We start from the raw sequence: 57671 nt of genomic DNA, 5'->3' as shown, positions 1-57671 counted from the left end.
GTTCCGGACCACCCGACGCCGGAGCGCCGGGTGCGGGAGGGCCGGGCGGGGCCGAGCCCCGGCAACGGCTGCACCCGTTGAGTCCGGCCCTGCACGGGGCCAAGTCACTGGTGGTGGTCATCGCCGGCCTGTCCTGGTCGACGCTGTCCCGGGTCGGCTTCGGCTGGTTCGCGGTGATGGCCGCCGTGCTGGCGCTGGGCGCCACCGTGCTGGCGGTGGTGAGCTGGTACAACACCGGCTACCACGTGGTCGGCCGGGAACTGCGGGTGTACGAGGGCCTGCTCTGGCGGCGTACCCGGGCGATCCCGTTGGAGCGGCTCCAGGCCGTCGAGGTGGTCCGGCCGCTGCTCGCCCAGCTCACCGGCCTGGCCGAGCTGCGGCTGGAGGTGGTCGGCGGGGGCAAGACCGAGGCGCCGCTGGCGTACCTCAGCGTGGCCGAGGCGACGGCGCTGCGCCAACGGCTGCTGGATCTCGCCGGGCGGAGGCCGCCGGTCGGAGCGGAGCCGTCCCCGGGCGGGCCGACGGGCACCGCGGAGGCAGCCGTGCCGCCCGGCCGGCCGGTGCACGCGGTCGACAACCGTGACCTGCTCATCAGCCAACTGCTCACCCCGCAGGCGTTCCTGATCCCGTTCGGCGTGGCGTTCGTGGTGGCCCAGTTCCTCTCCCAGGGCTCCTGGTCGTTCATCGCGGTGGCCAGCACGCTCACCGCGATGGCCGGCGTGCTGCTGCAACCGGTGCGCCGGGTGCTGGACGACTGGAACTTCCGGCTGGCCCGGGACGCCGGGACGCTCCGGATCCGCAACGGGCTGCTGGAGACCCGCGCCCAGACGGTGCCACTGGACCGGGTGCAGACCGTCGGGGTGACCTGGCCGCTGCTGTGGCGGGTCCGGGGCTGGCTGCGGATGCGGCTGGAGGTGGCCGGCTACTCCGGCGGGGAGGCCGACGATCGCAACCGGCCGGACCGGCTGCTTCCGGTGGGCGACCTGGCCACCGGGGAGGCGATCCTGGCCGAGGTGCTGCCCGGTGTACGCCTCGGCACGCTGCCGTTGGTTCCACCTCCGGCGCGGGCCCGCTGGCTCAACCCGCTGAGCCGGGGCGTGCTCGGCGCCGGCCTCCACGACCGGGTGCTGGCGGTGCGGTCGGGCCTGCTCACCCGGCAGGTGGCGCTGGTGCCGTACGCCCGGATCCAGAGCGTGCGGGTCGTGCAGGGGCCGGCGCAGCGGCGGCTGCGGCTGGCCACGGTGCACGCCGACACCGCGGGCGGCGCCGGCGCCGCCGCGCAGGACCGTGACGTGGCGGAGGCGTGGGCTCTCGCCGCGGAGCTGATGGCCCGCGCCCGCGCCGCGCGCCGCGCCGGCTGAACCGCGCGGGCCCGGGGGTCAGCGGGCGGCCGGAACCGCCGTCGCGGTGGTCTCGGCCAGGTCGTCGGCCGGCGGATCCGACGGGGTACGACGTGCGCGCCGCGCCGCCCACCACCGCTCACCGAGGCCGACCACCAGGAAGGTCATCCCCACGTACGCCCAGCCGACGAGCACGTCGATCACGTAGTGCTCGCCGCAGTAGACCAGGGTGAACGTCATCGCCAGCGGGTACGCCAGCAGCAGCGGCCACCAGCGCTTCCGGGTGACCCGCAGGAAGAACAGCACCACGAACAGGGCGAAGGCGGTGTGCAGCGACGGCATCGCCGCGACCGGGTTCGAGGCGATCTGGCCGGCGTTGAGCAGGTTGCCGGCGCCGTGCATGCCGAACGCCTTCCACCCCCGGGTGGAGATCCGCGCGACCTCCTCCAGCAGGCCGTTCTGCGCCGCCCACCACGGCGGGGCCGCCGGGTAGAGGAAGTAGGTGACCAGGCCGGTGGCGCAGAGGAAGCCCCAGCGGCGCATGAACGCCGCCCACCGCCCCCGGTCCCGCAGCCACAGCACGGCGGCGGCGGCCAGCGCCACCACGAAGTGGGAGAAGTACACCCAGCTGGCGAGCACGTCCCACCACTGCACCTCGGGCCGGTAGAGGTGCTGCTGGAGCCACACCGTGGGCACCTGACCGTCGGTGGCCCAGCCGAACATGACCCGGTCTGCCACGATCAGCTCGTACGCGTGCGGGGTCGCACCGTTGTCGGCAAACCCCCGGGACAGGTTGTACGCCACGAGGAGCAGCACCACCGGCACCCAGTCCCGGGCGAAGCGCAGGTGGCTGCGCCACGGGCGGGAGGAGTTCCAGGCGACGGTCGCCGCCCAGATCCAGAGGAACGCGTACGCCGGGTCGGTGGGCAGGCCGATGAGCAGCCAGCCGGCGACGAACGCGACGGCCCACACCGACATCGAGACCACACGTCGCCGCCCGCCGTCCGGGTCGGGCAGCGGGTCGGTCCGGGCGGGGGGCTGGGGATCGGTCGCGACAGACATCGCGCTCAAGGTTAACGGCGGGTTCCACCCGGGCCGACGGTGGACCACTCGGCCCTCAATGGCGCGTGTCACGGCGGGGTGTCGCCGCCCGGTCCGGGCGGGTTGGCCGCGGGTGTGAACGGCCACCGGACGAGCACTTAGGCTGAGGGTCATGCAGGAGCAGCCGGAGCCCGCGTTCGCGCCGGGCCTGACCGCCCGGGTCGAGTTGACGGTGACCGACGCCGACACCGCGCAGGCGGTCGGCTCGGGCGACGTACCCGTTCTGGGCACGCCACGGGTCCTCGCGCTGGCCGAGGCGGCCACCGTGGCGGCGACGGCGACGGCGATGCCGGGCGGGTCGACGACCGTCGGGGTCCGCGTCGAACTGGAGCACCTCGCCGCCACCCCGGTCGGCCGCCGGGTGCTCGCGTCGGCCCGGCTGGTCGCCGTGGACGGCCGGCGGCTGCAGTTCGACGTGACCGTCACCGACGGGAACCAGACGGTCGCCCGGGGCCGGGTGGAGCGCCTGCTCGTCGACCGCCAGCGGTTCGTCGAGCGCGCGGCACGGGTGTCATGACCGGCCGCTTCGTGGAGGTCGCCGACCGGGTCCACGTGTACCGCGAGCCGCTGCTGCGGGTCAACGTCACGCTGGTCGTCGGCGACGACGCCGCCCTGCTGGTCGACACGCTCTCCACCGCCGGTCAGGCCGCCGCGCTCGCCGAGGCGGCCCGCGCCGTCACCCCGCACCCGTGGACGCTGGTCAACACCCACCACCACTTCGACCACTGCTTCGGCAACGCGACCCTCGCCGCCGACCCACCCCGCCCGGTGTACGCGCACGAGCGGGCCGCCGCGGCGCTGCGCGAGGAGCCGGACCGGCTGCGCCGGGAGGCGTACGAGGAGATGCGCGAGGAGCACCCGGCGCTGGCCGGTGAGCTGGCCGACACCGAGTTGCTCGCCCCGACGCACACCGTGCACTTCGAGACGGTGCTCGACATCGGGGGCCGCCGGGTGGTGCTGCGCCATCCCGGCCGGGGCCACACCGACGCCGACCTGGTCGTGCACGTGCCGGACGCCGACGTGCTGGTCGCCGGGGACCTGGTGGAGCAGAGCGGACCGCCGGCGTTCGAGGAGTCGTACCCGTTGCAGTGGCCGGACACGGTCGCCGAGCTGCTGCGGACCCTCACGCCGGCGACCGTCGTGGTGCCGGGGCACGGCGAGACGGTCGACGCCGCCTTCGTCCGCGCCCAGCACGCCCAGCTCGCCGAGTTGGCCTGGCTGATCCGGGCCGGCCACACCGGTGGCGCCCCACCGGAGCGGGTGGCGGCCGAGGCGCCCTTCGCCGCCCGCCCGGCCCTGCACGCCGCCCGCCGCGGCTACGCCGAACTAGACGGCACCCCCTAACCCCACCCCGGCCCCCACCCCGGCCCCCGCGCCGGCCCCCGCGATCTTGCACTTTCGGTCGCCGAGATGCCCCCTTCAGCCCTGAAAGTCACGTCACAAAGTGCAAGATCGCGGGGCGGGGCGGGGCGGGTTGTCAGGTGGTGTAGCGGCGGGTCACGTCGGCTCGGGTCGGCATCGCGGTGGCGCCCCCGGGTGACTCACACACCAGGCCGGCGACCCGCAGCGCGTACGCCACCCGTTCGGTCCAGCCGGCGGCGTCGGCCGGTTCGCCATCGACGAGAAGGTCCGCCACGAGCGCGCCCATCACCGAATCCCCCGCCCCGGTGGCGTCCACCGCGGCGACCTTCGGCGCGGGTACGCGTACCGGGTCGGCACCGGCGGCGGCGACGACCGCTCCGGCCGCGCCGAGGGTGACCACGACGGTCGCCGCGCCGAGTTCCCGCAGGTACGCGGCGACGCCCTCGACCGGTTCCCCCGGGTAGAGCAGGCCGGCGTCGGCGGTGCTCAGTTTGACCAGGTGCGCCCCGGCGGCGAACTCGGCCACCACCGCACGCAGCCCGGCCAGCGCCTCCGGACCGTCCAGCAGCCGCAGGCGCACGTTGGGGTCGAAGACCCGCAGCCCGGCGGCGAGCGACCAGGCCCGGCGCGCGGCGTCCAGCGTGGCCGGCCGGAGCAGCACGATCGAGCCGCAGTAGAGCACGTCGGCGCCGGCCACCAGGTCCGGATCCAGATCGTCGGCGGTGAGCAGGGCGTACGAGGGTGGTTCGCCGTAGAACCGGAAGTCCGGCTCGGCGTCGACGAAGGTGGCCACCGCCAGGGCGGTCGGCGCGGGCACGGTGACGGCGCCGGACAGGCCGACGCCCGTGTCGGCGAGGAAGCCCCGGATGCGCCCGGCCAGCGCGTCGTCGCCGAGGGAGCCGACGAACTGCACGTCCCCGCCGAGCCGGGCGACCGCGACGGCCACGTTGAGCGGCCCACCGCCGACGGCCTGCCGGTAGACCGGCTCGCCGTCGTACTCGGTGTCGAGCAGGTCGACCAGCGCCTCGCCGAGCACCACCGCGTATCCCATCCCGGTCCTTTCGTCGTCGGTCCGCCGCGCCCTCGCCGGTCCGGTCGTGCCGGCGCGGACGAGGAGCGCCGACAACACCGTATTGGGGTACCGCGGCGGACGCGAGGCGAACACCGGGGTCCGGCCCCACGCATAGAGCAACGCCTATTGCATCGTGGCCGCGACACGTGGTGGGATGGCGCATGCCGGGCGGTACGGGGGCTGCCGTACCGCCGGCGCCGGGTGCACGCGAGGGCTGCGGTCCGCGAGGCGGACCGCCGACGGCGTACGCCCGCTCCAGGGGCCGCGCGCCGTGACCGTCGTGACCGCCCGTCGCCGTGGGACGGCCTTCGTGCCAGGCCCGCGCGCGTGATGTCGCGGGGCGATGCCGTCCCCGCGAGTCAGGAGAACCCGTGTCCCACCGTTCCCGTACGGCCGCGCTGCTCACCGCGGCCGCGACCCTGCTGGTGGGCGCCGTCGCGCTCACCACCGGCTCCGAGCCGGCCGCCGCGCACGGCGCCGCCATGACCCCGGGCAGCCGGACCTTCCTGTGCTGGAAGGACGGCCTCACCGGCACCGGCGAGATCCGGCCGAACAACCCGGCGTGCTCCGCCGCGGTGGCCCAGAGCGGCGCGAACTCGCTCTACAACTGGTTCAGCGTGCTCCGCTCCGACGCCGGCGGGCGCACCGTCGGCTTCATCCCCGACGGCAAGCTGTGCAGCGGCGGCAATCCCGGCTACAGCGGGTACGACCTGGCCCGCACCGACTGGCCGTTGACCCACCTGACCGCGGGGTCCCGGCTGGACTTCACGTACAGCAACTGGGCCCACCACCCGGGCACGTTCTACTTCTACGTGACCAAGGACAGCTGGAGCCCGACGCGCCCGCTGGCCTGGAGCGACCTGGAGGAGCAGCCGTTCCTGACGGTGACCAACCCGCCGCAACGCGGAGCGGTGGGCACCAACGAGGGCCACTACTACTTCAGCGGCACCCTGCCGGCGAACAAGTCCGGGCGGCACATCATCTACTCCCGGTGGGTCCGCTCGGACAGCCAGGAGAACTTCTTCGGCTGCTCGGACGTCGCCTTCGACGGGGGCAATGGTGAGGTCACCGGCGTCGGGCCGGGCGGCGGTACGCCTCCGCCGACCACCCCGGCACCGACGACGCCGGCACCGACCACTCCCCCGCCGACGACTCCGGCACCGACCACCCCGCCCCCGACCACGCCGCCGCCGCACAGCGGTGACTGCATGGCCGTCTACAAGGTGGTCAACTCCTGGCCCGGGGGCTTCCAGGGCGAGGTGACGGTCATGAACCACACCCGGTCGACCTGGTCCGGCTGGACGGCGACCTGGACGTGGCCCAGCGGTCAGACCATCACCAACGCGTGGAACGGCACGCTGAGCGGCTCGGGGTCGTCGGTCACGGTGGCCAACGCCGCCTGGAACGGCACCCTCGCCCCCGAGGGCACGACGACGTTCGGCTTCACGGCGAACGCCACCACCAACACCCTGCCCACGGTGAGCTGCACCGGCCGCTGACCGGTTCCGCCCGCCGTTAAGAAGGGCCCCCTGCTATACGCCAGGCGTTAACAGGGGGCCCTTCCTTACACCGTCAGCGGACCATGCTGCCGACCACCGGCTTGGTGAGCAGGGCGGACTGGTTGCGCTGGATGCCCGGGTCGAGGGTCTTCGCCACGAAGATGGCATGCCAGATGCAGAAGATCAGCACGGTCCAGACCTTGCGGGAGTGGTCGGCCTCCTCCCGCTTGTGCTCGTCCAGCAGGCGCAGCGCGTACGACAGGTCGAGCAGGTCGCCGGCACCGGAGGTGCTCAGCACGTGCCGGGCCCACTCGTACATCTCGCCGCGCAGCCACACCCGGGTCGGGGTCGGGAAGCCCAGCTTCTTCCGGTTGACGATGGCCGGCGGCACCACGCCCTGAAGGGCCTGGCGCATGGCGTACTTGGTGGCGTCCGAGCGCGGCGGCAGCTTGAGGTCCACCGGGATCTTCGCCGCCACGTCGAAGACCTCACGGTCCAGGAAGGGCACCCGCACCTCCAGCGAGTGCGCCATCGAGATCCGGTCGGCCTTGACCAGGATGTCGCCGCGCAGCCACGTGTAGAGGTCGACGTACTGCATCTTGGTGACGTCGTCCAACTCGGTGCACTCGGCGTAGATCGGCGCGGTCACGTCGGTGTACCGGACCGAGGGGTCGTAGCGCCGCAGCAGGTGCTGCTTCTCCTCCTCGGTGAACATCCGGGCGTTGCCGTAGTAGCGCTGCTCGAGCGGGGTGGTGCCGCGCTCCAGGAAGCTCTTGCCCTTCACGCCCTGCGGGATCGCCTTCGAGACCGCCCGCAGACCCTTCTGCACACCGCCCGGAAGGCCGTTGACGCTGCTCAGGGAGAGCGGCTCCCGGTAGATGGTGTACCCGCCGAAGAACTCGTCGGCCCCCTCGCCGGAGAGGACCACCGTGACGTGCTCGGCGGCCTTCTTGGCCACGAAGTAGAGCGGCACCAGCGCCGGGTCGGCGACCGGGTCGTCCAGGTGCCAGACGATCTTCGGCAGCGCGTCGATCATGTCCTGCGGCCCGATCTTCGTCGGGATCGTGGTCACGTCGAGGTGCCGCGCCGACTCCTGTGCGACGTCGATCTCCGAGTACCCGGGGACGTCGTAGCCGACCGTGAACGTGAGGATGTTCGGGTTGAACTCGCGCGCGAGCGCGACCACGGCGGTCGAGTCGATGCCGCTGGAGAGGAACGAGCCGACCGGCACGTCGGAGCGCATGTGCATGCGTACGCTCTCGCGCAGCGTCTCCCGGATCTCGTGGTAGAGGCGCTGCTCGTCGTCGACCGGCGCGGGCCGGAACACCGGCCGGTACCACCGGCGCACGTCGATGCGACCGCCCGGGGTCCAGGTCAGGTACTCGCCGGAGCCGATCCGGCTGATGCCCTTGTGCAAAGTGCCGGGCTCGGGCACGTACTGCAGGGTGAGGTAGTGGCTCAGGTTCGCGGTGTCGACGCCGGCGTCGCCGACGTAGTTCGACTGCGCGAAGGGCAGCAGCGCCTTCTTCTCCGACGCCAGGTAGAGGCCGTCCTGCGTCTCCAGGTAGTGCAACGGCTTGATGCCGAAGTAGTCCCGGCCGCCGAACGCCTTGCGCTCCTGCCGGTCCCAGATGACGAAGGCGAACATCCCCCGCAGCCGGGTCAGCACCCGCTCGCCCCAGTAGTGGTAGCCGGCGACGATCACCTCGCCGTCACCCGCGGTGGCGAACTGGGCACCGTAGTCCCGGACCAGCTCGTCGCGCAGTTCGATGTAGTTGTAGATCTCGCCGTTGAACGTCAGCAGGTAGCGGCCGCCCGCGTAGGGCAGCGGCTCGTGGCTGGAGGCGACGTCGATGATGGCCAGCCGCTTGTGCGCGAACACCCCGTCCGCGTACCGGCCGGAGGCGTCGCCGACCACCTCGACCCCCGTCTCGTCGGGGCCGCGGTGGTGCAGGCATTCCAACGCCCCGGCGATGTTGTCGCGGTGGGCGGCGGCGTCGCCGCGCGCACTGAAGAAGGCCAGGAGTCCGCACATGGTGGTCATCTTTCCACGCGGGGCGGATCGGACGTCGCGGGCGTCCGGAGATAGTGCGGCCGCCCGCGCCGTCCTCGGTGGGAGCGTCGCGCGGTACCGTCGGGACCAGCAGCGGATCACGGAGGGAGCGGCGCATGACCGAGGATCGCACCGACAGCACGCCGGCGGACGGCACCGAGTCGCACGACCCGGACTTCCCGGAGGCGTTCCTGGCGTTCATGCGGCAGGGCTGGCGGGACACCACCCTGCCGGTCGGCCCGCGTCCCGAGGTGCCGAACTACGCCAAGCGCCGGGCCGCGCTCTCGGCGGCCTTCCCGGGCGAGACCCTGGTGATCCCCACCGGCGGCGAGAAGGTACGCGCCAACGACACCGACCACCCGTTCCGGCCGGGCAGCGACTTTGCGTACCTGACCGGCGACCACGACCCGGACAGCGTGCTGGTGCTGCGCCCGAACGGCTCCGGCCACGACGCCGTGCTCTACATGCGGCCCCGGTCCTCCCGGCAGACCGACGAGTTCTTCCGGAGTCGGCACGGCGAGCTGTGGGTCGGGCGGCGGCACACCCTGACCGAGAAGTCGACCGAGCTGGGCCTGCCGACCGCCGACCTGACCGAGCTGGACGGGGCGCTGGCCGACCTGGCCCCAGGGCGTACGCGGGTGTTGCGCGGTTTCGACGCCCGGGTGGACGGGGCGGTGCGTCCGTTCGACGGCGTCCGCGCCGAGGGGCAGCCGGCCCGCGACCGGGAGCTGGCAATCGCGATCTCGGAGATGAAGCTGGTCAAGGACGAGTGGGAGATCGCCCAGCTCCAGGACGCCGTCGACGCCACCGTCCGGGGCTTCGAGGACGTGGCTCGGGTGCTGCCGGCCGACCGGGCCGTCTCCGAGCGGCTGCTGGAGGGGATCTTCGCGCTGCGGGCGCGGCACGACGGCAACGAGGTCGGCTACAACTCGATCGTCGGTGCCGGCGAGCACGCGACGATCCTGCACTGGGTGCACAACAACGGCGTCACCCGTCCGGGTGACCTGCTGCTGATGGACATGGGCGTGGAGAACCGCCACCTCTACACCGCCGACGTGACCCGGGTGGTGCCGGTCAACGGCCGTTTCACCCCGCTCCAGCGCCAGGTGTACGACATCGTGCACGCCTCGCAGCAGGCCGGCATCGACGCGATCAAGCCCGGGGTGAAGTTCAAGGACGTGCACCTGACCTGCATGCGGGTGCTCGCCGAGGGGCTGGCCGACCTGGGCCTGCTGCCGGTGAGCGTGGACGAGGCGATGGACGAGAAGAGCACTGTCTACCGTCGTTGGACGCTGCACGGCTTCGGCCACATGCTCGGCCTCGACGTGCACGACTGCTCCAACGCCCGCAAGGAGATGTACCGGGACGGCGAGCTGGGCGAGGGCTACGTGCTGACCGTCGAGCCGGGCCTCTACTTCCAGCCGGAGGACGAGCTGGTCCCCGAGGAGCTGCGCGGCGTCGGCGTCCGGATCGAGGACGACATCCTCGTCACGGCCACCGGTGCGGTGAACCTCTCCGCCGGCCTCCCCCGGGCCGCCGACGAGGTGGAGACCTGGCTGGCCGAGCAGCGCGAGGCGGGTCCGCGCCTGCCCGGCTGAGCCCCTTTCGCGTACGACCACTGCGGCGGGTCCCGCCGCCGGTACCCGCGACCTTCGCGTCGTTACGGCACCGGTGGCGGGACCCGTCGCTGTCTGTCGTGTCTGGCACCGCCCGGTGTCTCCACGACCCGAGGACCAGGTCCTCCCTCGCCAGGGCAAATGTGTGATTCATTCTTAAACGCCCACATCGTGAGGATCGCTCTCATACGGTGTGCATCAGAGGCTGCAACCGACTTGTAGCTGGTCGCGCCCCTTTGGGCGGCCTGAACCTTTGGTAGCGGAAAGGGCGGAAGGCTCTGATGTCCAACGACGTAACGACTCCGGACGGCGGAGGCCCCGTGGCCGCACCGTCAACAAGACGACGAAAGTTGTGGGTGGCCACCGGCGTGGCCGGGCTGACCGGCGTGGTGGGCCTGGCAGCGCTGGGTGGCGTGGCGGCTCGGGACGACGAGTCGCCGGACGGGCAGCGGCAGTCTGACTCGCCGGCGGCCACGGCCCGGCAGAACGTCTCCGACGCCGGCCCGGCCGCCGACAAGGCCGACGAATCGGGTGCGGACAAGGGCGGCGAGGACTGGTCCGGCGCCGACTGGCAGGGCAGGGACGGCAAGGGTAAGGACGGCAAGGACAAGGACGACCACGGTCCGGCCAAGGAGGTCCCGTGTGACACCGACGTGCTGGTCGAGGCGGTGAACCGGGCCAACGAGGACAACGGTGGCGTGTTCAAGCTCGCCAAGGACTGCGAGTACAAGTTCACCGAGCAGACCGACAACAACGCCTTCCCCGCCATCGACGAGCGGATCGTCCTGATCGGCCACAACTCGAAGCTCGTCCACGACGGCTCCGAGCTGTTCCGGTTCTTCGAGGTCCTCTCCGGCGGCGACCTGACCCTCAAGGACCTCACCCTCAAGGGCGGCCAGGTCACCGGCCCCCCGCCGCTGACCACCGGCGAGGACGGCGGCGCCCTGCTCGTGCAGGAGGGCGGCCAGGCCACCCTCAAGCACACCAAGCTGGTCGACAACCGCGCCACCGGCACCGGCAACAGCGGCCGGGGTGGCGCCATCGCCAACTTCGGTGACGTCGACATCTACGACAGCAAGCTCGCCAACAACCACGCCCGCGGAGTCGGCGAGAGCGGCGGCAGCGGCGGCGCCATCTACAACGAAGGCGACCTCACCGTCAAGGACACCGAGATCACCCACAACACCGCCACCGGCACGCCCGGCGAGGCCGGCGGCCACGGCGGCGGCATCGCCAACGAAGACAACGGCACCGCCACCATCGCCTACAGCCAGATCACCAACAACAAGGCCAGCGGCGACGGCGGCGGCATCCACAACGACGACGACGCCCGCCTCACCGTCACCCGCACCAAGATCACCGGCAACGTCGCCTGCGACTCCGGCGGCGGCATCTGGAACGACGACAGCGCCGAGCTGACCCTGGAGTACGTGTTCGTCGTCGGCAACAAGGCCACCGACGACGGCGGCGGGCTCTTCCACGACAGCGGCGCCGTCGTGAAGGTCGAGCACAGCAAGTTCCTCGACAACGTCGCCGGCGACAACGGCGGCGGCATCTACAACGGCGAGCGGATGAACGTGTCCGACACCGAGTTCAAGGGCAACCACGCCGAAGAGGGCGGCGCCATCTACAACGAGACCGACGGCGTCCTGACGATCCACCGCAGCACGATCGTCTACAACTTCGCCGCCGCGCGGGGCACCGCCACCACCGGCGCCGGAGGCATCTTCAACGCCAACGGCACGGTCACCCTCGACAACAAGACCACCATCAAGAAGAACGAACCCCGCAACTGCGTCGACGTCCCCGGCTGCGCCAACTGAACCACCACATAACCGAAGGGATCCCTTCCCCCGTACGCGGAGGAAGGGATCCCTTCTGTCCGCCACCCCGGGATCCCACGGCGCCCCGGCCCGCTTTGTACCGCCCGGCACGCTCGTCCGAACCGTCCCGACTTGAGGTGCAGTTACCACTAACGTGGACATCTCTCGGATATGCCCTTGAAGAGAGAAACATTCTCATACGGTGGTTCTCAGCAGCTACAACCGATTTGTAGCCAGGGAAGCTCGCCATCGCGGAGTGACCCTGTCTGGTACGAGGAGAGAGCAGAGAGCTCCGATGTCCAACTACCTTCGCAGAAACACCGAGAACACCGCGCCGAAGAGCCGGCGCAAATTGTGGCTCGCCACCGGTGTCGCCGGCCTGACCGGCGTTGTCAGCCTCGCGGGCGTCGCGGCCGCGGCCACCGCGGGGGCGGCCGGCCCGGACCTGGCCAACCTGAAGTGGTCCACCGCCGAGCAGGTCGCCAGGGACGGCTCCGCCGGAGACGCAGGCGAGGCCGACAAGGGTCACGAGGGCCAGAAGGGCCGGGACGACCGCGGCGGCCAGGAGTCCGGCGACAAGGACTGGCAGGGCAAGGACGGCGGCGACTGGTCCGGCAACGACTGGCAGGGCAAGGACGGCAAGGACTGGCACGGCAAGGACAAGGACGGCAAGGACAAGGACGGCAAGGACAAGGACGACCACGGTCCGGCCAAGGAGGTCCCGTGTGACACCGACGTGCTGGTCGAGGCGGTGAACCGGGCCAACGAGGACAACGGTGGCGTGTTCAAGCTCGCCAAGGACTGCGAGTACAAGTTCACCGAGCAGACCGACAACAACGCCTTCCCCGCCATCGACGAGCGGATCGTCCTGATCGGCCACAACTCGAAGCTCGTCCACGACGGCTCCGAGCTGTTCCGGTTCTTCGAGGTCCTCTCCGGCGGCGACCTGACCCTCAAGGACCTCACCCTCAAGGGCGGCCAGGTCACCGGCCCCCCGCCGCTGACCACCGGCGAGGACGGCGGCGCCCTGCTCGTGCAGGAGGGCGGCCAGGCCACCCTCAAGCACACCAAGCTGGTCGACAACCGCGCCACCGGCACCGGCAACAGCGGCCGGGGTGGCGCCATCGCCAACTTCGGTGACGTCGACATCTACGACAGCAAGCTCGCCAACAACCACGCCCGCGGAGTCGGCGAGAGCGGCGGCAGCGGCGGCGCCATCTACAACGAAGGCGACCTCACCGTCAAGGACACCGAGATCACCCACAACACCGCCACCGGCACGCCCGGCGAGGCCGGCGGCCACGGCGGCGGCATCGCCAACGAAGACAACGGCACCGCCACCATCGCCTACAGCCAGATCACCAACAACAAGGCCAGCGGCGACGGCGGCGGCATCCACAACGACGACGACGCCCGCCTCACCGTCACCCGCACCAAGATCACCGGCAACGTCGCCTGCGACTCCGGCGGCGGCATCTACAACGACGACGACGCCCACATGCTGCTCGAGTACGTCATCATCGCCGAGAACAAGGCCACCGACGACGGCGGCGGCGTCTTCCACGACAGCGACGCCATCGCCACCATCCGGCACGCCAAGTTCATCGACAACGTCGCTGGCGACAACGGCGGCGGCCTGTTCAACGGCGACGCCCTGAACCTCTTCGACAGCGAGTTCAAGGGCAACCACGCCAGGGAGGGTGGTGCCATCTACAACGACACCAACGCCGTCCTCACCGTCCGCAACAGCAAGATCGTCTACAACTTCGCCGCCGAGCGTGGCACCGCCACCAGCGGAGCCGGCGGCATCTTCAACAGCAACAACGCCACCGTCAACCTCGACGACAAGACCGTCATCAAGAAGAACGAACCCCGCAACTGCGTCCGAGTCCCCGGCTGCGCCAACTGAACCGGTGACGCGATGATCGGCCGGAACGACACCGGCTGACGTCGGACGAACGACCGGCCCCCTTCCGCTGGAGCGAAAGGGGGCCGGATCGTCTGCGGCTACTTCTGGACGAACACCGCCACGCTGCGGGCCGGCACGCTGAACGTGCCGCTCGCCCGGTCGAACGAGGCCGTCCGCAGCACCGGGTCGGCGCTGTCCCGCAGCACCGGGTGCAGCGCCACGTCCGCACCACGCAGCCCGCCGGGGCGCTGCGTCGCCGTCTCCGGGGTGGCGTTGAAGACGACCGTCACCGACTTCCACCGCCGGTCCAGGCCGCGACCGTCGAGCGTCATGGTGAGTACGCCCGGCGTCTCCGCCGTACCGGACAGCGGGAAGGCAACCCGCTTCTGCACCTGGTCCGCGGTGGTGAGCCCGAAGACCGGCGAGGACGCCCGGATCTTCAGCAGCTCGGCGTACCGGGCGTTGGTGGTGTTGATCGCCGCGCAGTCCGGCACCAGCTTCGCATCGGCCAGCAGCGGCTTGGCGTACGGCCACTTGTCCTTGTTGTCCTGCTCCGGCGGAAGGCCGGCGCCGAAGCCGTTGCCCTGTGCGCAGTCCCAGCGGATCTGGTTGAACCAGTCCCCCGAGTTGTACGAGTTGCGGTCCAGCGACTTGGAGCGCAGCCGCTCCGTGCCGGTGGTGACGAACCCGGTGCCCTGCCCCATGACGACCGTGCTGAGGGCGAGGACCTGCATCCGCGCCCGGTCCGCCGCCGAGGTGTCCTGCGGCAGCTTGTACGCCAGCGCGTCGTACAGGATCTCGTTGTCGTGCGCGTCGACGTACGTGACCGCCTCGCCCGGGGCGGCGGTGTAGCCGGCCGGGGAGCCGTTGTAGTCGACCTGGGCGCCGGTGATCCGCTTGCCGGAGGAGTCGGTGAAGCGGTACCCGGCCAGGTTGCCGGTCAGCCCGACCTTGATGAGGTCGTGCTGGTGCAGCAGCCGCTCGCGCTGCTGCTCGGCGTTGCCGTTGATCTCGTCGCCGTTTCCGTCGGTGAGGAGACCGGAGGCGAAGCCCTGCAGGCGCGGGTTCGCGTCGAACGGGCCGCCGCCGCGCACCGCGTCGCGGAGCCGGTCGTTGAAGGTGCCGATGCCGGTGCCGGCCATGTTGAGCTGGGTGGCCTGCACGAACCGGGCGTCGTTGGCGACCTCGCCGAAGTTCCAGCCCTCGCCGTAGAGCAGGATCGACTTTCCGTCGACCCCGTCGCGGGCCAGGGTCAGCTTGTTCAGCGCCTCGCGGACGGCGAGGATGTTCGCCTTCGGGTGGTGACCCATCAGGTCGAACCGGAAGCCGTCCACCTTGTACGCCTTCGCCCAGGTGACCAGCGAGTCCACCACCAGCTTGCCCATCATGGCGTTCTCGGGGGCGGTGTTGGCGCAGCAGGTCGAGTTGGCGACCGTGCCGTCGTCGAGCAGGCGGTGGTAGTAGCCGGGTACCACCTGGTCGAGCACCGACTTCGGGTCGGTGCCGGACGCCGACGTGTGGTTGTAGACGACGTCCATGACGACCCGCATCCCGGCGCCGTTGACGCCGGCGACCATCTGCCGGAACTCGGTGGTCCGCGCCGCGCCCTCCGGGTCGACGGCGTAGCCGCCCTCCGGGACGGTGTAGTGCAGCGGGTCGTACCCCCAGTTGTAACCGTCGGACTCGGCCACGGCCGCGACGCACTTCTGCTGCTCGTCGGAGTCCGGCGGCAGCTTCGCCAGGTCACAGGCGGGCTGCTGCTGGTCGGCCCGGCGCTCGGGGATCGTGGCGAAGTCGAACGCCGGCAGCAGGTGCAGGTGGGTGACCCCGGCGTCGCCGAGGGCCCGCAGGTGCTTCATGCCCGCCGTGCCCGGGTCGGTGAAGGCGGCGAAGGTGCCCCGCCGCTCCGCCGGCACGGTGGTGTCGGCCATGGAGAAGTCGCGCACCGACAGCTCGGAGATCTGCACCTTCGTCGACGGCACGGCCGCCGGCTTGCGCAGTTTCGCCCAGCCGGCCGGCGCGAGCGCCGGGTCGGCCAGGTCGACGATCTGGCTGTGCGTGGAGTTCGGCGCGAGGGCCACCGAGTACGGGTCGGTCACCGCCGCGGTGACGACCTTCTGCGCCACCGGCTGCCAGGCCTCCACCTGGTAGCGGTAGTACTTCCCGGCCCAGGCGCGGTTTCCGCGTACCGACCAGACGCCGGTGCGGTCGTTGCGGCTCATCGCCACGGTCTTCGGCTCCGCGGTCGGCGAGTCGAAGAGCTGGAGCGACACGGTCCGGGCGGTGGGCGCCCAGACCGCCAGGGTCGGAACCCGCCCGGCGAACGTCGGGCCGAGACGCGCCTCGGTCGCCGCCGCGTAGACGTCGTCCAGCACGCCCGGGATCTGCACGCCGGTGGCGGAGAGCAGGCCGCCCTGGGCGTCCCGCTCGGTCACCACGAGCTGCCCGCGCAGGGCCGCCGGCACCTTGGCCAGGTCCCGCCGGTCCAGCGTGAAGCTCTGGTACGCCCACAGGTGCGGGAACGTCGCACGCTGGGCCTCGGTCAGCCCGTTGCGCTGCGCCCGCAGCGGAATCGTGGTGTACGTGCCGCTCAGCTCGCCGTCGGCCAGGGTCACCCCGCCGGTCGGCGCGGCCACGAGGGCGTACGTCTTGCCGTCGGTCGGCCCGGTCTGCCAGGCGACCGTCGAGCGGTCGATCCAGTGCGCCTTCTGCTTGGTGACGTCGAGGTCCTTCGCGGTGCCGGTGGTGGTCGCCGGCAGCAGCCGGCCACGCGTGCCGGCGAGCAGCCACACCTCGCGGCCGGCGCTCGCGAAGTCGAGGCGCTGGTCCTCGGGCAGGTCCTTCTCGTCTCCCTTGTGGATGATGTAGCTCAGCCCGGTCGCCCCGGCCGACAGCGGCACCTGGAAGACCGCGCCGAAGGCGTCGACCCTGGCCGGCGCGAGGGGCTTGGCCCAGTCGGTCGGGTTGGCGGCGCCGTCCCAGAGGTGCAGGCCCCAGCCATCGTAGTTGCCGTCGGCCCGGCGGTAGTGGATGAGCGCCGTGCCCTCGGCGACCGGCGGGTCCGGCTCGCCGGTGGCCGCCTGCCGGGTCGGGTGCATGGTCGGGTCGCCCTGCTTGAGCCAGATCTCGCCGGTCTTCGTCACGTCGACCGTACGGTCCTGCTCGACGTCCTTGTTCCCGTTCTTGTCGACCACCAGGAAACCGACGGACTTCGCGCCCGGCTTGAGCTTCACCCAGGCGAACCGGCCGTAGGAGTCCTCACCGGCGAACGGCTGGCCCTTGGGCCACTCGGTCGCGTACGCCGGGTCGATGTCACCCCAGGTGTACAGGCCCCAGTCGTCGTACCCGCCGGCGGGCCGCTGGTAGTGCACGACCAGCCACTCGCGGGACTGCCCCTGCTCGGGGGTGCCGACGGTGGCGGTGGACCGGGCGGTGGCGGTACGGCCCTTGCCGTCCCGCACCACGGCCTTGTACTCGATCTTCGTCCCGCCGGCCAGGCCGGTCAGGTCGTGGTGCACGGTGTACGGGGCCCGGTCGGCGGCGCCGAGCAGGGTCCACTTCCCGCCGGCGACCCGGGCGGCGAACGTGACGGTGGCCAGCGGGTCGCCGGTCACCTTGGCGGTGACGGCGGCCTTGGTGGCGACCGGGGCGTCCGGGGCCGGGGCGCTGATGGTGATGGTCGGGTTGCCGGAGGGTGCCGCGATCGGCGTGCCGGCCCGGTGCACCACCGCCGACAGCGGCGGAACGGTCAGGGTCAGCTTGCCGTCGCCGGCCGCGACCGGCGTGGCGGTGCCGCCGTAGATGCCGGTGAAGGTGGCGCCGGCCGACCAGGTGTCCAGGGTGACCGTCTGCGGGGTGTCCGCGTTGTTCACCGCGACGACGTACTCGGTGCGCTGCTTCGGGTCCACGCGGGAGAAGGCGAAGACGCCGGCCCCGTCGGCGGCGTGCCGGGTGACCTGGACACCGTCGCGCAGGGCCGGGTGCGCCTGCCGCAGCTTGCCCAGCTCGGCGATGGCCCGGTACAGCGGGTGCTGCGGGTCGAACTGGTCGACGGCGTGCGTCCGGTCGGTGCCGAGCAGGTCGTCGTCGAGGTAGTCCGGGGTCTTCGACGCGAACATGTCCTGCCGGGCGTCCTTGTCCCCGCCGGGCCCGGTGAAGCCCTGTTCGTCGCCGGAGTAGACGACCGGCTGGCCGCGGGTGAGGAACATCAGCTCGTGGGCGAGCTGGTCCCGCCGCAGGTGGGTGGCGGGGTCGCTGCCGCCGGAGGCGATGAACGAGCCGATCCGGCCCATGTCGTGGTTGCCGAGGAAGGTCGGCAGCCGACCCGCGTCGGTGTCCCGCGCGTGGTAGAGGTCGTCGCGGGCGTACACGTCGGCGAGGGCCTTCGCGGAGCCGCCGCCGGCGGTGTAGCCGCGGGCCGCCTCCTGGAACGAGAAGTCGAGGGTGGCCGGCAGGCCGCCGCGCCGGACGTACGTCGAGGTCACCTCCTGGTCGGAGCTGTAGACCTCGCCGAACATGAAGAAGTCCCTCTTGCCGGCGCGCTCGGCCGTGCGCTCGATGCCCTGGCTGAACTGCGGCCAGAAGTCGAGGTTGGCGTGCTTCACCGTGTCCAGCCGGAAGCCGTCGACGCCGGTCTTCGCGATCCAGTCGCCGTAGACCTTGGTCAGCCCGCGCACCACCTCGGGACGCTCGGTCCAGAGGTCGTCGAGGCCGAAGAAGTCGCCGTACTCGCTGTTCTCACCGGCGAAGGTGGAGTCGCCCCGGTTGTGGTACATGGTCGGGTCGTTGAGCCACGCCGGGACCTTGACCTTCGCGTCGGCGGGGGTCTCGAAGGTCGGCGTGTACGGGAACGACGTCGTGTTCACGTCCGGGAAGTCCCGGGTGCCGTCGGCGTAGTTGCGGTCCTCGAAGGCCCGTCCCCGCGCGTCGGTGTACGGCGACGTCTTCTTGTCGACGTAGGTGTACGTGTCCTCGGCGTACTTGATGACGTCGGCGGTGTGGTTGACGATGACGTCGAGGTAGACCTTGATGCCGCGCTGGTGGGCCAGCTTGACCAGCTTCTTCAGGTCCTCGTTGGTGCCGAAGTGCGGGTCGACCTGGGTGAAGTCGGTGATCCAGTAGCCGTGGTAGCCGGCCGAGACGTCGTCGCCGCTGCCCTGGACCGGGCGGTTCTTGAAGACCGGGGCCAGCCAGATGGCGGTGGTGCCCATGCCCTCGATGTAGTCGAGCCGGTCCATGACGCCCTTGAGGTCGCCACCGTGGTAGAAGCCCTTGTCCGCCGGGTCGAGACCGGTCTTGAGACGGTCGCCGGACAGGCCGCCCCGGTCGTTGCGCGGGTCGCCGTTGGCGAACCGGTCGGGCAGGACGAAGTAGAACTGCTCGGCCCGGGCCTTGTTCTCGGCGGCCCGGAGCAGGGCCTCGGCCGAGGGCTCCGAGCGCCACTGGGTGGCGCCGGCGAGCGCATCGGTGTCGGCGACCCGGTCGCTGGCATCGGCGCTGATCTGGTTCACGGCGACCGGTGCGCCGACGAGGGTGAGGGTGAGCAGGGAGACGAGGGCTAGCCAGGCTTTGCGCGGTATCGGCGGCGGTTTCATCGACGGCCTTCCTCTGGTCGCTGATTCGCCCGCACGCTAGCCCTTGCCGAAACATTCTGCAATACCTTGCAAACCGAGTCGCAACAAAGCAGGCTGCTTGCAGACACCTTGCTATGCCGGGCACCGCGCCACCGCGGCGCATTCGTCCGGAGTGGACCGCTCAGCGGCAGGCGAAACCGTCGACGGTGCAGCTCGCGGGGCGGGTGTCGGCGCGCTCGATGTGGAACCGCAGCGGCGCGGTGCCACCCGGCGGCACATCGGCACCGCTGCGGTACGTGAAACCACCGTCGGCGGCGCTCCACGTCCCCTGCGGCTGTCCCTCGACCCAGGCGGTCACGAGCCGACCCCCCGGGAAGGCGAGCGCGGCGGTCCATCCGCGGTCGGTCGACGCGCCGTTGCTGATCAGGACCTCGGCGATGAACCCGCCGTCGAACGTCTCCATCACCCGGTACCACCCGGTGACCGGCGGCGGCGCGGGCGCGGGCGCGACCGGTCGCACCGAAGGCGTACCGGCCCCACCGGCACCGGACGGAGCGGCCGAAGCGGACGGAACGGCCGCGGCGGTCGTCGGCAGGACCGTGGCACGCGGCGACAGCCCCGGTCGGACCGCCGCCGTCGGAGTCGGGACGCCGGGTCGGACCGACGACGGCGACAGGTCCGGCAGCAGCATCGGTGGCGCGGGATCCGGTCGCGGGCCGCCGTCGGAACCGCGTCCCCGGTACGCACCCAGCGCGACGACCAGCAGCACCACCATGACGAGGACGCCGATCAACACGACCAACCACGGCGAGGACGCGATCGCCGTGGTCGTGGGGGACGACTGACGGGCTCCGCGCGTACCGGACATGTCTCTCCTCACCGGGTTGTCCGGGAAGCGTAGCGAGCAGCGGCCATGTCGGACAGTGCCCACCGAATCACGGGTGGGCGGGCCCTCAGCCGACCGCGCAGTCGGCCCCGTTCACCGTGCACTGGTCCGGGCGGTCCCAGGTGCCGATGCGGCTGATCCGTAGCCACACCGTCTCGGTGTCCCCCGCGCCGAGTGCACGCGTGCCGCGCAACACGTACGAGCCGGAACCGTCGGCGGATACGGATATCCCGGACTCGGCCGATGCCTGGATTCCCTTGACGTTGCCGCTGAAGTAGAGCTCCACCCGCCAGTCCCGGGCCGCGTCGGAGCCGTTGCGGACCAGCAGCGACGCCTCGAACGAGTTCCGGTCGTTGTCCCCCACCCGGTACCGCGCGGTCACCCGGCCGGCGGCGGCCGGCGGTCCGGTGGCAGCCAGGACGTCGGGAGTGCGGGAGACGGACGACGCCGAGGGGGTGGCGGTGGGACGCGTGGGGGTGGCGGCGGTCGGTGTGGGATTCGGCGTGGCGGTGACCGCGGCCGTGGCGGCCAGCGTCGGCAGGACCATCGGCGGCGCGGGCGGCGGCACCGGCTGCCGCTCCGAACCACGGAACGACAACAGGGCCACCAGCAGGAGGCCGACCAGCAGCACCACACCGAGCAGCACGACCACCCAGGGCACCGAGGCCAACACCCGGGAAGCGGTCCGTGCACCGGGCTCCCCGGCGGGTTGCACAGACATGAGGTCCTTCCTCGTCGCAGTCGACGCGCCAACTTAGCAACCGATCCCGCAGAACGGGATCCGACCCGCGCCCGTGCAGTCGTGACCGTCAGGACACGCGTGGTCGCCGAGTGGTCACCCCGTGCGCAGGACGGTGCAGATGACCGGGCCGACGTCGGTGCTCCGCAGCAGGTAGCGGTACCGCTCACCGGGCACCCTGCGGCCCTGGCTGTCGAGGAACTCCCACTCGACCGCCACCATCGTCAGCAGCGCCGACATCGGCTGCACATCCTCGATCGCGGCGTGCGCGGCCACCAGCTGACGCTCCTGGTAGTCCGGGGCGGCGCCCACGAAGGACAGCGCCACCGCCGCGGGGGACGTGAACGAGAAGCTATAGGTGTCGGCCACCACCAGTCCCGGCAGCGCGTAGCAGCCGGCGAGGGCCGGTACGTCGCCGGCCGTCAGGGCGACGCCGTACCGGTCGAAGAAGTCGGCCAGCGTGTCCAGGTCAGTGGGGGCTTTCACGGAGGAAGCAATTGCCGGCCGGCCACCGGGCCAAACCTCAGCGCGGCGGAATCCGCACCTCGATCTCGGCGCCCAGCCGGGAGTCGCGGGCCAGACCCAGGTCGTCGCCGCTCCAGAACCGCCCCGGGTCGTACCAGTTCGGACGTCGTCCGGCGGGCAGGAGGCCCATCGCCTCGTAGGTCACCGCCACCACCTCGGCACAGTACGCCGTCTCCAGCGCCTGGTCCCGGGCCGCCGAGCGGTCCCGGCCCTCGTCCCCCTCCCGGTCCCGGCCGGGCAGCGCGGGAACCCGGATCGCCGGCACCCGGCCGCGCAGCCAACGCCAGGCGAGCTGTGCCGTGGACGGGAAGGGAGTGCCGTCGAGGCGCGCGATGGTCCGTAGCACCGCCCGTTCCATCTCCCCGTCGGCCGGCGGGTCGAGCTGCCGCAGCCAGCCCCGCTGGCCGTACCGGTTGGCCCAGACGCAGGCCGCGTCCCGCAGGTCGTGCAGTTGGACGCCGCGCTGGTGGGTGCCCGACCACATGTCCGGCAGCGACCGGCCCAGCTCGGCGTGCCACATCAGCGGTGGCATGTCGTCGAGCACCACGGCCATGCCGACATGGTTGACCGGGCTGTTGGTGGTGAGCTGGATGGCCCGGTCCGGCACGCTGCGGCCCCGGAACACCCACACGTCGCCGGTGCGGGTCAACTCGACGGCCTCGTCCAGACTGATGCTCATGGACGACTACCCTAGGCCGATGCGGCAACGGATGCGGTGGTGGAAGGTCCTCGGGTTGGCCGGACTGGCCGGGGTCGCGGCGTCCGGCGTGGTCATCGCGCGGGCCGAGCGGCGGCGTCGCGCGTACACCCCGGAGGAGATCCGGGACCGGTTGCGTGAGCGGCACGCGCAGGCCGCCGGGAGCGCGACCCGGGCCGACGACACGGCCTGACCCGGGACCCCGCGTCGGCATTGCCGCCCCGCTCTACCATCGGGCTCCGCGCGACGACGGGGGACACCGATGACCGACCTCCCGGGGTGGGGGACGCCGCGGCAGGTGCCCGGCGACACCGATGCCCGGCGGCGCCGCGTCGCCGGCGCGCTGGTGTTCGTCGGCGGGCTGGTGCTGCTGGTGACCGTGCTGGTCTCGGCGCCCTACCCACCGTGCACCGAGGCCGCTCCGTGCGGCCCGGACCGGGCCGGCAACGTGCTGATCGGCCTGCTGCTCAGCAGCGTCGTCGCCGGGTGGCTGGGGCTGCGTTTCGCCGCCGGGGTGGGCGTGGTCACCGCCCTCGCGCTGGTCGGCTACACCGTGGCCCGCCCCTCGGTGGGGCCGCCGCTGTGGTCGGCCGGGTTGGCCTTGGCGTACGCGGCCGGCTGCGTGCTGCTGCACCGCCGCCGGTCCGCCGGCCGGTCCCGCGTCCGCCGGCCGGGGCCCGTCGAGCGGCAGCCGGTGCCGCCGATTCGCTGGTCGGTGCGCCCGCCGGTCGCGCCGACCCTCGCCGCGGTGGCGCTGCTCGGCGCGGGCGTCGCGGTGGCGCTCTGGGTCGGGTACGCCCAGGACCGGGCGGGCGCCCAACAGGCCGCCGCGACGGTGGTCACCGGTACGGTGCGGTCGCATCCGACCGGGGAGACGGTGGAGCTGGCTCTGCCCGACGGCAGCACCACGCGGATGGGGGTGTTCGAGGCCGACGACCACCCGGTGGGTGGTCCGTTCCGGTTCGCCGTCGACGACCGTGGCCTGCGGCAGCCGCTCAGCGAGCCGTACGACCTGACCCCGTGGCTGTCCCTGGCCACCCTGCTCGGTGTGCTGGGTCTGGGCGGCAGCGCGCCGGTGGCGACGGCCCTGGCGTCCCGGTGGCGGTTCACCCGCCGACCCCAGCCGACGGGCCAGGTCTTCGTCGAGTTCGCCGACGGGGTGGTCCGGCTCCGCCACCGGGCCATGGACGAACTGCCCTTCGGTGAGGTGCCGGTCCGGCCGGAGGACGGCCTGCCCGGCGGGAAGCGGCGGCCCGCGATGCTGCACGGCGCCCCGGTCTACGGTCGATGGTGCACGGTGACGGTCGACGGTCGGACGCTGTCGCCCCGGGCGCCGCTGCGGGCGCTGGCCACGCCCCGGCCGGCACGCGACCGGCACGGCGGGCCGGTGTGGCCGACGCTCAACCCGTTGGAGATCGTCGGCACGGTGGCGGCCGTCCTCGCCGCGATCGTGCTCGGCATCCAGGCCGCCGACGCCACGCTCTCCGGCCTTTTCGACCTGCTCTGCACCACCGATCGGTGCCAGCCGGTCGGGCTCGCCGTCGCCGGCTGGACGGCGGTGGGCGGCACGATGGTGCTGGCCGGCCTGCTCTACCGGCACGCGCGGCCCGGCCGTCCCGCCCTGTACGCCCTCATGGGCTGCGTCGTTCTGCTCGCCTTCGCCCTGACGGTGCTCTTCGCGGGCGTCGGTCCCGTCGAGGGCGTGCCGCCGGGGGCCGGCGCGCTCCACGTCGGCCTCCTGGCCGGGCTGGCCCCGCTGCTGATCGGCGGGATCGTCCGGCCGCCGGCGGCCTCGGCCCGGCGGCGGGGACGCGAGCCGGCAGAGCAGACCGACGCGGGACGACCGCTGCTGCTGGTGAACGTCGGGCAGGTCGTCACCCTGACCGCAGTGGTGCTCTGGGCCGCGCTGTTCGGCTGACCGGCCCGCGCCCGCCGGGTTCACCCGTGGGCGCGGCGGACCGCCTCGTCGAGCGCGTCCGGGGTACGGCCGACCAGCGCGCTTCCGTCGTCGAGCAGCAGGATCGGCCGCTGGATCAGCTCGGGGTGAGCCACCATCGCCTCGATCCAGCGTGCCTCGGTCGCGTCGTCGCGGGCCCAGCCGGCCATGCCCAGGGCCACCGCGGCCGACTCCCCCGTACGACAGACGTCCCAGGCCCGGGCCCCGAGGCGACGCAGCACGTCACGCACCTCGTCCACGTCGGGCGGCTGCTCCAGGTACGCCCGCAGCCGGAACGGCACCCGCGCCTCCTCCAGGGTGGTGCGCGCACCGGCGCACTTCGAGCAGGCCGGGTTGTGCCAGATCTCCATGCCGACATCGTGACAGACCTCGACCGCCCTCCCCGTGGATGGTCGGCCGGGCCGCGCAGCAGCGGCTCTCCGGCCACACGGCGGCAGGTCAGTGGCGGCCAGCCGGGCGGCGAGGGCACGTCCTCGTCCCGGACCCTGGCACGAGGTTGCGTGAATAGCAAGACGGACGTACGGTTTTGTTGGAAACGGAACCGGCGGTAAGTGTCACCTAACCTGGGCGGCGCTCCGGCCGGTGCGACAGACTGCTCAGGACTACTCACGGTCGCTGGTGTGAAGGAGTACGACGTGGCGAGCCTCGACACCTTCGGTGCGAAGACCCAGCTACGCGTCGGAGACGCGAGCTACGAGATTTTCAAGATCGGCACGGTGGAGGGCCACGACCGGCTCCCCTACAGCCTGAAGGTCCTCCTGGAGAACCTGCTCCGGACCGAGGACGGCGCGAACATCACCGCCGACCACATCCGGCAGCTCGGCGGCTGGGACCCCACCGCCGACCCCAGCGTGGAGATCCAGTTCACCCCGGCCCGGGTGCTGATGCAGGACTTCACCGGCGTGCCCTGCGTGGTCGACCTGGCCACCATGCGCGAGGCCGTGCGGGACCTCGGCGGCGACGCCACCAAGGTCAACCCCCTCGCCCCCGCCGAGCTGGTCATCGACCACTCGGTCATCGCCGACCTGTTCGGCCGTGAGGACGCCTTCGAGCGCAACGTCGAGCTGGAGTACGAGCGCAACAAGGAGCGCTACCAGTTCCTGCGCTGGGGCCAGACCGCCTTCAACGAGTTCAAGGTCGTCCCGCCGGGCACCGGCATCGTGCACCAGGTCAACATCGAGTACCTGGCACGCACGATCATGGAGCGCAACGGCCAGGCGTACCCGGACACCGTGGTCGGCACCGACTCGCACACCACGATGGTCAACGGCCTCGGCGTGCTCGGCTGGGGCGTCGGCGGCATCGAGGCCGAGGCCGCGATGCTCGGCCAGCCGGTCAGCATGCTGATCCCGCGCGTGGTCGGCTTCAAGCTCCACGGCGAGATGCCGGCCGGCACCACCGCCACCGACCTGGTCCTCACCATCACCGAGATGCTGCGCAAGCACGGTGTGGTCGGCAAGTTCGTCGAGTTCTACGGCCCCGGCGTGAGCGCCGTCCCGCTGGCCAACCGCGCCACCATCGGCAACATGTCCCCGGAGTACGGCTCCACCGTCGCTATCTTCCCGATCGACGCCGAGACCATCCGCTACCTGGAGCTGACCGGCCGCGACCCGCAGCAGGTCGCGCTCGTCGAGGCATACGCCAAGGAGCAGGGCCTCTGGCACGACCCGGACCACGAGCCGGAGTACTCCGAGCGCCTCGAACTGGACCTGAGCACGATCGAGCCGTCCCTGGCCGGCCCGAAGCGCCCGCAGGACCGGGTGCCGCTGGGCAGCGCCAAGACGCTGTTCCGCGCCTCCCTGACCGACTACGTGGCGGCCGACGAGACCGGCGGCGACCCGGGCCGCAAGCCCGGCGTGCCGCAGCAGGAGCAGCCGTTCGGGGTGGCCGGTCACGCCGACGAGGCCAGTGCCGAGTCCTTCCCGGCCAGCGACTCCCCCGCCAACGCCGTCAACGACCCGGCCGACGCCCCGCGCGACCTGGAGACCGCGGCGGTCGGCTCCGGCGGCCGCGCCAGCAACCCGGTCCGGGTCATCGGCGCCGACGGCACCGAGTTCGAGCTGGACCACGGTGCCGTGGTGATCGCGGCGATCACCTCCTGCACCAACACGTCCAACCCGCAGGTCATGATCGGCGCGGCCCTGCTGGCCCGCAACGCCGTGGAGAAGGGCCTGACCCGCAAGCCGTGGGTCAAGACCACCCTGGCCCCGGGCTCCAAGGTCGTCATGGACTACTACGAGCGGGCCGGCCTGACGCCGTACCTGGAGAAGCTCGGCTTCCACCTGGTCGGCTACGGCTGCACCACCTGCATCGGCAACTCCGGCCCGCTGCCGGAGGAGATCTCCGCCGCCGTCAACGACGCCGACCTCGCCGTCGTCTCGGTCCTGTCCGGCAACCGGAACTTCGAGGGCCGGATCAACCCGGACGTCAAGATGAACTACCTGGCGTCCCCGCCGCTGGTGGTCGCGTACGCGCTGGCCGGCACCATGGACATCGACCTGGCCAACGAGCCGATCGGTGAGGACAGCGAGGGCAACCCGGTCTTCCTCCGGGAGATCTGGCCGAACAGCGCCGAGATCCAGGACGTCATCGCCTCGGCGATCGGCGCCACCGGGTTCAGCGCGGCGTACGCCGACGTGTTCGCCGGCGACGAGCGCTGGCAGTCGCTGCCCACCCCGACCGGTGACACCTTCGCCTGGGCGGGCGACTCCACCTACGTCCGCAAGCCCCCGTACTTCGAGGGCATGCAGCGGGAGCCGCAGGCCGTCGTCGACATCTCCGGCGCCCGGGTCCTGGCCAAGCTGGGCGACTCGGTCACCACGGACCACATCTCCCCGGCCGGTTCGATCAAGGCCGACTCCCCCGCCGGGAAGTACCTCGCCGAGCACGGCGTGCCGCGCCACGAGTTCAACTCGTACGGCTCGCGCCGGGGCAACCACGAGGTGATGATCCGGGGCACCTTCGCCAACATCCGGCTGCGCAACCAGCTCGTCCCCGGTGTGGAGGGCGGCTTCACGGTCAACCACCTGACCGGCGAGCAGAGCTCCATCTACGACGCCTCCGTCGCCTACCAGTCCGCCGGCATCCCGCTGGTCGTCCTGGCCGGCAAGGAGTACGGCTCCGGCTCGTCGCGCGACTGGGCGGCCAAGGGCACGATGCTGCTCGGTGTCCGCGCGGTCATCGCCGAGTCGTACGAGCGGATCCACCGCTCGAACCTCATCGGCATGGGCGTGCTGCCACTGCAGTTCCCGGCCGGCGAGACCGCCGAGTCGCTGGGCCTGACCGGCACCGAGACGTTCTCCGTCACCGGGGTGACCGCGCTGAACGACGGCGAGACGCCGCGTACGGTCAAGGTCTCCACCGACAGCGGCGTCGAGTTCGACGCGGTGGTCCGGATCGACACCCCGGGTGAGGCGGACTACTACCGCCACGGCGGCATCCTGCAGTACGTGCTGCGGCGGATGATCGCCAGCTGACGCACCACGGACGAAGGGCCCGTTCCCCGGTGGGGGCGGGCCCTTCGGCGTACCGGACGGCTCGCTCCGCCCGTCGGGCCTCGCGGGTCTCCGTGTCGGCCCGTTCCGCGGCTTAGTTCCCGCGGAAGCGAACCCGCATCGTGCATCGAGAGGCTCGCCACGACCCCGAAAGTCGACCACAATCACGATCAATGTCAGGCGGACCCGAAGGCTTGCGCCGGACGGTAAGGGAGGCCCTCATGGGTGCGGTCGGCGAACGTGCGGTTGTCATCGGTGCGTCGATCGGCGGACTTGCCGCCGCCGCGACCCTGGCCAGCCGCTTCGACCTGGTCAGGGTCCTCGACCGTGACGCTCTGCCCGGGACCGCTCGGGACCGCCGCGGCGTACCCCACGGGATGCATCCCCACGCCCTGCTGATCAGTGGGCGCCTGGGCCTGGAGGAGTTGTTTCCCGGGATCACCGAGGAGCTCATCGCGGGCGGCGCGGTACCGTTCGACCCGGGACTCGACGTCCTGACCGTCCAGATGGGCGGCCGGCGCGTGCGGTTCCCCACGGGTCTGCGGGGCATCAGCCTCAGCCGGGCCTATCTGGAGCGGGTGGTGCGATCGCGCGTAGGTGCGCTGCCGAACGTGGAGATCACCGAGAAGGCGGACGTGTGCGGCCTGACCGGGGTGGCGGGACGCGTCACCGGCGTGCGGGTCGAGTCGGGTGAGGACATCGCCGCGGACCTGGTCGTCGACGCCACCGGCCGCGGCGGTCGATCGAACGGCTGGCTTGAGCGGCTGGAGTGCCCGGCGCCGGTGGCTGTCACCGTGCGGGGCGACGTCGGGTACACCACGCAGCTTCTCCGGCGCAGCCCGGGCGACCTGCCGGAGGACGGCCGTCTGACCCTGATCGCCGGCGTGCCGCCACGGCAGAAGCGGGCGGGCGTCGCCTTTCCGATCGAGGGGGACCGCTGGGTGATCACGGTCGGCGGCTGGCATGGCGACCACGCGCCGCTGGACCCGAAGGGATACGCCGACTTCGCCGCCGGCCTGCCCGCACCGTACATCGCCGACCTGCTCGCGCGATGTGAGCCACTGGGCGAGCGGGAGGCGCGCAAGTTTCCCGCCGCGCTCCGTCGCTACTTCGAGCGCCTGAGGGTCGTGCCGGCCGGCTACGTCGCGCTCGGCGACGCGATCTGCAGCTTCAACCCCGTCTACAGCCAGGGCATGACCGTGGCCGTGTTGGAGGCACTGGAGCTCGGGCGATCCCTGGACCGCTTCGGTCGCGCCTCGGAGGGCATGGCGCGTTCCTACTACCGGGCCGTAGGCGCACTGGTGGACACGCCCTGGAAGATGGCCACCGGCGGCGACTTCATGTACCCGGAGACAACCGGGCCCAAGCCGGCCGGCACCGATCTGCTCAACCGTTACGTGCGGCAGGTCATGCTGGCCTGTCACGTGTCGCCACGGGTGCACCGGACCATGATCGAGGTCCAGCACATGCTCGCGCCGCCGGCCGCACTGCTGCACCCGGCCATGCTCGTCCGGACGTTGTGGTCGGCGCGTCGGTCATCGGAGGGAGCCTCGGTCGGCTGACCGCCCACTGTGCTACGGCGGGGCGGAGCGACACGACCCGCGCCGCCACCGCCTCAGGGACACGAGGCGGGCCACCACAACGGGAATCGGCCTGTTCCCAGTCAGCGGTCTGGTGCCTACTATGGACGCTGTTTGCGCGGGCATGCTCCGCGCCGTGTCCCGAGGAGTCTCGATGAGATCAGCTCAGGGATGGGGTGCGCTAGTGTGAGCCGCCAGCCGCCGGTACGGTTGCGCACGCATCGGCGTCGCCAACATTAGTCGCTCGCTGTCCTCGGGCTGCCCACGATTGGATAGACTTGGCGCATCAACATGCCGACCGCGCACGTACGCTTCCTGAGTCAGCCAAGCGCCCGTCGACACCACGGCGGACTCGAGAGCAGTCGATAAAGCGGCGGGTCATCAGGTTAGTCCTCATTCCGAGTGTCGTCGCTCTGGCCCTGTGGTTGGTGGCCTCCGGGTACCTGGTCTTCCAAGGCTTCTACAACCGCGAGGTCGCCAAGGGCGTACGGGATGTGTCGCTTCCCGCCGTTCCCGCGCTGGCCTCGGTGCAGCAGGAACGGCGAATGAGCATCGCCTTTCTCTCCCGACCGTCCAACGACATGCAGGCACTGCTCGAACAGCGGGCGAGCACCGACAGCGGCCTGGCGGCAATGCGCGCCGTCGCGGACGCCGGTCTGGGCAACGCACCCGACTCGATCGTCAACCAGTGGACGGTTTTCGTCGGCTACGTCGACAAGCTCTCCGGCGTACGGAGCACGATCGATTCCCGGTCCGGCGACGAGAAGGAGGTCTACAAGTTCTACAACGACCTGCTCGACGCGGCGACGAAGCTCTTCGACATTCAGGCGCGCATCGTTCCCGACGTTGCCGCCGCCCAGGGTGGCATCGTCGCGACCGACACCTTCCGGGTCAGCGACCAGATGTCGCGGTCCGGGTCGACGATCGACGCCGCCTTCGCGTCGGGCACACTCGGCGTGCAGGACCACCTCGAGTTCGTCCGCCTCGTGGGGTCATATCGCGCCGGCCTGGACAACCTGTCCCCTCATCTGCACCCGGACGCGCGCGAACGCTATGACGCTCTGGTGGCGAGCCGCTCGTGGAAGCAGTTGATCGAAGCGGAGAACGCGATCATCGCCGCCGGCGCGTGGTCTGACGGCCCGCCGCGCGGCCTCGCAGCGAACCGCGTCAGCTGGGACAACCTCACTCGCCAGGTTTCTCAGGACCTGGTCGGTCTGACGATCGAGCAGGCCGACAAGGTCTCCGCCCGGACGCTGCGCACCGGCAACAACCAACTGCTGATCGCGACCCTGGGCAGCCTTCTGGCCCTGTCCATCTCCGTCGCCGCGATTCTGTGGGCGGTGCGCCAGTCGCAGGTGTTGGTGGACCAGGCACTGTCCGTCCGGCTGGCCCAGCTTGGCAAGGACGCCACGACAGTGGTGGGTCAGCTGCCGGCGGTGATCGACCGGCTGCGCCGGCACGAGAAGGTGGACACCACCGTCGATCTTCCTGACAAGGACTACGGAAGCGACGAGATCGGCCAGGTGGCGGACGTCATCCGGGCCTCGCTGAAGGCAGCGGCGGGCGCGGCCATCGACGAGGCGACCACCCGGGCCGCGAGCATGGCGATGCTCATGGGCATTGCCCGTCGTCCGCAGCGACCGCTTCAACACGGCCTCCGGGTCATCGAGCAGCTACAGAACCGGATCGGCGACGAACGGATGTTGAGCGAGCTGTTCGACATTCACCACCATCTCGCGCAGACCCGGCGCTTCCTGGAAAACCTGATCATCTTGGCCGGTGGACAGATCGGCCGTCGCTTCCACAACCCGGTCTCCATTCGTCGGGTGCTCCTGGCCGCATTCGGCGAGGCGCAGCAGTACCAGCGCATCACCCTCCGCAACGCGCCTGACGACGCGGCACTGGTCGGGCAGTCCGTCACCGGAACCATCCACCTACTGGCCGAGCTGCTGGACAACGCCCTGGCCTTCTCACCGCCGGGATCGACCGTCTCGGTTACCTGTCGGGAGGTCAGGAGCGGCATCGCCGTCGAGATCGAGGACGCGGGGGTGGGAATGACACCGGAGAGACTGGAGCGCGCCAACGCGCTGCTGGCCACCGCGCCCACGCCGGACGTGGCCGCCCTTCGCGACGGTACGCAGATCGGTCTGCACGTGGTGGCGGCGTTGGCCAAGCGCGACGGGATCCGGGTGACCCTTCGCACCTCGGCCTACAACGGGCTACTCGCGATCGTCCTGCTGCCGGACCGCATCGTCGTTCCGGACGCTGCCCCGGACCTCACGGACACGATCTCGCAGAAGCCCATGTCGACAGTCGCCGCCGCGGTGTCGGTCGGCGGCGACTCCCTGGTCGGTGTCCCGACCATTCCCGCGGCGGGAGTGGCGGCGCTGCCGAGACGACCGGTCGAGTCGCGTCCTCACACCCCGATCGAGCAGGGCGAGAAGACGGGAAGTGCGGCCGGAACGATGACCGAGAATCATCAGAGAAACAACGCCGACGGTTCGCGGCAGCCCGAGGGCCCGGCAGTGCTGGGAACTGCCCGCGGCTCCCGACTCGACGCCCGCCCCGCCCTTCCACTGCGGCAGCCGCAACAGCACCTCGCCCCCATGTTGCGTAACGAGGAACCGGCCCAGTACGAGTCCCCGGGCTCCACCCGGCCCCTTGAGGAGGTCCGGGACCGACTGACGCAGTACCAGCGCGGCTGGGCGGCCGGCCGGGCGGCCGACAGCGACCGACCGGCAACCAGTGATGACCAAGGCAGGGAAGCATGACTAACTCCGCACACAGCAACCTGACGTGGATCCTCGACGATCTCGTAAGGGTTCCAGATGTCGTCTGTGCACTGGTCCTCTCCGCAGACGGACTCGTTGTGCAGAAGTCGTCGTCGCTGCAGCAGGACCCCGCCGATTCGCTGGCGGCCGGCGCCTCCTCCCTGCACAGCGTCGCCGCGGGAATCGGCCGGTTCTTCGATAGCGGTTCCGTTCAGCAGGTCATCATCGAGTATCGGAAGCGAACCCTGTTCGTGGCCGAGGCCGGTAAGAACGCCCGGTTGGCCGTGCTCTGCGAGCAGTCGGTCGACATGGGAACCGTCGCCTACGAGATGGGTCGCATGGTGACCCGCATCGGCGAGTACCTCGGTTCCGAGGCGCGAACCCCGGTGCCGTCCAACGGCCAGCCGGGGACGGGCCATGCATGACATCGGGGACGCCGACGACGAGGCGGTAGGCGGGCTCGTCCCCCTCTACATCCTCGTCAACGGTCGTACGAGTCCCCGTAACACGGCCTTGGACCTGGCCACCCAGGTCATCGCCATGCCCAACGAGTCGATGCGTCTCGAACCGGAGTACGCGGACATTCTCCGGCTGTGTCACCGGCGCTGGATGTCCGTCGCCGAGATCGGGGCGTATCTGCACCGCCCGCTCACCATCACCAAAGTCATGGTCGACGTGCTCCTCGAGCAGGGACTCCTGGTGATCGGCTCCCCCGCCCAGCGGACGGTCGCCGACCGTAAGCTGCTGGAGACGGTCCTTGCCGGCCTTGAGAGACTTTAGTGAAGAGGGATACGTAACGTGGATCGGACATCGGTCAAGGTCGTTGTGGCTGGCGGGTTCGGTACCGGCAAGACCACCTTGGTCGGGTCGGTGAGCGAGATTCCGCCATTGACCACGGAAGAGGTCCTGACCCAGGCCAGCGTCGGCGTGGACGACGTGACGGGCGTCGAGAACAAGAAGAAGACCACTGTCGCACTGGACTTCGGACGCATCACCATCACCCCCGACGTGGTGCTCTACCTGTTCGGTACACCGGGGCAGGACCGCTTCTGGTTCGTCTGGGACGAACTGGCGCAGGGCGCGGTGGGCGCGATCGTGCTCATCGACACTCGCCGCCTGGACAGCAGCTTTCCTGCCATCGACTACTTCGAACGGCGCAAGATTCCGTTCGTCGTCGCCGTCAACAGGTTCTTCGGTCAGTGCCTCTACAACTCGGAGGAGATCCGGGCCGCGTTGCGGCTCGATCCCGGAATTCCGTTGTTGTGGTGCGACGCGCGAGACCGGTCCTCCAGCAAGCGGGCACTGATCGAGCTTGTCCAGCATGCCCTCAGCCGCCTGCCGGTCGCCGGCTGACGTCGTTGACGCTTCGGGCTGGACACGCCACGCATCGGCGCATCCAGCCCGGGGCCGGCCGTCGTCGGCCTCGTGGCCCCTACTCGACATCCTTCTCGTCGGCCGGCGCCAGTCGCACCTTGAAGTGACGCAACAGAGGCGGCGACGAGACGACCCGGTAGCCACGCACCCGCTCCGGGTTCTTCGCGATGTCGGCCAGCACGGCGGCGACGTACTCGAAGTGGGTGTCGGTGTAGACCCTGCGAGGAATGGCCAGCCGCACCAACTCGAACGGTGCGGGAGTCACCAGACGGTGCTCGTCGTTCATGCCACCCAGGTACAGCGATCCGAGTTCGGCACACCGGATCCCGCCGTCGAGGTAGAGCTGGCAGCCGAGGGCATGCCCCGGAAACTCACCCGGAGACAGGTGCGGCAGCAGGCGGCCGGCGTTGAGGTAGAGGGCATGAATGCCGGCCGGCTGGACGGTGTCCACGCCGGCGTCGTTGATCATCTGGGCCAGTCGCGCGGTCGAGGCGGCCCGGGCCCGCAGGTAGGCGGGGTCGAGCACCTCCCGTAGCCCCTGGGCGAGCCGCTCAAGGTCGTGGCCCGCCAGTCCGCCGTAGGTGGAGAAGCCTTCGGTGGCGATCAGGTTGGCCTCGCAGGCGGCGTGCAGGCCGTCGTCACGCAACCCGAGGAACCCGCCGATCGCCGACAGGCCGTCCTTCTTCAAGCTCACGACACAACCGTCGGCGAGTTGGAACGCCCGGGTGGCGATCTCCCGTGGGGTCCAGTCGCGGTACTCCGGCTCACGCTGACCGACCAGCCACGCGTTCTCCGCGAACCGTGCCGCGTCCAGGAAGAACGGCTTCTCGTGCCGCCGGCACAGGTCCCTGACAGCGGTGAGATTCGCCATGGACACCGGCTGCGCGCCGAGACCATTGTTGGTGATGGTCATCAGCACCAGACCGACCCGGTGCCCGTCGGGCCCGGTCAGGAGTTTCTCCAGGGCGTCCAGGTCGATGTTGCCCTTGAACGGTGCGTGGCTGTCCAGGTCGGCGGCCTCTGGACACGGCAGGTCCACCGCCTCGGCTCCGACGAGCTTGACGTTGGCGTGCGTCGTGTCGAAATGGGTGTTGCTGACGCAGATCTGGCCGGGCTTCAGCAGGCTGGTGAACAGGATCCGCTCGCCGGCCCGGCCCTGGTGCACGGGAAGGATATGCGGATACTCGGTCAACTCGCGGAGCTCGTGGCAGAACCGGAACCACGATCGCGCACCCGCGTACGACTCGTCGCCGACCGCGGCGGCGGCCTCCTGAGCGGCGGAGGTGGCGCCGGTGCCCGAGTCGGACAGTAGGTCGACGGTGATCTGGTCGGCCCGCAGGTTGAACGGGTTGTAGCCAGCCTCGGCGAGGGCCCGGCGACGATCCTCCGCGGTCAGGAACGGGATCGGCTCCACCACCTTGATGCGGTACGGCGGCAAGATCGGGGGCGCGTCCATGGGCACAAGCTCCTTGCTCGGGGATCAGACTGCGGCGGGGTCGGCCGCGGCGTTCATGCGGCCCGGGGTGGCATCCAGTTGCCCTTCCCGCGGCGGACTCACCTGGTACGCCTCCGCGGACAGGTAGACGGTGACTCCCGGCCGGGGCGGACCCAGCCGCAGCGAGACATGGGCGATGAGCCCGACACCATCGCGCAGCGGTCGGTCCGTCACCGCAGCGATCGCGCGATCGAGCAGAGCGCTGTCGAAGCCGTACCGGGCCAGGAGCGGCGCCACCCGTTCACGAGCCTCCTGGTCGTCGTTGACGTAGCCGCGGATCGGCACGTAGACGCTGTATCCGACCGGCTTCTTCGTCTCGCTGGTGAAGGTGTAGCTACCGACGAGCGGCAGCCCACCGAAGTGGCGTCGCCCGCCCCCGGCCGCGGTGCAGAACGACGCGATGTCCTCGGCGTCGATACCGTCGACAGCGCCTGCCGCCCTGGCCACGTCCGTCGTACTGGCGTCGTGATGGGTGAGGTAGACCTTGACGCGCGCGTGCGGTCCGTCATGGAGGTCCACCGCGAAGAATGTCAACCGGTCCCGCCGTCCCAGTTCACCCGGACGGACAGCGTGGTCGAGAATGGACCCGTACGCCGCGCCGAGCCCCAGCCGGCGTAGCGCCTCGGCGACCAGGTCGGGTGCCCGCTGGATCCCGCGAACCTCCGGATTGAGATAGACCTTGAACTCGGGCCGCCGTCCACTTCGGAACACCAGGCTGTGCCAGAGCGTGTAGTCGCCCAGCGGCCGGTCGGTGGCGAACAGGCCCTGAACCGCTGCCAACCGGGACAGCGAAATGCCCGAACGGCTCGGCCGCGCGCTGAGAAACCTGTGCGCGGCGGTCTGGTTGGACATCGCGTCCGGCGGGGACCCCAGCGCCTCACCCAGAATGCGCAGCGTGGGCGGTTCGCCAGCGTTGCAGGCGATGGAGAACTCCACTGGCGTGTGGTCGTCCGCAACGTTGGACGGCCAGGCGGGGGCGGCGGAAAGCGGGCGCGCTCCGGTAGGTCCGAGCAGGTCACCCAGAAGGTGTAGCGGCTCGTCGGACCGCGTCTGCGCAACCTCGCACAAGCCCGTCAGCTGCCGAGCAAGATGGTCGAAGAGAGACGAACCGGTCATCAAATCTCCCTGTCGGGTCGCCGGGCGGCTGCACCTCGATCCGAATACGTGATTCCCTTCGGGGTCGTAGCCTCGCCTCGCCGATCCACTGGAGACCGACGCCAGCGCTGCGCCCTACGGACACGGTGTGCATTTCAGGTGGTCCGATCAACTGCTCTCCACATGGTGGATCTTCCACGAACCGGTGTCGAGTGAGACGAACATCACAGTCAGAGGTCTTGCCATTGCGGAGAGTTTCATAGACGTCGGTCTATTTGACGCTCGGTTGGATTCAGCCGGGATTTGACCGGAAACGGTGGCCACCTGGTCACTCACCGGTGTCGCAGGCGCGACGAGGACGCTCACGCCAAGCTCTGATCTCTGTGGACACACTTCACCAGTTCTTCTCGTTCTGCCCAGGCCCGCATGGGGTGCCGCCACACCTCACGGGTGTCTCACGGCGGTCGGACGCCATAGGCTGGCCGGGTGCGAAGCGAGCTCACTACGCCGCGTTGGTGGATCGACCAGATCCCGGACCTCAGCGGAAAGACGGTACTGATCACCGGCGCGAACACCGGCATCGGCAGAGCCACCGCCACCGCTCTCGCGCGACGAGGTGCCTCGGTGGTGCTGGCCTGCCGAGACCAGACCAGAGCCGAAGCGGCCGCCGTCGCCATCACCGCGGCGGCACCGACCGGATCGGTGAGCGTCCTGCACGTCGACCTGGCGTCACTCGCATCCGTCAGCGCCGCCGCCGAAGCCCTTGCGCGCTGCCATGACCACCTCGACGTCCTGATCAACAACGCTGGCGTGATGACCCTGGTCGGTCCGCCACGACGGACCGCCGACGACTTCGAACAGCACATCGGCATCAACCACCTCGGACACTTCGCGCTGACCGGCCGCCTGATGCCGCTCCTGCTGGCCGCACCGTCCGCCCGCGTGGTGTGGGTCAGCAGCCTGTCCCAGCGCAGAGGTTCGATCGACTTCGACGACCTGCAGTGGCGGACGCGCCGCTACCGCGCCTTCCAGGCCTACAGCGACAGCAAGCTGGCGAACCTGCTCACGATGCACCGGATGCAGCAGCAACTGGAGGCCGCCCAGGCCCCGGTGATCTCCGTCGCCGCACACCCCGGGGGAGCGCGCACCGACATCACCCGTGACGGCCCCCTGTGGATGAGACTGCTCGCCCGCCCGGAGACACAGTGGTGCACCACATGGCTCACCCACGACATCGCCTCAGCGGCCCTGCCCACGGTGCGGGCCGCCGCCGATCCGGACGTCCGTGGCGGTGACGTGTACGGCCCGGACGGCTGGCAGGGTCTGACCGGGCATCCCGTCCGCGTGGACCTGGGCCCGCGCGCCCGGGACGAGGCGTTGCAGCAGGCGCTGTGGGCCCGTTCGCAGGAACTGACCGACGTGACCTACCAGATGGCTCGGGCTTAGGGCGTGTTTCACGAGAACTGCCGGCCGCGCTTGTGAAGCGCGCGCTGGTGCCGCCGCAGCCGCGCCGAGAAAGACGTTTCGACGACGTTCGATCGTGACGACCTTGAGGGGCGCAACGGGCGCTGCTAACGTTTCTGCGCGCTCACGGGCAGCCACTCTCAGCAGCGGGAGCCGGCCAAGCGAGCGATCCGGCAGATTATCTTCCCGGGGACGGTGTGATGGGCTCCCGCACAATCACCCTGCGCAGGCAGGTCGCTTTCCTGGTCACCGCTCTGGTGTTGCTGTGGGCGTTCGCCGCGTGGATGACCCTGCGGGACGGGGCGAACATGCTCGGCGTCAACGAACTCAACGCCAAGGTCTACGAGCCCAGCGAGCCGCTGATCGCCACCCTCCAGCAGGAGCGGCGGGCCAGCGTCGTCTATCTCGGCAGCGCCGTACGTGACCGGGCCGCCCTGGAGGAGACGCGCAAGGCCACCGACACCGCGGTGGCCACCTTCGTCGAGCAGTCCCGACGCTGGCAGGCGCGCCTCGCTGGTAGCGACGAGACCGACAAGCTCGTCCAGGACACCGTGGCGCAGCTGGAGCAACTGGACAACACCCGCAAGCCGATCGACGGCGTGACCGTGGACCGCGCCACCGCGATCGCCGGCTACACCACCGTCATCGACAGCATCTTCCGGGTGTGGAGCTCCCTCGGCAAGCTCGACGACGAGCAGATCGCCAACACCACCGCGAACCTGATCGACCTCAAGCGCGCATGGGAGGTCATGTCCCAGCAGGACGCCCTGGTGACGGGAGCACTCACCGCCGGGCGGCTCAGCCCCGCCGAGCACGCCGAGTTCACCAAACTGGTCGGCACCTACCGGTTCCTCGTCCGGGACACCGGACCCAGGCTGCCCGCCGACGACCAGGCCGCGCTGCGCCAGCTCACCACCGGAGACACCTTCGGGCGCCTGCAACGCTACGAGGACCAGGTCATCGAGGCCGGTCCGACCAGCGCCGCCCGTCTGACCGTCGCGGACTGGCAACGCGCCTCCCAGGCGGCACGTGACGGGGTCAACGACCTGATCCTCGCTCGGGGCGACGCACTGGTCGCCGCCGCCATCCCCGTGGTCGCCGGCGTCGTGCTCCGCCTGCTGTTCGCCACCGGCCTCGGCGCACTGATGGTCTGGGCGTCGCTGCTGGCCTCCCGGCACCTCGTCCGGCGTATGGACCGCCTCCGTCGAGACGCAGGTGACCTGGCATCCGACAAGCTGCCCACCGTGGTCGAGCGACTCAGTCGGGGCGAGCGCGTCGACGTACACGCCGAAGCGCCGGACCTCGACTACGGCCGCGACGAGCTCGGCCAGGTCGGCGGCGCGTTCAACGACGTGCAGCACACCGCCATCCGGGCCGCTGTCGGGCAGGCTGAGTTGCGTCGCGACGTCAGCGCGATGTTCCTCAACATCTCCCGCCGCACCCAAGGGCTCGTGCACCGGCAGCTCACCTTGCTGACCGAGATGCAGCGCAAGGAGGACGACGCCACGACGCTGGAGCGTCTGTTCGACGTGGACCACCTCGCCACCCGGATGCGTCGCAACGCGGAGAACCTGATCGTTCTCACCGGCGCCACCTCGCCGCGAACCTGGAAGCGTGACATCCCGATCCTCGACGTGGTACGCGGAGCCGTCGCCGAGGTCGAGGACTACACCCGCGTCTCCGTCCTCCCCATGGCCGACGCGGCTCTTGCCGGCCGCGCCGTCGCCGACGCCACCCACCTGCTCGCTGAGCTGATCGAGAACGCACTGTCCTTCTCCCCGCCCACCACACCCGTCCGCGTCACCGGTCAACTGGTCGCCCACGGCTACGCCATCGAAGTCGAGGACCGCGGTCTCGGCATGGACCCCGAGGATCTCGCCGCGGCAAACGCCCGGCTGGGTACCCCGGAGGGCTTCCGCGTGTCCGACAATCCACAGCTCGGGCTGTTCGTCGTTGCGCGTCTCGCGTCGCGCCTCGGCGTACGCGTGAGCCTGAAGGAATCGGCGTACGGCGGCACCATCGCGGTGGTGCTCATCCCCAGCGACCTTGTCACCGATCCGCAAGCAGCCGGCGCAGACGCCGCCCTGCGCGGTCCGCAGGCGGACACACAGGCTCTTGCCGTCGTCGGTGCACGGCAATCCGTCGCCGACGCCGACCAGGGCCCGGCACAGCCGTCCACCGCAGTGGTCCCGACCCCGCGGCGCCCGGCGTCCACCACCCCCGGGCCAATGGTGGGCGCGCCCTCCGCCACGGCCAGCGACGTCACCGACGTTGGCCTGCCGCAGCGCGTCCGCCGCGCATCCCAAGCCACCGAGTCCCCCACACCGCAGCCGGCGCCAGTTCCCGAGCGGGACCCCGAGGTGGTCCGCCGGAAGATGGCCGCCTTCCAGGACGGCACGCGCAGAGGCCGAGCCGCCGGCGCGGACGACGACCACGACGGCGAGGCCACGCCCACCGCCCCCGGCAACTGACCCCACCCCCCGAAAGAGACGTGCCCATGACGAACGCGGTGAACACCGACCTGGCCTGGCTGCTCAACGAGCTGGTGGCCCGGGTAGGAGAAGTCGACAAGGCGATCGTGCTGTCCAACGACGGGCTGCTCCTGGCCTTCTCCAGCAGCATGAGCCGCGACGACGCCGAGCACCTCGCCGCGCTCGCCTCCGGCGTCCAGAGCCTCGCCCGAGGTGCCAGCAGCCGCTTCGGTGGAGGACCGGTCCAGCAGACCATCATCGAGATGCAGTCGACGTACCTGTTCGTGACCGCTGCTGGCTCGGGCGCCTCGCTGAGCGTACTCGCCACCGAGAACGCCGACCTGGGTCTCATCGCCTTCGAGATGGCGAGACTCGTCAAGCAGGCCGGACGTCACCTCACCGCACCCACGCGGTCCAACGGCGCCGGCCCGGGAAAGTAGGCGAGCGTGACCACAGGCCCCACACCGGTCGACGACGATCCAGGACCCGTCGTGCGTCCCTACGCCGTCACCCACGGCCGCGCACGACCAGTCGCTGGCCGCTTCGACCTCATCTCCCTGATCAAGACCACCCAGCAGTCCCATGACCAGCTGCACGGCCTCGCCCCCGAGCACCTCAGCATCCTCACGCTGTGCCGCAGGATCATGTCCGTCGCTGAGGTCTCCGCCTGCCTGGACCTCCCGCTCGGAACCGTTCGGGTGCTCCTGGGAGACCTCGTCGTCCACAGGCTCATCGAGGTACGGGAACCCGCGCCCCGACCGATCACCCACGACAACCGCACCCTGGAGGATGTCCTCAATGGGCTCCGAGCGCTCTGACGACCCTGGCCATCGCATGCCCACGGCCGTCAAAATCCTCGTCGCCGGCGGCTTCGGCGTCGGCAAGACAACCCTTGTGGGATCGGTGAGCGAGACCCGCGTCCTGACCACCGAGGAAGACCTCTCCGAGCGCGGCATCGGCGTCGACGACACCTCCGGCGTCGGGGAGAAGAGCACCACCACCGTCATGATGGACTTCGGACGCATCACCATCAGCGAGGATCTGACCCTGTACCTGTTCGGCACGCCCGGCCAGAACCGCTTCGCCTTTCTCTGGGACGAACTCGCCCTCGGTGCACTCGGAGCCGTCGTCCTCGCCGACACCCGGCGCCTCGCCGACTGCTTCCCCTCGCTTGACTATTTCGAGAACCGTGGCACCCCGTTCGTCGTGGCGGTCAACTGCTTCGACGGCGCACGGCAATACACCATCGAGCAGGTGAGGCAAGCCCTCGACCTGGACCCGGGTACGCCCGTGCTGCTGTGTGACGCCCGCGACCGTGAATCCAGCAAGCGCATCCTCATCGCCCTCGTCGAACACGTACGGACCCTCGCCGCGCCCACCAGTGCGGTGGTGCCCGCCGCCACGGCCATTTCAGCCTGAGAGCGTGCGTGCCGCCTTTGCGTTGCGTCGCCACAGCAGTCCCTCGCCTCGCAACACGCGACGCACCGGGGCACCCTGTGCCAGGCTCAGGGGCATGGACGACAAGACCATCCTGAACCGGATCTCCGAGCTGGTCGACGAGGAGCACCGGCTGCGTGCCGACGCGCAGGCCCACGAGACGGGCACCGACGACGACGCCCGCGAGCGGCTCCGCGCGCTGGAGGAATCCCTGGACCAGTGCTGGGACCTGCTGCGCCGGCGGCGGGCCGCCCGGCAGACCCACGGCGACCCCGACGCCCAGGGCGTACGCCCCAAGCCCGAGGTCGAGCGCTACCTCCAGTGACGGGCGTCCCGGGCGGCCGAGGGGCCGCCCGGGACACGCACGTCAGCGGATTCCCGCCTCCCGCAGCAGCAGCTCGGTCAGCGCCGTCGGATCTGCGACGGAGGCCGGGAGCCCCCGGCCCGCGAACCAGGTGGCGACCACCCGCACGTCACGGGCCAGGAACTCCGGCCCCTGCGGGTTGGCCACCAGGTCGACCACCTGCGGCAGGTCGATGAGCACCAGCCGGCCCGCGTGCACGAGCAGGTTGTACGGGGACAGGTCACCGTGGGCGTAGCCGGCGCGGGAGAGCACCACCAGCGCGTCGAGCAACTGCTGCCAGAGGTCCCGCACCTCGTCCGGCCCGGGCCGCAGCTGCGCCAGCCGGGGCGCCGCGGTCCCCTCCTCGGCGTCACCGAGGAACTCCAGCATCAGCTCGGTACCGCGCACCTGCACCGGGTACGGGACGGTGATCGTGCCGTACCGGGAGCCGATCTCCCAGAGCCGGGCCAGCGCGGCGAACTCGGCCGCCGCCCACTGCCCGGCGATCATCTCCCGGCCGAAGGCCGTCCGGCCGGCCATCGCCCGGTTCTCGCGCGACCGGCGGACCCGGCGCCCCTCCAGGTAGCCGGCGTCCCGGTGGAACAGCCGGTGCTGGGCGTCCCGGTACCGTTTGACGGCCAGCAGGCAGGACCGGTCGGCGCCGGGGACGGCCCGGCGGACGAGGTGGACGTCGGCCTCCTTGCCGGTCTTGAGCACACCCAGTTCGGTGTCCTTCGCGGCCAGCTCGGTGACCAGCCAGTCCGGGTGGGGCTCCGGACCGTGGACGGCGTCGTCCCAGGACGACCAGCGCTCCCCGGTGTCCGGATCGGGTTCGTCGTCGGGGTCGGCCAGGGACGGCTGGGCCGGCCCGCGCTTCAGGAACTGCGGTTCGTCGTCGTCGAAGCGGCGCTTGCCGCGGGTGCGGCGCTCGGGCGCCGGAAGGTCGTGGTCGCGCACTGCGGGTGTGATCCCTTGTTCGAGGCTGATGGAGGCAGGTGGGTACGACCTGCGAAGACGGCCATGACCGACCCCCTCTCCTCGACCGGGCGCTCGCCCGGTGTGCACGTTGCGCCGACCATGCTCTCGACCCGCCGGCCCGGCGGTCAACCGAATTACGACCCGCCGGGCGGCCGACCGGCAGGCCCGCGCGGCCCGGCGGGCGGGACGGCCCGGCGGGCGGGACGGCCCGGCGGGCGGGACGGCCCGGCGGGCGGGGCGGCCCGGCGGGCGCTCAGGCGCCGAGCACGGTGGCGACGGCGGCGATCACGCCGTCGACGGTGCGGGTGGGCGAGAACCGCGTGTCGGTCCACGGCCTGCCCCGGTGCAGCCACACGCTGGGCAGGCCGACCGCCGCGGCACCGCCGATGTCCGCCTCCGGGCTGTCACCAACGACCCAGGCGCCGCGCAGCGGCATCCGCACCCGCTGGGCGGCAAGGGCGAAGATCCGCGGGTTGGGCTTGCTGACCCCGGCCTCCTCGGAGATCACCCAGTCGGCGACGTAGCGGTCCAGCCCGGTCTGCCGGATCTTGGCGTCCTGCTGGCGCAGCGAGCCGTTGGTGACCACCACCGGCACCCAGCCGGCGTCGTCGACGATCCGCAGGGCACAGGCGACCAGCGGGTCCAGCCGGGTGTTCGTCACCACGCCGTCGTGCAGTTCCTCGACCAGGTCGATGGACGGGATCCGCAACGCGTACCGGTCCCGGATGGCGTCCGCGACGTCCCACCGGTTGGTCAGCCCGTCCGCGTCGACCGAGAGCAGCCAGTCGATGTCGGTGGGCGGCGCGCCGATGTCGGACAGGAACCGCTCGCCCCAGGCGCGGAACGGCCCGGCCCGGTCGAGCAGGGTGTTGTCCAGGTCGAGCAGGAGCAGCGGCACTCGCGCACCTTACGGGACTCCGGTGTCCGGCCGACAGGGCGTAGGCCCCACCACCGTCCGTTCAGATCGCCAGTGCCGAACGGGTGAGGCCCTGGTCGGCAAGGCGGTCGAGGAGCATGGCGTGGGCCGCCCGGGTCGCCGCGAGCGATGCCGGGTCGAGCGCGACGACCAGCACATCCTCGCCGTCGTCCGCCGCACGGGCCAGCGGCCGGCCCTCGGGGTCGTACACCGCCGCGCCACCGTTGAACCGCCACGGGTCGGTGCCGCCGACCGCGTTGGCGAACACCACGTACATCGTGTTGTCCAGGGCGCGGGCGGCGTAGTAGAGGTCGCGGCGGTGCTCGGAGCCGGCGAGGTAGCCGCTCGGGCACAGGTACCCGTGGGCCCCGTCGTCGGCGGCGGCCCGACCGTGCTCCGGGAAGCAGCCGTCGTAGCAGATGCCCAGGCCGAGCCGCCAATCGCCGACGAGCAGGGTGGCACCCCGGTCGCCGGGGTGGAACAGCTCCCGCTCACCGCCCCAGAGCTGCTGCTTGTCGTAGGCGACCCGGACCGCTCCGGTCGGGTCGACCAGCAGGGACGAGATCGTTCGCCGGCTGTCCGGGTGACGGACCGCCGCCCCGACCACCACCGCCGTGCTCCCGTCGCGGGCCGCCGCGCACAGCGGCGCGAGCCGGGGGTCGTCCACACGCCCGTCGTGGTCGGCCGCCACGTCGGTGCCGGCCGGGTCCGCGGCGAGGGTCGGCGGATGGTACGCGGGCAGGAACAGCTCGGGCAGTACGGTCACCCGGGCGCCCCGGTCGGCGGCCCGGCGGACGAGGCGGGCGGCGGCGAGCGCGTTGGCGGCCAGGTCACCGGGGACCGGCTCGGCCTGGACGGCGGCGACGGTCAGGGGCGCGGCGGGGACTGCGGCGGGGGGCGGCGGCACGGGGCGATCCTAACCGGACGGCGCCGGCCAGGATGATCGTCGCGGGTCGGCTACAAGCCGTACGTACGGTTTGCGTGACCGGTTGTCACCTGACACGATCGACCCGTGCCCAGAGTAAGTCAGGACCAGCTCGACGCGCGCCGCCAGGAGATCCTGGCCGCGGCGCGGGCGTGCTTCGCCCGGCACGGCTACGAGGGCGCCACGGTACGCCGGCTCGAAGAGGCGACCGGCCTGTCCCGGGGCGCGATCTTCCACCACTTCCGCGACAAGGACTCGCTCTTCCTCGCGGTCGCCGAGGACGACGCCGCCGCCATGGTGGAGACGGTCGCCCGCAACGGTCTGGTCCAGGTCATGCGGGACCTGCTGGCCCGGGCGATGTCGCCGGACACCACCGGCTGGCTCGGCAGCCAGTTGGAGGTCTCCCGCCGGCTCCGGACCGACCCGGCGTTCGCCCGGCGGTGGACGGAGCGGTCGGCCGCGATCGCCGAGGCGACCCGGGACCGGTTGGCCCGCCAGCGGGACGCGGGCGTCCTGCGCGAGGACGTACCCATCGCGGTGCTGGCGCAGTTCCTCGAACTCGCCTACGACGGCCTGGTGCTGCACCTCGCGATGGGCCGCCCGGCCGGCGACCTCGGTCCGGTGCTCGACCTCGTCGAGGAGGCGGTCCGCCGTCGCTGACGGCGTACCACGTCTCGGGTTGGTAACTCGGCCTCCGGGCCGGTTCACCGGTGGCGGCGCGGCTCCACAATGAGGCGGCGTTCCTCTTCGTCCGACAGGAGCAGTCATGACCGTCCTCGCCGCCCCGGGCGACACGTGGGGCATCCCCGGTCCCGTCTTCGTCGGCCTCTACCTGCTGGCCGCCGTGGTGGTCGTCGTCGGCACTCTCGTCCACCGGTCCCGGATCCTCTCCGGTCAGCGCGTCCTGGCGGCCGACCAGCTCGGTCCGCAGCAGGCCGCGTACCTCAACGGCGGTGACCTGTTCGCCGTCCTGGCCTCCCTCGGTGGCCTGCGAAGCAGCGGAGTGGTCGGCGTACGCCCCGACCGGCGGCTGGCCGTCGGCGCGCAGTTGCCCACCGGGGTGACGCCTCTGGACCAGGCGGTCTACCACGCCGCCCGGCGCAACCTGCACTCCCGGGAGGTGGTCCGGGACGAGTGGGTCGGCCGCGCCCTCGCGGAGCTGCGGGAGGGTCTCCAGCGGCAGGGTCTCGCGCTCGCCCCGGAGCAGCGCTCCGCCGCCCGGCAAGGGTCGGTGTTGCTGTTCGGCCTGTTGGGGCTCGGCGTGGTCCGGGTCCTCGTCGGGCTGGCCAGCGGTCGGCCGGTCGGGTTCCTGCTGCTCGCGCTCGTCGCCGTGGCCGTCGCGGCGGCCCTGTTGAGGCGGGTGCCGTGGCGCACCCGCGCGGCCGATGCCGTGCTGCGCGACCTGCGCCGCCGCAACGCCCACCTCGCCCCGGCGTCCTCCCCGGCCTACGCCACGTACGGCCCGGCGGGCGCCGCGATGGGCGTGGCCCTCTTCGGTGCCGCGTCACTGTGGGCCCTCGACCCGACCTTCGCCGAGCAGGCCGAGATCCAGCGGCAGGCGGCGAGCGGCGCGGGCGGCTCGTCCGGCTGCGGCGGCGGCAGCTCCTGCAGCGGCGGCTCCGACGGAGGCGGTGGCGGCGGGGGCTGCGGCGGGGGCGGCGGGTGCGGCGGGTGATCGGCCCGTCCGGGGTGGGCATCGGCTGGCGACCGGAGATCGCTGGCTTCGTCGCCGACCTGCCGGGCCTGCGCTTCGTCGAGGTGGTGGCCGAGTCGGTGCCCGCCGGCGGGCCGCTCCCGGACGGGCTGGCGGCCCTGCGGGAGCGGGACGTCACCGTCGTACCGCACGGGGTGCGGCTCTCCCTCGGCGGCGCCGAGCCGGTCGACCCGGCTCGCGTCGCGCACCTCGCTTCGGTGGCGCACCAGGTGGACGCCCCGCTGGTCAGCGAGCACATCGCCTTCGTCCGCGCCGGCGGCCGGGAGGCCGGCCACCTGCTGCCGCTGCCCCGCAGCCGGGCGGCGGTCGACGCGGTCTGCGCCAACGTGGCCCGGGCGCAGGCGCAGCTGCCGGTGCCGATCGCGCTGGAGCCGATCGCGGCGCTCTTCGACTGGCCCGACGACGAGCTGGACGAGGCCGCGTTCCTCACCGAGATCCTCGACCGCACCGGCGCCCTGCTGCTGCTCGACGTGGCCAACGTGTACGCCAACGCGCGCAACCGGGGCACCGACCCGGTCGCCCTGCTCGATCGGCTGCCGCTGGACCGGGTCGCGTACCTGCACGTCGCGGGCGGCTCCGAGCACGGCGGGTTCTACCACGACACGCACACCGACCCGGTCCCGTCGCCGGTGCTCGACCTGCTGGGCGGCCTGTGCGCCCGGCACCGCCCGCCGGCGCTGCTGCTGGAGCGGGACGGGGACTACCCGCCCGCGCCGGAGCTCCGCGCCGAGCTGGACGTTCTCGCCCGGGTGTCCGGGTACCCGGTGGTGACATGAGCGGCGACCTGGCCGCCCGGCAGGCCGAGCTGGTGGCGGCGCTGGTCGCCGGCGAACCGGACCCGTCCGGCTTCGACCCGACGGCGCTGGCTGCCGCCCGGGCCGCCCTGCTGCGCAAACGCGCCGGGGACGTGGCCCGGCACTGGCCGCTGCTCGCCGCCGGTCTGGGTGCCGACTGGTTCCGCACCTTTGCCCGGTGGGCGGCCGGGCGGCCCACCGCCGGATCGCTGCGCGACGGCTGGGACCTGGCCCGGGAGCTGCGCGACCAGGGGACGTTGCCGCCGCTGGGCGCCGAGGAGCTGGCCGTGCGCGAGGCCACCGACCGCTACGACGGGCACCGACCGCCGCGCCACCGCCGACTACCGGCCTGGGGACGCGCCAACGGCGCCGTAGCCGTCCAGTTCGCCGGCCACACACACCTCCTCCGCCCCGCCCCCCGCTAACCCCACCCCCACCCCCTCCCACTCCCCCCACTCCCACTCCCCCACTCCCGCGATCTTGCACTTTCGGTCGCTGCTTCGTCCTTTCTGCCCCTGTTTGACTGGGCAGGAAGTGCATGATCGCGGGGGCGGGGGCGGGGGCGGGGGCGGGGGCGGGGGATGCCGGCACCGGGCGGGTGCGGCAGGATCGACGGCATGGATCTCGGACTGACCGACCGGGTGTACGTCCTGACCGGGGCCTCCCGGGGGCTGGGGTTCGCCACCGCGCGCTGCCTCGTGGACGACGGGGCGAAGGTGGTGCTCTCCGCCCGGGACGCCGACGCGGTGGCCGCCGCCGCGCGGGACCTCGGCGGGCCGGAGCACGCCGTGGGACTCACCGCCGACCTGGCCGACCCGGAGGCACCGGAGCGGCTCGTGGCGGCGGCGCGGCACCACTTCGGCCGGCTCGACGGTGCGCTGGTCTCGGTGGGCGGTCCCCCGGCGGGCACCGCCGCGTCCGTCGACGACGCGCGGTGGCGGGAGTCGTTCGAGACGGTCTTCCTCGGCACCGTCCGCGTCGTACGGACGGTCGCCGGTGTCCTGGCCGAGGGCGACGGCGGCGCGATCGGCCTGGTGCTGTCCACCTCGGCGCGCTCCCCGGTGCCCGGGCTGGGTATCTCCAACGGCCTGCGGCCCGGCCTGGTCGGGGTGGCGAAGGACGTCGCCGACGAGTACGGCCCCCGGGGCGTACGCGTCGTTGGCCTGTTGCCCGGGCGGATCCGGACCGACCGCAGCGAACAGTTGTTCGCCGCCGCGGCCGACCCCGACCAGGCGCGCGCCGAGGCCGAGGCGGGCATCCCGCTGCGGCGGATCGGCGAGCCGGCGGAGTTCGGCGCGGTGGCCGCGTTCGTGCTCTCCCCCGCCGCCGGCTACCTGACCGGGATCACCGTCCCGGTCGACGGTGGCGCACTGCGGAGCCTGTGATGGTCGGGGCGGACCCGGCCCCCGGAAAGCGGCGCCGCGCGGCCGGGGCGTACCCGCGGCCCACCCGCGAGGAGTTGGCCGCGGCGGCGGAGCGGACCCTTCCCGACGTGATCGCGCCCGGTCTGGACGTGCTCTTCGTCGGCATCAACCCCGGCCTGTGGTCGGCCGCGACCGGGTGGCACTTCGCCCGCCCCGGCAACCGGTTCTGGCCGGCGCTGCACCGGGGCGGGTTCACGCCCCGGTTGCTTCACCCCAGCGAGCAGGACCACCTGCCCGGGTACGGCCTGGGGATCACCAACATGGTGGCCCGGGCCAGCGCCCGGGCCGACGAGCTGACCGCCGGTGAGCTGGTCGACGGGGCGCGGATCCTCACCGGAAAGGTGGAGCGGTACCGGCCCCGGTGGGTCGCCGTGGTGGGGGTGACCGCCTACCGCGTCGGGTTCGCCCGGCCGAAGGCGGCCTTCGGCCCGCAGCCGGAGCCGCTCGCCGGTGCCCGGCTCTGGGTCCTGCCGAACCCGAGTGGCCTGAACGCCCACTTCACGCCGGAGACCCTCGGCGCCGCGTTCGGCGAGCTGCGGACGGCCGCCACCGCCGGGTGAGACGCGCGGGCCGACCGTGTGACCGGTCAGTTGGCCGCGGCCGGCGGCAGGGCGTCGTCCGGGATGTACGAGCGCATCGACAGCGTCACCGGCTCCGGGCCGGTCGCGTCGGCGTACGGGGTGGGCGAGTCGGCGACCGCGAACTGGGTGCGGTACAGCTCGGCGTAGAGCCCGCCCACCGCGACCAGCTCGTCGTGCCGGCCCCGCTCGACGATCCGCCCCTCGTCGAGGACGAGGATCTGGTCGGCGTCGCGCACCGTGGAGAGCCGGTGTGCGATGACCAACGCGGTGCGACCGGTCAGTGCCACCGACAGGGCCCGCTGCACCGCCGCCTCGCTCTCCGAGTCGAGGTGGGCGGTCGCCTCGTCGAGGATGACGATCGACGGGGCCTTGAGCAGCAGGCGGGCGATCGCGATGCGCTGCTTCTCGCCGCCGGAGAAGCGGTAGCCCCGCTCGCCGACGGTGGTGTCCAGGCCGTCCGGCAGCGCGCGCACCAGGTCGGCGACCTGCGCGCCCGCGAGCGCCGCCCAGATCTCGTCGTCGGTGGCGTCCGGCTTGGCGTAGCGGAGGTTCTCCGCGATCGTCTCGTGGAACAGGTGCGAGTCCTGGGTGACGACGCCGATCTCGTCGCGCAACGAGTCCAACGTGGCGTCCCGTACGTCGACGCCGCCGACCAGCACCTGCCCGTCGGTCACGTCGTAGATCCGGGAGATCAGCATCGACAGCGTCGACTTGCCGGCGCCGGACGGGCCCACCAGGGCGATCATCTGCCCGGGCTCGACGCCGAACGAGACGCCCTTGAGCACCGGCTCGTTGACCGTACGGTCCAGCGCGGCGACCTCCTCCAGGCTGGCGAGGGAGATCTCGGCGGCGCTCGGGTAGCGGAAGAACACGTCGCGGAACTCGACCCGGCCGCTGCCCCGGGGCACCGGCACGGCGTCCGGCCTCTCCTCGATGCCGGGCCGCAGGTCGAGCACCTCGAAGACCCGGTCGAAGGAGACCAGCGCGCTCATCACGTCCACGCGGACGTTGGACAGCGCGGTGAGCGGGCCGTACAGCCGGGTGAGCAGCAGCGCCAGCGTCACGACCGTGCCGGCGCTGACGTTGCCGGTGACCGCGAGCCAGCCGCCGAGGCCGTAGGTGAGCGCCTGGGCCAGCGACGCGACCAGCAGCATCGCGACGAAGAACGTCCGCGAGTACATCGCGGACTGGATGCCGATGTCACGGACCCGCTCGGCCCGGTCGAAGAACCGGCGGGCCTCGACGTCGGGCCGGCCGAAGAGCTTGACCAGCAGGGCGCCCGCGACGTTGAACCGCTCGGTCATCGTCGCGTTCATCTTCGCGTCGAGGTCGTACGACTCGCGGGTGATCTCGGCGAGCCGCTTGCCGACGCGACGGGCCGGGATGATGAAGATCGGCAGCAGCACCAGCGAGAGGGCGGTGATCTGCCAGGAGAGGGTGAACATCACCGCGGCGGTGAGCACCAGCTGGATGACGTTGCTGACGACCCCGGACAGCGTCGAGGTGAACGCCCGCTGCGCGCCGAGCACGTCGTTGTTGAGCCGGCTGACCAGCGCACCGGTCTGGGTGCGGGTGAAGAACTGCAGCGGCATCCGCTGGACGTGGTCGTAGACGCGGGTGCGCAGGTCGAGGATGATGCCCTCGCCGATGCGGGCCGAATACCACCGCTGGGCCAGTGACAGCAGGGCGTCGGCCACCGCCAGCGCGGCGATGAACAGCGCGAGCCGGACCACCAGCGAGCCGGCCTCGGAGCCGCCCCGGTTGATCCCGTTGATGACGTCACCGGCGAGCACCGGGGTGGCGACACCGATGATCGCGGCCACCACCACCGTCACGAGGAAGACCAGGATGTCGCGGCGGTACGGCTGGGCGAAGGCCACGATCCGCCGGGCGACCCCGCGCTTCAGGCGGTGGGAGGAGATCTCGTCGCGGTTGCGCATCGACCGGAGCATGCTCCAACTGGCCATGCCACCGCCGGACATCGGGTTGGACACACGCACCTCCGGGTGGTCGGGCTGACCGCAGTCGTCAGGTCAATTCTCCCGACCACTGTGACAACCTCGGTCGTAACCCGGATCTTCCCGAACGGTCCTTACTATTCTCCGCGACCGGCCAGATCACGCAGCCGGCGGGTCTGCGCCTCCCGCTCGGCCCGCTGCTGTTCGGCGGCGGACCGACCGGTCGCGCCGGCGATCAGGGCCTTGATCTCCACGACGGCGTCCCGATTACCGGCCAGCAGGCCGGCGGTGAGATCGCGGACGGCGACGTCCAGCTCCGCGGGCGGCACGACCAGGGTGGCCAGGCCGATCCGGTCGGCCTCGGCGGCGTCCATCCGACGGCCGGTCGCACAGATCTCCAGGGCCCGCGAATAGCCGACGAGGTCGACCAGGCGCTTGGTGCCGGCCAGGTCGGGCACCAGCCCGAGCGTGACCTCGGCCATGGAGAACTTGGCGTCCTCGGCGAGGACGCGCAGGTCACAGGCGAGCGCGAGCTGGAAGCCAGCACCGATGGCGTGCCCCTGCACGGCGGCCACCGAGATGACGTCCGGGCGGTGCAGCCAGGTGAAGCCGGCCTGGAACTCGGCGATCCGGTCGGCGCACTCCTGCTCCGGCAGGGTGGCGAGCTCGGCGAAGGAGCCCGGCCCGGAGGCACCGGCCACCGACAGGTCGAGGCCGGCGGAGAACGCCCGCCCCTCGCCGCGGACGACCACCACGCGTACGTCACCCGGAAGATCCCGGGAGAACTCGCTCATCGCCCGCCACATCGCCGGGGTCTGGGCATTGAGCACGTCGGGCCGACACAACGTGACCGTTGCGACCGGCCCGTCGCATTCCAGCCGTACCCCGGTCGCCTCGGCGGTCACCGGGCGGCCCGGGGCGCGGCGCTGGTGGACGACGCTGGTGGGCGGATCACGCCTTCTTGCGGCGCCGGGCGCCGCCGCGCTGCCGCAGCTGCACCCCGGACTCGGTGAGCACCCGGTGGATGAACCCGTAGGATCGTCCGGTCGAGGCGGCGAGCGCCCGGATGCTCTCGCCCGAGGTGTACCGCTTTACCAGGTCCTTGGCGAGCGTCTGACGCTCGGCTCCGACGATCCGGCGACCTTTCTCAGTGCTGGTGGCTGTGCCGGTGGCTGCCATGCTGTGTCCTCACGTCCCAGACTGTGCGGTTCGGATACGGTCCCACCTATTAGACCGTCTCGAACGATCATGCGCCAGATATCAACTCTTCGCCAACCGACACGCTATGCAATGTCAGCTTCCCGATAGCGTGATCCCGCCGACCGGCCCCACCGAGCGCGCCGTCGGCCGTGCGTGCCCCCGGTCCCGCCGGACCGTACGCTCCGCGCATGATCGACCTGCTCGGCACCGCGGCCGGCGCGGCCCTGGTCTTCGCCGCCACCGACATCGACGACATCGTCGTCCTGACGCTGTTCTTCGTCGCCGCCCGCAACACGGGCCGCCCCCGGACCTGGGAGATCGTCGCCGGGCAGTACCTCGGCATCGCCGCGCTCGTCCTGGCCAGCGCGGTCGTCGCGGCCGGGCTGCTGGTGGTCCCCGACCCGTGGACCGGCCTGCTCGGCCTGCTGCCGATCGCGCTGGGCGTCCGCGCGCTGCGGCACTCCGACGACGACGAGGCCCCGGCGGTGGTGACCGGGGCCCTCGGCGTGGCCGGCGTGACGATCGCCAACGGCGCGGACAACGTCGCCGTCTACGTTCCCGTGTTCCGGGCCCTCGGCCCGGCCGACAGCGCGGTCTTCGTGCTCGTGTTCGTCGTACTCGTCGCCCTGTGGTGCGCCGCCGGGGCCTGGCTCGGCAGGCATCCGCGGGTGACCCGGGCGGTCGAGCGGGCCGGCCACTGGCTGGTCCCGGCGATCTTCATCGCCATCGGCGTGGTGATCCTGGTCAGCTCGGGCGTGGTCGGCCACCTGCTCGACCGGGCCGGCTGACCGGCCCGCGACCGGTGGCCGGCGGTCAGGCCAGCTCGACCAGCTCCAGGAGGTCGTCGCTCCAGGCGTCCTCGTCGCCGTCGGGAAGCAGGATGGCCCGGTCCGGCTTGAGCGCCATGACCGCGCCCGGGTCGTGGGTGACCAGCACGATCGCACCGGGGTAGCGGGCGATCGCGTCGAGCACCTGCTCCCGGCTGACCGGGTCGAGGTTGTTCGTGGGCTCGTCGAGCAGCAGGACGTTCGCGCCGGAACAGACCAGGGTGGCCAGCGCCAGCCGGGTCTTCTCCCCACCGGAGAGGACCCCGGCGGGCTTGTCCACGTCCTCGCCGGAGAAGAGGAACGCGCCGAGGATCTTCCGCAGGTCGGTGTCCGTCTGGTCCGAGGCGGCGCTGCGCATGTGCTCCAGGATCGTCCGCTCCACGTCCAGCGTCTCGTGCTCCTGGGCGTAGTAGCCCAGCCGCAGGCCGTGGCCCGGGTGCACCCCGCCGGTGTCCGGCTTCAGCAGGCCACCGAGCATCCGCAGCAGCGTGGTCTTTCCGGCGCCGTTGAGCCCCAGGATCGCCACCCGCGAACCGCGGTCGACCGCGACGTTCACGTCGGTGAAGATCTCCAGCGACCCGTACGACTTCGACAGCCCGGTGGCGGTCAGCGGGGTCTTGCCGCAGGGGGCGGGGTTGGGGAAGCGCACCTTGGCCACCTTGTCGGCGACGCGTACCTCGTCCAGGCCGGCGATCAGCTTCTCGGCCCGACGGGCCATGTTCTGCGCGGCGACCGTCTTGGTGGCCTTGGCCCGCATCTTGTCGGCCTGCGCCATCAGGGCGCCCGCCTTCTTCTCGGCGTTGGCCCGCTCCCGACGGCGGCGGCGCTCGTCGGTCTCGCGGGCCTCCAGGTACGCCTTCCAGCCGAGGTTGTAGACGTCGACCACCGAGCGGGTGGCGTCGAGGAACCAGACCTTGTTGACCACCGACTCCAGCAGCGACCCGTCGTGGGAGATCACGATCAGGCCGCCCCTGTGGTTGGCGAGGAATCCCCGCAACCAGGTGATCGAGTCGGCGTCGAGGTGGTTGGTGGGCTCGTCGAGCAGCAGGATGCCGCCGCCGTTCTCGCCGGCGTCGCGGAACAGGATCCGGGCCAGCTCGATGCGGCGGCGCTGACCGCCGGAGAGGGTGCCGATGGTCTGCGCGAGGGCCCGGTCGGGCAGCCCGAGGTTCGCGCAGATGCGGGCGGCTTCCGCCTCGGCGGCGTACCCGCCGAGGGAGGCGAACTGGTCCTCCAGGGCGCCATAGCGGCGGACCAGCTTGTCGCTGGCGTCCTCGGCGAGCTTGGCCTCGATCTCCTTCATCTGGGCCATGAGCACGTCCAGACCCCGCGCGGAGAGCACCCGGTCCCGGCCGGTGGCCTCCAGGTCGCCGGTGCGCGGGTCCTGCGGGAGATAGCCGATGGCGCTGCGGCGGTCGATCTGGCCCGCGTACGGCTGCCCCTCCCCGGCGAGCACCTTGAGCGTGGTGGTCTTGCCGGCGCCGTTGCGGCCGACCAGGCCGATCCGGTCGCCCGGCTGCACCCGCAGCGTGGTGTCGGACAGCAGGATACGAGCGCCGGCACGGAGCTCCAGGCCGGTGGCAGTGATCATTTCGACGGACTCGCTCTCGGGGTCTGGAAGGGCTGACTCAGGCACGCGAAAGCGCCGGCGGACGCGGTTGGTCCGTCGGCGCGGGGCGGTTCAGCCTTCGCAGAGCAGCACCCGACAAGTGTACCGGGCGCCGCGGCGTCGCCCCGCCGGATTACCAGTCAAGATCATCGGGTACGGAATTCGTCGTCCGGACCCCGTCCGGTACCGCAACCACCACAACTGGACCACACGGGCGATCGGGGTAGATATGGAGCTGAACGAGAATGCACGGATCGACACCAGCCAGGTGGACGACCGGCGCGGGTCGGGCGGAGGCGGCGGGATGGGCGGGATTCCCATTCCCATCGGAGGGGGGCGTGGCGGCATCGTCGGCATCGTCATCGCCGTGCTGGTGGCCCTCGTCGGCGGCGGCTTCGGCCTGAACGCGGCCACCAACGGCGGCGGTGGCGAGCAGGGCGACAACACGTCGCTGGAGCAGACGTGCGCCGCCGAGAACGCGCTCGAGAAGCTCGAATGCCGCAACACCCTCTACGTCAACTCGATCCAGGCGTACTGGCGCACGGCCCTGCCGCAGGCGTTCGGCGAGCAGTACAAGGCCTCCGACACCGTCTTCTTCAGCCAGGGCGTCAACACCGCCTGCGGCCAGGCCGACTCGGGCGTCGGCCCCTTCTACTGCCCGGCGGACTCGCTGGTCTACATCGACCTCACCTTCTACCGGGTGCTCGCCGACCAGCTCGGCGCCGAGGGCGAGTTCGCGCAGCCGTACGTGCTGGCCCACGAGTACGGCCACCACGTGCAGAACCTGCTCGGCACCAACGAGCAGGTGCGTCGCCAGCAGCAGCGGGACCCGGACAACGCCAACGACCTGTCGGTCCGGCTGGAACTCCAGGCCGACTGCTACGCGGGCGCCTGGGCGAAGAACGCCACCGGAACCGCGGACGAGGGCGGTCAGAAGATCTTCACGAGCATCACCGAACAGGACATCCAGCAGGGCGTCGACACTGCCGAGAAGATCGGCGACGACGCCATCTCCGAGCGGGCGAACCGGCCGGTGAACAAGGACGAGTTCACCCACGGCTCGTCGGCGCAGCGCCGCGACTGGTTCACCCGCGGCTACGACAGCGGCGACCCGAAGACCTGCGACACCTTCAAGGGATCCGTCTGAGCGGCCCGCTCTGCGGCGTTAAGAAGGGCCCCCTGTTATGCGGAAAGCGATAACAGGGGGCCCTTCCTTACACCGGGTCGCGGACGAGGACGTGGACGGCGCGGGCGGCGGCGACAGCCGCGACGAGCACCGCGTGCCGGGGTTCCGGTACGTCGAGCAGGCGCTCGGACCGCAGCCCGGCCAGCGGCGCGAGCCGGCGGTCGGCCAGCACCGCGTCGACCGCCCGCCGGTCCCCGCCGCACACCAGCGCGGCGAGCGTTCCGGCCGCCGGCAACAGCAGGCGTACGGCCAGATCGACCGCATCGCCGGTGGCCGCCTTCGCCTGGTTGTCCCGCCGCCGGGCGAACCGCTGCTGCGACCAGCCGCCGGCCGCCGTGCGCCCCTGCACGTAGCGGGTGTCCACCTTGAACACCGTCAGCTCGGTTCCGTCGGCGACCCCGACCGCCACCGCGCCCTTGCGGGCGAGCAGCAGGCCGAGCCGCCGGGGCGAGGTCGCGGCGGCGACGAAGCCGGGCAGGTCGACGGTCGCCGGAGCACCCGGCGGGGTGTGCAGCTCGGCGGTCGCGCCGTCCGGGGCGTCGAGCAGCAGCCCGTACGCCCGGTCGGTCACCGTCGGCGCACCGTGCCGCCCGGCGAACCCCTCCACCCACCGGGCGACGCGCCGCGGTTCCACGTCAATCCACCGCCCGCCACCCGCCGCCGCCCTGGTCCCCATCCCCCGAACCTACGACACCGACCCCCTGCCGGTGTGGCCGGCAACGTCGGGGAAGGTGCTGCCTCCACGCTCCCGGTGACAGCTTCTTCCCCGAAGTTGCGGCCCGGCAGGGTCGGCCCGGCAGGGTCAGCCCGTTAGGAGCATGGTTGCGGCCAGCGTGGCGATGATGGCGCTCGAGAGCAGGGCGGTGATCATACGGCCGCGCCGGCCGGCCAGCACCCGACCGATCAGGGTGCCGCTCCCGGCGATCAGCAGCTGCCAGCTCGCCGAGGCGAGGAAGGCCCCGAGCACGAACGCCGCCGCCAGGGTCGGGTCCGGGTCGGCGGCGTCACTCCGGCCCAGGACGAGCGCCGCGAAGTAGACCACGGTCGCCGGGTTCAGCAGGGTCAGGGCGAGCACACCGGCGAACGCACGCGGCGCGGTGTCCAGGCCGCGACGCTGCACGGCCCGCACCGGGCGGGGACGGAGGGCCAGCCAGGCGGTGTGCGCGGCGAGACCGAGCAGCACCAGCGCCGCCAGCACCCGCAGCGGGCCGGCGACCGGGGCGATCGTCACGGCCAGGGCCGCCCCACCGAGCGCCGCCGCCGCGGCGTACAGGCCGTCGGCCGTGGCGACGCCGAGCGCGGCGGCCGCACCCACCCGGAACGACGTCCGCGCGGCCAGACCCATGACGAGCACGGCGATGGCACCGACCGGGATCGCGACGCCGTACCCGGCGACCATCCCGGCCAGGAACGCCGCCGTCACGACGGCGGGCGGCGCGTCGGGGCGGACGTCGGAGCGGTCCGCTGTCGGCGCGCGGCGGTGGCCGCACGGACAGGGACCTGCTTCGGGTACGCCTCGATCACGCAGCCATCCTCGGGCACGCGGCCGGCGCGGGCCACCGGATTTGGCACCCTTCCCTCGTCCACCGGCCCTTCCATCCGACTCTCCCCCGGCGCCGCCCGACATGACCCACTCGACGTCATTGATGGCGCGGCATCCAGCTCTCCACGACACCCCGATATCAGTGACCTCGAGTCGATCAAGGGGTCGGGGCGAGGAACCGGCGAGTGCGGCCCGAGGGCGAGGGCCGAGGACCCAGAGACGCGGGGGGGGGGGGCCCCCCCGCCCCGGGGGGCCCCCGCCCCGGGGCCCCCCCCCCCGGGGGGGCGCGGGGGGGGCGCGGGTGACCCCCCCCGGGGGGGGGGGGTTGCGGGCGCCCCCG

At 71.7% G+C, this 57671-nt stretch carries 49 protein-coding genes (1 of these 49 cut by a window edge); 29 read left to right on the top strand and 20 right to left on the bottom strand.

The genetic code is table 11. The features are described 5' to 3' along the window. Positions 1-1361 carry the 3' portion of a PH domain-containing protein gene (locus ACIBR0_RS16925; protein ID WP_396716516.1) on the top strand. It extends 244 nt beyond the left edge of the window, so 1361 of the gene's 1605 nt are visible here — the last part of the coding sequence; its start codon lies beyond the left edge, outside the window; it ends in the stop codon at positions 1359-1361. Positions 1362-1379: 18 nt separating this feature from the next. On the opposite strand, the gene ACIBR0_RS16920 is transcribed toward ACIBR0_RS16925, so the two are convergent. Then, on the bottom strand, positions 1380-2402 hold the full coding sequence (locus ACIBR0_RS16920) for a phosphatase PAP2 family protein (protein WP_396716515.1): 1023 nt from the start codon (positions 2400-2402) through the stop codon (positions 1380-1382). A gap of 151 nt (positions 2403-2553) precedes the next feature. Here ACIBR0_RS16920 and ACIBR0_RS16915 point away from each other — a divergent pair, with 151 nt between their 5' ends. Both ACIBR0_RS16915 and ACIBR0_RS16910 read left to right on the top strand, forming a co-directional pair. Beyond that, positions 2554-2958, top strand: a complete 405-nt coding sequence (locus ACIBR0_RS16915; protein WP_396716514.1) for a thioesterase family protein — start codon at positions 2554-2556, stop codon at positions 2956-2958. Further along, positions 2955-3785, top strand: coding sequence for an MBL fold metallo-hydrolase (locus tag ACIBR0_RS16910; RefSeq protein ID WP_396716513.1), 831 nt, complete (start codon positions 2955-2957; stop codon positions 3783-3785). Before ACIBR0_RS16915 ends, ACIBR0_RS16910 begins: the two co-directional genes overlap by 4 nt. 133 nt (positions 3786-3918) lie before the next feature. On the opposite strand, the gene ACIBR0_RS16905 is transcribed toward ACIBR0_RS16910, so the two are convergent. Beyond that, a complete protein-coding gene (locus ACIBR0_RS16905) occupies positions 3919-4854 on the bottom strand; it encodes a PfkB family carbohydrate kinase (RefSeq protein WP_396716511.1) in 936 nt (311 codons plus the stop codon). A gap of 392 nt (positions 4855-5246) precedes the next feature. On the opposite strand from ACIBR0_RS16905, the gene ACIBR0_RS16900 reads away from it, so the two are divergent. Beyond that, a complete protein-coding gene (locus ACIBR0_RS16900) occupies positions 5247-6374 on the top strand; it encodes a lytic polysaccharide monooxygenase (RefSeq protein ID WP_396716509.1) in 1128 nt (375 codons plus the stop codon). Between the two features lie 73 nt (positions 6375-6447). Here the strand turns inward: ACIBR0_RS16900 and asnB are convergent, their stop codons facing one another. Continuing rightward, positions 6448-8409, bottom strand: a complete 1962-nt coding sequence (gene asnB / locus ACIBR0_RS16895) for an asparagine synthase (glutamine-hydrolyzing) (protein ID WP_357031178.1) — start codon at positions 8407-8409, stop codon at positions 6448-6450. A gap of 134 nt (positions 8410-8543) precedes the next feature. On the opposite strand from asnB, the gene ACIBR0_RS16890 reads away from it, so the two are divergent. The 3 genes from ACIBR0_RS16890 to ACIBR0_RS16880 all read left to right on the top strand — a co-directional run bounded on the left by ACIBR0_RS16890 (position 8544) and on the right by ACIBR0_RS16880 (position 13775). Beyond that, positions 8544-10025, top strand: coding sequence for an aminopeptidase P family protein (locus ACIBR0_RS16890; protein WP_396716506.1), 1482 nt, complete (start codon positions 8544-8546; stop codon positions 10023-10025). A gap of 374 nt (positions 10026-10399) precedes the next feature. Continuing rightward, on the top strand, positions 10400-11866 hold the full coding sequence (locus tag ACIBR0_RS16885) for a hypothetical protein (RefSeq protein WP_396716504.1): 1467 nt from the start codon (positions 10400-10402) through the stop codon (positions 11864-11866). A 295-nt stretch (positions 11867-12161) separates the two neighbouring features. Continuing rightward, complete coding sequence (locus ACIBR0_RS16880; RefSeq protein WP_396716502.1) at positions 12162-13775, top strand: hypothetical protein; 1614 nt, start codon at positions 12162-12164, stop codon at positions 13773-13775. Between the two features lie 98 nt (positions 13776-13873). Here ACIBR0_RS16880 and pulA read toward each other — a convergent pair whose 3' ends face one another. The 5 genes from pulA to ACIBR0_RS16855 all read right to left on the bottom strand — a co-directional run bounded on the left by pulA (position 13874) and on the right by ACIBR0_RS16855 (position 22177). Continuing rightward, on the bottom strand, positions 13874-19369 hold the full coding sequence (gene pulA / locus ACIBR0_RS16875) for a pullulanase-type alpha-1,6-glucosidase (protein ID WP_396716500.1): 5496 nt from the start codon (positions 19367-19369) through the stop codon (positions 13874-13876). A gap of 160 nt (positions 19370-19529) precedes the next feature. After that, the gene (locus ACIBR0_RS16870; protein ID WP_396716498.1) at positions 19530-20216 is read right to left on the bottom strand and encodes a cellulose binding domain-containing protein; all 687 of its coding nucleotides are present in this window, start codon (positions 20214-20216) and stop codon (positions 19530-19532) included. A gap of 85 nt (positions 20217-20301) precedes the next feature. Further along, on the bottom strand, positions 20302-20955 hold the full coding sequence (locus tag ACIBR0_RS16865) for a cellulose binding domain-containing protein (protein WP_396716496.1): 654 nt from the start codon (positions 20953-20955) through the stop codon (positions 20302-20304). A 114-nt stretch (positions 20956-21069) separates the two neighbouring features. Then, positions 21070-21459, bottom strand: coding sequence for a hypothetical protein (locus ACIBR0_RS16860; RefSeq protein WP_357031157.1), 390 nt, complete (start codon positions 21457-21459; stop codon positions 21070-21072). A 37-nt stretch (positions 21460-21496) separates the two neighbouring features. Next, positions 21497-22177 carry a hypothetical protein gene (locus ACIBR0_RS16855; protein WP_396716494.1) on the bottom strand — a complete coding sequence of 227 codons (681 nt, stop codon included), beginning with the start codon at positions 22175-22177 and terminating at the stop codon, positions 21497-21499. A 19-nt stretch (positions 22178-22196) separates the two neighbouring features. Between ACIBR0_RS16855 and ACIBR0_RS16850 the strand changes: the two genes are divergently transcribed. Both ACIBR0_RS16850 and ACIBR0_RS16845 read left to right on the top strand, forming a co-directional pair. Beyond that, complete coding sequence (locus tag ACIBR0_RS16850; RefSeq protein WP_396716492.1) at positions 22197-22388, top strand: hypothetical protein; 192 nt, start codon at positions 22197-22199, stop codon at positions 22386-22388. Positions 22389-22457: 69 nt separating this feature from the next. Beyond that, entirely contained in the window at positions 22458-24113 is a 1656-nt protein-coding gene (locus ACIBR0_RS16845) for a hypothetical protein (RefSeq protein ID WP_396716490.1), read from the top strand. Positions 24114-24133: 20 nt separating this feature from the next. On the opposite strand, the gene ACIBR0_RS16840 is transcribed toward ACIBR0_RS16845, so the two are convergent. Further along, positions 24134-24502, bottom strand: coding sequence for an ArsC/Spx/MgsR family protein (locus tag ACIBR0_RS16840; RefSeq protein ID WP_396716488.1), 369 nt, complete (start codon positions 24500-24502; stop codon positions 24134-24136). 270 nt (positions 24503-24772) lie between these two features. On the opposite strand from ACIBR0_RS16840, the gene ACIBR0_RS16835 reads away from it, so the two are divergent. The 6 genes from ACIBR0_RS16835 to ACIBR0_RS16810 all read left to right on the top strand — a co-directional run bounded on the left by ACIBR0_RS16835 (position 24773) and on the right by ACIBR0_RS16810 (position 33350). Continuing rightward, positions 24773-27628 carry an aconitate hydratase gene (locus ACIBR0_RS16835; protein WP_396716486.1) on the top strand — a complete coding sequence of 952 codons (2856 nt, stop codon included), beginning with the start codon at positions 24773-24775 and terminating at the stop codon, positions 27626-27628. Positions 27629-27867: 239 nt separating this feature from the next. Beyond that, entirely contained in the window at positions 27868-29208 is a 1341-nt protein-coding gene (locus ACIBR0_RS16830; RefSeq protein WP_396716484.1) for an NAD(P)/FAD-dependent oxidoreductase, read from the top strand. A gap of 446 nt (positions 29209-29654) precedes the next feature. Next, the gene (locus ACIBR0_RS16825) at positions 29655-31997 is read left to right on the top strand and encodes a nitrate- and nitrite sensing domain-containing protein (protein WP_396716482.1); all 2343 of its coding nucleotides are present in this window, start codon (positions 29655-29657) and stop codon (positions 31995-31997) included. Then, positions 31994-32422, top strand: a complete 429-nt coding sequence (locus ACIBR0_RS16820) for a roadblock/LC7 domain-containing protein (RefSeq protein ID WP_357030539.1) — start codon at positions 31994-31996, stop codon at positions 32420-32422. The genes ACIBR0_RS16825 and ACIBR0_RS16820 overlap by 4 nt, the downstream gene beginning before the upstream one ends. Continuing rightward, the gene (locus ACIBR0_RS16815) at positions 32415-32777 is read left to right on the top strand and encodes a DUF742 domain-containing protein (protein WP_396716479.1); all 363 of its coding nucleotides are present in this window, start codon (positions 32415-32417) and stop codon (positions 32775-32777) included. Before ACIBR0_RS16820 ends, ACIBR0_RS16815 begins: the two co-directional genes overlap by 8 nt. Before the next feature lie 18 nt (positions 32778-32795). Then, positions 32796-33350, top strand: coding sequence for an ATP/GTP-binding protein (locus tag ACIBR0_RS16810; protein ID WP_357030545.1), 555 nt, complete (start codon positions 32796-32798; stop codon positions 33348-33350). 79 nt (positions 33351-33429) lie between these two features. On the opposite strand, the gene ACIBR0_RS16805 is transcribed toward ACIBR0_RS16810, so the two are convergent. Together ACIBR0_RS16805 and ACIBR0_RS16800 are read right to left on the bottom strand one after the other, a co-directional pair. Then, entirely contained in the window at positions 33430-34827 is a 1398-nt protein-coding gene (locus ACIBR0_RS16805; RefSeq protein WP_396716477.1) for a tryptophanase, read from the bottom strand. 24 nt (positions 34828-34851) lie between these two features. Further along, on the bottom strand, positions 34852-35982 hold the full coding sequence (locus ACIBR0_RS16800) for a tryptophan dimethylallyltransferase family protein (protein WP_396716476.1): 1131 nt from the start codon (positions 35980-35982) through the stop codon (positions 34852-34854). Positions 35983-36447: 465 nt separating this feature from the next. Here ACIBR0_RS16800 and ACIBR0_RS16795 point away from each other — a divergent pair, with 465 nt between their 5' ends. The 6 genes from ACIBR0_RS16795 (at position 36448) to ACIBR0_RS16770 (ending at position 41658) form a co-directional block, all read left to right on the top strand. Next, entirely contained in the window at positions 36448-37407 is a 960-nt protein-coding gene (locus ACIBR0_RS16795; RefSeq protein WP_396716474.1) for an oxidoreductase, read from the top strand. A gap of 218 nt (positions 37408-37625) precedes the next feature. Further along, positions 37626-39896, top strand: coding sequence for a nitrate- and nitrite sensing domain-containing protein (locus ACIBR0_RS16790; RefSeq protein WP_396716472.1), 2271 nt, complete (start codon positions 37626-37628; stop codon positions 39894-39896). A 26-nt stretch (positions 39897-39922) separates the two neighbouring features. Continuing rightward, the gene (locus tag ACIBR0_RS16785) at positions 39923-40336 is read left to right on the top strand and encodes a roadblock/LC7 domain-containing protein (protein WP_396716470.1); all 414 of its coding nucleotides are present in this window, start codon (positions 39923-39925) and stop codon (positions 40334-40336) included. A 6-nt stretch (positions 40337-40342) separates the two neighbouring features. Continuing rightward, on the top strand, positions 40343-40714 hold the full coding sequence (locus tag ACIBR0_RS16780; RefSeq protein ID WP_396716468.1) for a DUF742 domain-containing protein: 372 nt from the start codon (positions 40343-40345) through the stop codon (positions 40712-40714). Beyond that, positions 40695-41315, top strand: a complete 621-nt coding sequence (locus tag ACIBR0_RS16775; RefSeq protein ID WP_396716466.1) for a GTP-binding protein — start codon at positions 40695-40697, stop codon at positions 41313-41315. The genes ACIBR0_RS16780 and ACIBR0_RS16775 overlap by 20 nt, the downstream gene beginning before the upstream one ends. A gap of 94 nt (positions 41316-41409) precedes the next feature. Further along, complete coding sequence (locus ACIBR0_RS16770; RefSeq protein WP_357030570.1) at positions 41410-41658, top strand: DUF2630 family protein; 249 nt, start codon at positions 41410-41412, stop codon at positions 41656-41658. Positions 41659-41700: 42 nt separating this feature from the next. Here the strand turns inward: ACIBR0_RS16770 and ACIBR0_RS16765 are convergent, their stop codons facing one another. From ACIBR0_RS16765 to ACIBR0_RS16755, 3 genes are all read right to left on the bottom strand, one after another. After that, positions 41701-42633, bottom strand: coding sequence for an RIO1 family regulatory kinase/ATPase (locus ACIBR0_RS16765; protein ID WP_396716464.1), 933 nt, complete (start codon positions 42631-42633; stop codon positions 41701-41703). A gap of 274 nt (positions 42634-42907) precedes the next feature. After that, positions 42908-43552, bottom strand: coding sequence for an HAD family hydrolase (locus ACIBR0_RS16760; protein WP_396716462.1), 645 nt, complete (start codon positions 43550-43552; stop codon positions 42908-42910). Between the two features lie 61 nt (positions 43553-43613). Beyond that, entirely contained in the window at positions 43614-44477 is an 864-nt protein-coding gene (locus ACIBR0_RS16755) for a carbon-nitrogen hydrolase family protein (RefSeq protein ID WP_396716460.1), read from the bottom strand. A gap of 105 nt (positions 44478-44582) precedes the next feature. Here ACIBR0_RS16755 and ACIBR0_RS16750 point away from each other — a divergent pair, with 105 nt between their 5' ends. From ACIBR0_RS16750 to mug, 6 genes are all read left to right on the top strand, one after another. After that, positions 44583-45155, top strand: a complete 573-nt coding sequence (locus ACIBR0_RS16750) for a TetR/AcrR family transcriptional regulator (RefSeq protein ID WP_396716458.1) — start codon at positions 44583-44585, stop codon at positions 45153-45155. Between the two features lie 106 nt (positions 45156-45261). Further along, positions 45262-46170 (top strand): TIGR04222 domain-containing membrane protein, encoded by a 909-nt coding sequence (locus tag ACIBR0_RS16745; RefSeq protein ID WP_396716456.1) that lies wholly within the window; start codon positions 45262-45264, stop codon positions 46168-46170. Then, entirely contained in the window at positions 46167-46985 is an 819-nt protein-coding gene (locus ACIBR0_RS16740) for a DUF692 domain-containing protein (protein ID WP_396716454.1), read from the top strand. The genes ACIBR0_RS16745 and ACIBR0_RS16740 overlap by 4 nt, the downstream gene beginning before the upstream one ends. Then, positions 46982-47428 (top strand): hypothetical protein, encoded by a 447-nt coding sequence (locus ACIBR0_RS16735; protein ID WP_396716452.1) that lies wholly within the window; start codon positions 46982-46984, stop codon positions 47426-47428. The genes ACIBR0_RS16740 and ACIBR0_RS16735 overlap by 4 nt, the downstream gene beginning before the upstream one ends. A gap of 192 nt (positions 47429-47620) precedes the next feature. Continuing rightward, entirely contained in the window at positions 47621-48388 is a 768-nt protein-coding gene (locus ACIBR0_RS16730; protein WP_396716450.1) for an SDR family oxidoreductase, read from the top strand. Beyond that, complete coding sequence (gene mug / locus ACIBR0_RS16725; RefSeq protein WP_396716448.1) at positions 48388-48987, top strand: G/U mismatch-specific DNA glycosylase; 600 nt, start codon at positions 48388-48390, stop codon at positions 48985-48987. Before ACIBR0_RS16730 ends, mug begins: the two co-directional genes overlap by 1 nt. Before the next feature lie 26 nt (positions 48988-49013). Here the strand turns inward: mug and ACIBR0_RS16720 are convergent, their stop codons facing one another. The 3 genes from ACIBR0_RS16720 to ACIBR0_RS16710 form a co-directional block, all read right to left on the bottom strand. Continuing rightward, positions 49014-50990: an ABC transporter ATP-binding protein gene (locus ACIBR0_RS16720; RefSeq protein WP_396716729.1), complete on the bottom strand. Its 1977-nt coding sequence runs from the start codon at positions 50988-50990 to the stop codon at positions 49014-49016. A gap of 113 nt (positions 50991-51103) precedes the next feature. Then, the gene (locus tag ACIBR0_RS16715; RefSeq protein ID WP_396716446.1) at positions 51104-51871 is read right to left on the bottom strand and encodes an enoyl-CoA hydratase/isomerase family protein; all 768 of its coding nucleotides are present in this window, start codon (positions 51869-51871) and stop codon (positions 51104-51106) included. A gap of 46 nt (positions 51872-51917) precedes the next feature. Beyond that, positions 51918-52145 (bottom strand): helix-turn-helix domain-containing protein, encoded by a 228-nt coding sequence (locus ACIBR0_RS16710; RefSeq protein WP_007462679.1) that lies wholly within the window; start codon positions 52143-52145, stop codon positions 51918-51920. 209 nt (positions 52146-52354) lie between these two features. Between ACIBR0_RS16710 and ACIBR0_RS16705 the strand changes: the two genes are divergently transcribed. Continuing rightward, the gene (locus ACIBR0_RS16705) at positions 52355-52954 is read left to right on the top strand and encodes a cadmium resistance transporter (RefSeq protein WP_396716444.1); all 600 of its coding nucleotides are present in this window, start codon (positions 52355-52357) and stop codon (positions 52952-52954) included. Between the two features lie 25 nt (positions 52955-52979). Here ACIBR0_RS16705 and ACIBR0_RS16700 read toward each other — a convergent pair whose 3' ends face one another. Then, the gene (locus tag ACIBR0_RS16700) at positions 52980-54584 is read right to left on the bottom strand and encodes an ABC-F family ATP-binding cassette domain-containing protein (RefSeq protein WP_396716442.1); all 1605 of its coding nucleotides are present in this window, start codon (positions 54582-54584) and stop codon (positions 52980-52982) included. A gap of 247 nt (positions 54585-54831) precedes the next feature. Here ACIBR0_RS16700 and ACIBR0_RS16695 point away from each other — a divergent pair, with 247 nt between their 5' ends. Then, on the top strand, positions 54832-55749 hold the full coding sequence (locus ACIBR0_RS16695) for a neutral zinc metallopeptidase (RefSeq protein WP_396716440.1): 918 nt from the start codon (positions 54832-54834) through the stop codon (positions 55747-55749). 67 nt (positions 55750-55816) lie between these two features. Here the strand turns inward: ACIBR0_RS16695 and ACIBR0_RS16690 are convergent, their stop codons facing one another. Then, complete coding sequence (locus ACIBR0_RS16690) at positions 55817-56464, bottom strand: acVLRF1 family peptidyl-tRNA hydrolase (RefSeq protein WP_396716438.1); 648 nt, start codon at positions 56462-56464, stop codon at positions 55817-55819. A gap of 126 nt (positions 56465-56590) precedes the next feature. Beyond that, positions 56591-57187: a LysE family transporter gene (locus ACIBR0_RS16685; protein ID WP_396716727.1), complete on the bottom strand. Its 597-nt coding sequence runs from the start codon at positions 57185-57187 to the stop codon at positions 56591-56593. Positions 57188-57671 lie beyond the last annotated feature (484 nt).

The sequence above is a fragment of the Micromonospora sp. NPDC049497 genome (assembly GCF_044465805.1).
In the GTDB taxonomy this organism is placed as follows: domain Bacteria; phylum Actinomycetota; class Actinomycetes; order Mycobacteriales; family Micromonosporaceae; genus Micromonospora.
This window is presented reverse-complemented; position numbering and strand designations above follow the sequence as displayed.

Coding starts and splice junctions, on each gene's coding strand:
- ACIBR0_RS16920 (WP_396716515.1), bottom strand. CDS start 2,402: ATGTCTGTCGCGACCGATCCCCAGCCCCCCGCCCGGACCGACCCGCTG.
- ACIBR0_RS16915 (WP_396716514.1), top strand. CDS start 2,554: ATGCAGGAGCAGCCGGAGCCCGCGTTCGCGCCGGGCCTGACCGCCCGG.
- ACIBR0_RS16910 (WP_396716513.1), top strand. CDS start 2,955: ATGACCGGCCGCTTCGTGGAGGTCGCCGACCGGGTCCACGTGTACCGC.
- ACIBR0_RS16905 (WP_396716511.1), bottom strand. CDS start 4,854: ATGGGATACGCGGTGGTGCTCGGCGAGGCGCTGGTCGACCTGCTCGAC.
- asnB (WP_357031178.1), bottom strand. CDS start 8,409: ATGTGCGGACTCCTGGCCTTCTTCAGTGCGCGCGGCGACGCCGCCGCC.
- ACIBR0_RS16890 (WP_396716506.1), top strand. CDS start 8,544: ATGACCGAGGATCGCACCGACAGCACGCCGGCGGACGGCACCGAGTCG.
- ACIBR0_RS16880 (WP_396716502.1), top strand. CDS start 12,162: ATGTCCAACTACCTTCGCAGAAACACCGAGAACACCGCGCCGAAGAGC.
- pulA (WP_396716500.1), bottom strand. CDS start 19,369: ATGAAACCGCCGCCGATACCGCGCAAAGCCTGGCTAGCCCTCGTCTCC.
- ACIBR0_RS16870 (WP_396716498.1), bottom strand. CDS start 20,216: ATGTCCGGTACGCGCGGAGCCCGTCAGTCGTCCCCCACGACCACGGCG.
- ACIBR0_RS16865 (WP_396716496.1), bottom strand. CDS start 20,955: ATGTCTGTGCAACCCGCCGGGGAGCCCGGTGCACGGACCGCTTCCCGG.
- ACIBR0_RS16855 (WP_396716494.1), bottom strand. CDS start 22,177: ATGAGCATCAGTCTGGACGAGGCCGTCGAGTTGACCCGCACCGGCGAC.
- ACIBR0_RS16850 (WP_396716492.1), top strand. CDS start 22,197: ATGCGGCAACGGATGCGGTGGTGGAAGGTCCTCGGGTTGGCCGGACTG.
- ACIBR0_RS16845 (WP_396716490.1), top strand. CDS start 22,458: ATGACCGACCTCCCGGGGTGGGGGACGCCGCGGCAGGTGCCCGGCGAC.
- ACIBR0_RS16840 (WP_396716488.1), bottom strand. CDS start 24,502: ATGGAGATCTGGCACAACCCGGCCTGCTCGAAGTGCGCCGGTGCGCGC.
- ACIBR0_RS16830 (WP_396716484.1), top strand. CDS start 27,868: ATGGGTGCGGTCGGCGAACGTGCGGTTGTCATCGGTGCGTCGATCGGC.
- ACIBR0_RS16820 (WP_357030539.1), top strand. CDS start 31,994: ATGACTAACTCCGCACACAGCAACCTGACGTGGATCCTCGACGATCTC.
- ACIBR0_RS16815 (WP_396716479.1), top strand. CDS start 32,415: ATGCATGACATCGGGGACGCCGACGACGAGGCGGTAGGCGGGCTCGTC.
- ACIBR0_RS16805 (WP_396716477.1), bottom strand. CDS start 34,827: ATGGACGCGCCCCCGATCTTGCCGCCGTACCGCATCAAGGTGGTGGAG.
- ACIBR0_RS16800 (WP_396716476.1), bottom strand. CDS start 35,982: ATGACCGGTTCGTCTCTCTTCGACCATCTTGCTCGGCAGCTGACGGGC.
- ACIBR0_RS16790 (WP_396716472.1), top strand. CDS start 37,626: ATGGGCTCCCGCACAATCACCCTGCGCAGGCAGGTCGCTTTCCTGGTC.
- ACIBR0_RS16785 (WP_396716470.1), top strand. CDS start 39,923: ATGACGAACGCGGTGAACACCGACCTGGCCTGGCTGCTCAACGAGCTG.
- ACIBR0_RS16775 (WP_396716466.1), top strand. CDS start 40,695: ATGGGCTCCGAGCGCTCTGACGACCCTGGCCATCGCATGCCCACGGCC.
- ACIBR0_RS16770 (WP_357030570.1), top strand. CDS start 41,410: ATGGACGACAAGACCATCCTGAACCGGATCTCCGAGCTGGTCGACGAG.
- ACIBR0_RS16745 (WP_396716456.1), top strand. CDS start 45,262: ATGACCGTCCTCGCCGCCCCGGGCGACACGTGGGGCATCCCCGGTCCC.
- ACIBR0_RS16735 (WP_396716452.1), top strand. CDS start 46,982: ATGAGCGGCGACCTGGCCGCCCGGCAGGCCGAGCTGGTGGCGGCGCTG.
- ACIBR0_RS16730 (WP_396716450.1), top strand. CDS start 47,621: ATGGATCTCGGACTGACCGACCGGGTGTACGTCCTGACCGGGGCCTCC.
- mug (WP_396716448.1), top strand. CDS start 48,388: ATGGTCGGGGCGGACCCGGCCCCCGGAAAGCGGCGCCGCGCGGCCGGG.
- ACIBR0_RS16720 (WP_396716729.1), bottom strand. CDS start 50,990: ATGTCCGGCGGTGGCATGGCCAGTTGGAGCATGCTCCGGTCGATGCGC.
- ACIBR0_RS16710 (WP_007462679.1), bottom strand. CDS start 52,145: ATGGCAGCCACCGGCACAGCCACCAGCACTGAGAAAGGTCGCCGGATC.
- ACIBR0_RS16705 (WP_396716444.1), top strand. CDS start 52,355: ATGATCGACCTGCTCGGCACCGCGGCCGGCGCGGCCCTGGTCTTCGCC.
- ACIBR0_RS16700 (WP_396716442.1), bottom strand. CDS start 54,584: ATGATCACTGCCACCGGCCTGGAGCTCCGTGCCGGCGCTCGTATCCTG.
- ACIBR0_RS16695 (WP_396716440.1), top strand. CDS start 54,832: ATGGAGCTGAACGAGAATGCACGGATCGACACCAGCCAGGTGGACGAC.
- ACIBR0_RS16690 (WP_396716438.1), bottom strand. CDS start 56,464: ATGGGGACCAGGGCGGCGGCGGGTGGCGGGCGGTGGATTGACGTGGAA.
- ACIBR0_RS16685 (WP_396716727.1), bottom strand. CDS start 57,187: ATGGTCGCCGGGTACGGCGTCGCGATCCCGGTCGGTGCCATCGCCGTG.